The sequence below is a fragment of the Micromonospora salmantinae genome (genome assembly GCF_022230905.1).
Taxonomy (GTDB): Bacteria; Actinomycetota; Actinomycetes; order Mycobacteriales; family Micromonosporaceae; genus Micromonospora; species Micromonospora salmantinae.
Genome location: NZ_JAKKFG010000045.1, coordinates 286,469 through 341,363 on the forward strand (window position 1 = coordinate 286,469; position 54,895 = coordinate 341,363).

Here is a 54,895-nt window from a genome sequence, read left to right on the forward strand (position 1 = left end):
GATCAACGATTCCTGGCTGTCGCCGGAGCCGAAGAGGTCGAACAGCGGGTCCCGGGCGCGGCTGAACGCGACCACGAAGATCAGTGTGCCCAGCGCGGCGGTGACCACGGCGCCGATCGCCGGGGCGGTCCGCGCGCCGGCCAGCGCGCCTCCGATGATCGCCGCGGCCGCCGTGGTGCCGGCGATCACGTTGGTGGTGGACGTGTCGAAGTAGGTGAGGTTGATGGCCACCGCGGCAGCGAGCCCGACCAGCATTCCGCCGCCGATCGCCCCGGCGAAACGCAGGGTGGCCCAGTCGCCGTACCGGCGGGCCAGCACGTTGCCACCGGCCAGCGCGACGGCAGCGCCGGCCACCAGCGCGGCCGAGATCACGCCGGGCAGGGCGAACGCGGAGAGGCTGATCGCGGTGACCCCGGCCGCCGCCGAGGTGATGGCCTCCCGGGTGGACCAGAGCATGGCGGCCAGCCAGCCGAGCGCCAGCAGCGCGAGCACTGCGGCGCCGGGGGCGGGCAGCGGCCGACTGCCGGCGCTGGCCGCGTCGACTGCCGGCTCGTCCGACTCAGCGGCCGGGACGCGGCCGGGCTGCTTGGTCATCGTCTCCCCTTCGAGGCGGCAGGTCACCGACCATTCAGGGTACGCGGGCCCGCTGGGCTGCCTGCCGCCCCGGGACAGCGGGACGGATCGAGACCGGTCGGTAAGGGGAGGAGGGGTGGGGCGGTCCTTGGCACAGGGCGGTGGCGGAGGTGGGTCGCGCGGCCCGTCATGGGAGAATCAGGGGAGGTCCCGCCGCTGCTCGGCCTCCCGTGCGGCGTCCGGTGTCCGACCATCCGGTCGGTGCCCGCGGGTCCGGTTTCGCCACTGCTGTCGAGATCGCCAGGAGCCTTGATGGATGCCGTGTTCTCCGTTCCCGAGCCGCGCAACGAGCCGGTTCGCAACTACGAGCCGGGCAGCCCCGACCGGGACCGGCTCCAGCGGCGGCTGACCGAGCTCGCCGCCGAGCGCATCGACCTGCCGATGACCATCGGCGGTGAGCAGCGGATGGCCGGCGGTGACCCGATCAACGTGGTGCAGCCGCACAAGCACGCCCACGTGCTGGGGGTGACCGCGCACGCCACCCACGACGACGCGCGGGCCGCGACCAAGGCGGCCAAGGACGCCGCGCCGATGTGGCGGGCACTGCCCTTCGAGGAGCGCGCCGCGATCTTCCTGCGCGCCGCCGAGCTGCTCGCCGGTCCCTGGCGGGACACGCTCAACGCCGCCACCATGCTCGGTCAGTCGAAGACCGCGATCCAGGCGGAGATCGACGCGGCGTGCGAGTTCATCGACTTCCTGCGGTTCAACGTGCACTTCGCGCGTCGCCTGCTCGAGGAGCAGCCGGCGTCCTCGCCCGGCGTCTGGAACCGCTTCGACCACCGCCCGCTGGAGGGCTTCGTCTACGCGGTCACCCCGTTCAACTTCACCGCCATCGCCGGCAACCTGCCGTCGGCGCCGGCCCTGCTGGGCAACACTGTGGTCTGGAAGCCGGGCCCGACCCAGCAGTTCGCCGCGCACTTCACCATGCGGCTGTTCGAGGCCGCCGGCCTGCCGCCCGGCGTGATCAACATGGTCACCGGCCGGGGCGAGGAGGTCTCGGACGTCGTGCTCGCCGACCCGGATCTGGCCGGCATCCACTTCACCGGTTCGACGAAGGTCTTCCAGCAGTTGTGGCGGACCGTTGGCGACAACATCTCCCGTTACCGGGGCTACCCTCGCCTGGTCGGCGAGACCGGCGGCAAGGACTTCGTCGTCGCGCACACCAGCGCCGACGTGGACGCTCTGCACACCGCGCTGATCCGTGGCGCGTACGAGTACCAGGGCCAGAAGTGCTCGGCGGCGTCGCGGGCGTACGTGCCGCGCTCGATCTGGGAGGGCGGGCTGCGGGACCGGCTGGCCGCCACCGCCGACTCGCTGACCTACGGTGACGTGACCGACTTCGGCAACTTCGGCGGCGCGGTGATCGACGACAAGGCGTTCGCCCGGCACACCGCCGCGCTTGAGTTGATCGCCGGTGACGACAGTTGCCGGGTGCTGGCCGGTGGCACCGCCGACGACTCGGTCGGCTACTTCGTGCGACCGACGCTCTTCGAGTGCGGCGACGCCGCCCACGAGACCTTCACCACCGAGTACTTCGGGCCGATCCTGGGCGTGCACGTGTTCGACGACGCCCGCTTCGACGAGGTCGTCGCGCAGGCGGAGTCGATCGCCCCGTACGCGCTGACCGGCTCGGTGTTCGCCACCGACCGCCGGGTCGTCGAGTCGGTCGGCGAGCGCATGCGGTACGCCGCCGGCAACTTCTACATCAACGACAAGCCGACCGGCGCTGTGGTCGGGCAGCAGCCCTTCGGTGGCGCCCGCGCCAGCGGCACCAACGACAAGGCCGGCTCCTGGCTGAACCTGGTCCGCTGGATCTCCCCGCGGACGATCAAGGAGACCTTCGTGCCGCCGACCGACCACACGTACCCGCACATGGGCTGACCGGCGACGACCCGCCGGCGGCGCGCGTGGGCACCGCCGGCGGGCGCCCGGAATGTGGCGATCCATCGATAGTCCTCAACGGACAGTCTGCCGCCGACAGTGCACTTAGGAAGTCCTGTCGGGTGGCAAACCGGCAAATCCTGGACGCCGGGTGCGCAAAGTGGCAGCGTAGTGGGCATGGCGGATTCCGGAGTCAACCCTACGGCGGCGGCCCTGCTCGGCCTCCTCCACGAGGGCCCGATGACAGGCGGTCAGTTGATGGCCGCCGCTGAGCGCCGTCTGGCGCCGTACTGGTCGATGACCCGCAGTCAGGTGTACCGCGAGTTGCCGGTGCTGGCTGAGCGGGGTTTCGTGCGGCTCGGCAAGCCGGGCCCGCGGATGAGTCAGCCCTACGCGCTCACCGCCAGCGGAAAACGAACGTTTTCCCGCTGGCTCGCGGAGAACCCGGGGCGGGACACCATCCGCAACCCGATAGCGCTCCGGATGGCTTTCGGCAACCTGCACTCCGCCAGCCAGCTGAAGGGCCTGTACGCCTCGGCCAACGAATACCACACCGAGGCTCTCGCCCAGGTCCGGGAGCAGGTGAAGAACGCCAAACGGGACGGCGAGACGTACGACGCCAGCGCGCTGGAGTTCGCCGTCGCCTACCACCGGGCGGCCCTGTCGTGGTTGAAGTCCGCCCCCGTCGGGTGACGGTCAGCGGGTTCGCGCATAGGGAACGAGCTGCTCCGCTCCCGGCACAGTACGCTTGTCTGTCGTGACCGCTGCCGATTACGCCGAACAGCTCAAGGAACTCGACGCGACCCTGCGAAACATCGAGGCCGTCCTCAACCTCGACCGGCTCCACGAGGACAAGGCCCGCCTGGAGCAGGAGGCCTCCGCTCCCGACCTGTGGGACGACCAGGCCAAGGCCCAGCAGGTGACCTCGCAGCTGTCGTACGTCAACGGCGAGATCAGCAAGCTGGGCAGCCTGCGCTCCGGCCTCGACGACGCCCAGGTCCTGCTGGAGCTTGCCGAGGCCGAGGCCGACCCGGGTGTGCTGACCGAGGTCGAGTCGGAGATCACCGGGCTGACCAAGGCCATCCAGGAGATGGAGGTCCGCACCCTGCTCTCCGGCGAGTACGACTCGCGGGAGGCGCTGGTCGCCATCCGGGCCGGCGCGGGTGGCGTGGACGCCGCGGACTTCGCCGAGATGCTGCTGCGGATGTACCTGCGCTGGGCGGAGCGACACGGCTACCCGACCGAGGTCTACGAGACCTCGTACGCCGAGGAGGCGGGCCTGAAGTCGGCCACCTTCGCGGTCAAGGTGCCCTACGCGTACGGCACGCTGAGCGTCGAGTCGGGCACGCACCGGCTGGTCCGGATCAGCCCGTTCGACAACCAGGGTCGTCGGCAGACAAGCTTCGCGGGCGTCGAGGTTCTGCCGGTCACCGAGCAGACCGACCACATCGACATCCCGGAGAACGAGGTTCGGGTGGACGTCTACCGCTCCTCCGGGCCGGGTGGGCAGAGCGTCAACACCACCGACTCGGCGGTGCGCCTGACGCACATCCCGACCGGCATCGTGGTGACCTGCCAGAACGAGAAGTCCCAGTTGCAGAACAAGGCCTCCGCGCTGCGGGTGCTCCAGGCCCGACTGCTGGAGCGCAAGCGCCAGGAGGAGCAGGCCAAGCTCGAAGGGCTCAAGGAGAACGCGGCCGGCTCGTGGGGCGACCAGATGCGCTCCTACGTCCTGCACCCGTATCAGATGGTGAAGGATCTCCGAACCGAGCAGGAGACCGGCAATCCGAGCGCGGTCTTCGACGGCGAGTTGGACGGTTTCATCGAGGCGGGCATCCGTTGGCGCAAGCAGCGGCAGATCGCTGGCGACGGTGCGTGACGGTGCGCGGGCGGAGCGCGTCGTCGATCTCCAGGTAGAAGCCTGATTCGACGACTCGTGCCGGATCGGCGGGGCGTGGGGCTTGGCTCAGTTGTTACACCGCGTAGACTCACCACCCGTGATTCAGCTTGAGCAAGTGACGAAGACGTACCCGAAGGCGTCCCGGCCTTCGCTCGACAACGTGTCCGTCTCGATCGAGAAGGGCGAGTTCGTCTTCTTCATCGGTCCATCCGGCTCCGGCAAGTCCACGATCATCAAAATGCTGCTGCACGAGGTGGCCCCCAACAAGGGGCGCGTCGTCGTCAACGGCAAGGACGTCACGTCGATGCGCTCCTGGAAGCGACCCCACTTCCGGCGCTCGATCGGCTGCGTCTTCCAGGACTTCCGGCTGCTGCCCAACCGCACCGCCTACGAAAACGTGGCGTTCGCCCTCGAGGTGATCGGCAAGACGAAGGCGGTTGCCCGCCGGGTCGTGCCGGAGGTGCTGGAGCTGGTCGGGCTCGGTGGCAAGGAGCACCGCTACCCGCACGAGCTCTCCGGTGGTGAGCAGCAGCGGGTCGCCGTCGCCCGGGCGTTCGTGAACCGTCCGCTGATCCTGCTGGCGGACGAGCCCACCGGAAACCTGGACCCGGACACCTCGATTGAGATCATGCGCCTGCTGGACCGGATCAACCGCACCGGCACGACCGTCGTGATGGTCACCCACGACTCCAACATCGTGAACCAGATGCGCCGCCGCGTCGTTGAGATTGAGAGCGGTCGCATCGTGCGTGACCAGGCCCGCGGCGTCTACGGGTGAGCCGGCGCTCCACCCCTGCGCAGCCTGACGACGAACACCTCATGCCGGAGACCCGGAGGAAATCCCGATGCGCGTGAAATACGTCCTGTCCGAGGTACTGGTCGGACTGTGGCGCAACGTGACCATGTCCATCGCGATGATCATCACGATGGCGGTCTCGCTGACCATGCTCGGCGCCAGCGGTCTCATGTACCGCCAGGTCGACGACATGAAGGACCTCTACTACAAGAACATCCAGGTCTCGATCTTCATGGAGCAGGAGGTGAGCGAGCAGCAGCGCACCGACCTGCAGACCAAACTCGACAGCGACCCCCTGGTCAAGGAGGTCATCTACGTCGACAAGGCCCAGGCGTACGAGCGCTTCAAGTCGATGTACCAGGACGCGCCGGACCTGGTCAACGCGGTCAAGCCGGACCAGCTGCCCGAGTCGTTCCGGCTCACACTGAACAACCCGGAGCAGTACAAGAGCGTCTACGACCAGTACAAGGACACTGAGGGTGTCGAGGAGATCGTCGACCAGAGTCGACTGCTCGACAAGATCTTCAACATCCTCACCGCGATCCAGAACATCGCCCTGGCCGCCGCCATCGTGATGGCGGTCGCCGCCCTGCTGCTGGTCGCGAACACCATTCAGGTGGCCGCGTACAGCAAGCGGCGTGAGGTTGCGGTCATGAAGCTGGTCGGCGCGTCCAACTGGTTCATCCAGGCGCCGTTCGTGCTGGAGGCCGTGGTGGCCGGCCTGATCGGTTCACTGCTCGGTCTGGTGGCCCTGGTCGCGGCGAAGTATCTGCTCTTCGACGGGTCGTTGAGCGCGTTGCAGGGCCTGCTCTCGCCGATCACCTGGGGCGACATCCTGTTCATCTTCCCGCTGATGGCTGGCGTCGGTGGTCTGGTCAGCGCGGGCACCGCCTGGATCACCCTGCGCTTCTACCTGCGGGTCTAGGCGCCGTACGGGTCGTCCCGTCGTCTCCCGAGGACCCTCCCGCAGCCGGAAATAAACGGCGCGGGAGGGTCCTTGTCATTCAGGTAGCATGATCGGTTGTCCGGCCGGGGCGAGCCCGGCCGCGGACGCCAGGAGAGGGGGTGGCACCGATGCCACGGGAAAAGGGGCGCAAGGTGGTCGCCTCCAACAAGAAGGCGCGTCACGACTACGCCATCTTCGACACGTACGAGGCGGGCATGGCGCTGACCGGCACCGAGGTCAAGTCGCTGCGGGCCGGGCGAGCGTCACTTGTCGACGCCTTCGCGCAGGAACGTGACGGCGAGTTGTTCCTGCACGCGATGCACATCCCGGAGTACACCCAGGGCACCTGGACCAACCATGAGCCCCGGCGTACCCGCAAGCTGCTGCTCAACCGGGGCGAGATCGACAAGCTCCTCGGCAAGACCCGTGAGGGCGGTTTCACCGTCGTCCCGTTGCAGGTCTACTTCTCGGACGGCTGGGCCAAGGTCGAGATCGCCCTGGCCAAGGGCAAGAAGTCGTACGACAAGCGTCAGGACCTCGCCAAGCGGGACGCGGACCGGGAGATCGCCCGGGTGTCCGGTCGGCGCGGCAAGGGCATGGACGACTAGTTAATCCCGTTTGTCCGGGTCGGCGTGCCGGCCCGGGGCTCGGGATGAAAGCTGTTGCGGCAGGCGTTAGTCTTGTCAGTGCCGCCACATCGGCGGCCTGTCGAGGGGGTGACTGGTTTCGACTTCGTACGCAGCGACAGGGGAAGCGAGCCGAGGAAGCCGACGTCGTCTCGAGAATCGGTCGTCGGAAACTTATAAGCGCCAAGCAAAATCGCGCTGACTTCGCTCTCGCCGCCTGAGGCGAGTAGCTAAGTCTGTCGGCCTGGGAACGCCTTCGTCCCAGTAGCCGGCATCAGCTAGGAGGCTGGCCAATCGGACCCGGTCGCGGGGTCCGTGCGGCGAGATTAATCAGCGACTGGGCCCGTCACACCAACTTGCTCGCGTGAGCGGTGGGGCCGAGTAGAGGCACAGCGAGCTGCGCTCGGAGAAGCCCTGACAAACCGGCGAAGGACCCGGGTTCGATTCCCGGCACCTCCACCACCTCGAACGAAGCGCCCCGGCCCACCAGCCGGGGCGCTTCGTTGTTCGCGGGGTCTTACGCTGCCCCCTGTGACCAACCAGGAGCTGCGCCTGTCGGTCGGCCCGTCGCCCGGCCGGCGCGTCGTGGCGGTGGTGTTCGGCGTCCTGCTCACCGCCGTCGGCGCGGCGTTCGTGGCACTGCCCCTCGTCGCCGACGGGCTGTTGCGCCGACTGACCGGCCCGGGTGACGCGTTCGCCTCCTATGAGGAGGCCCGCGACCTGCCACCGGGGCTGCTGCCGCCCGGGCTACGCGACTCCGCCGACCCGAACCAGTCCGGTCCCAGCCCGTTCGTCGGCCTGTGTGGCCTGCCCTTCGTCCTGCTCGGCCTCTACCTGGTGCTGCGGGTGCTCCGCACGGCCGCCTGGCTGGAGGGCAGCCGGGTGCGGGTACGCGGCGCGCTGCGCACCCGCACCGTCGACCTCGTCACCGCCCGGATCGAGTCCGGCGCGGTGTCGTACCGCGAGGCGGGCGACGACGGTCCGGCCGGCGAACCGCAGGTGCGGGCCATTCTCGCGACCGACCCGGGGAGTGCCCGGAGGGTCACGATCCCGCTGCGCGGCATGGGGCTGCCCGTCCTGCCGCCGTCCGAGCTGCGGGCGCTGGCCGAGGCGATCACGACGGGTCGACCGGGCGACGAGCGGGCCGGCGACGCGCGCGCCGTGGCCGAGCACCTGCGCCGGCTGGCAGAGCGCCCGTCGACCGACTGAGGCTGCCGTCCGTCCCAGGAGGCTCGTGCGGCCCTGGGGGCCTTCACCAGGGTGGCTGGTGGGGTCAGTGGGTTCAACGGGGCAGATGAGACGGTTCAGGGCCCTGGACAGAGCGGGCCGGGCAGCCTCACCATCGCGGTATGGGGTAGCAGCGCCGCCGCGCGGGAGGTGCCAATGGTCACCGGTCCGGTCCAGCAGCCGTCAGTCGTCGCCCGAGGGCGCGTCGCGCATCCGGCGGGGCTCCCCGCCGATCCACATTCCATCGGTCTACCCGGCGCGCCGCGTCCGGCCGGGCTCGCTGGCGACGTGCACGCCCTCGGCCGGGCCGTCGCCGTCGCCAGCACCGAGCCGCGCTGGCGCGAAGAGGTTCTCCTTCGGCTGCGTCCGGTGCGCCGGGGCTTCGCCGAGCACGTCCGGGCCACCGAGGGCCCCACCGGCCTCTACCGGGAGTTGCTCACCCAGTCGCCGCGACTGGACCACGGGGTGCGGCTGCTGACCCGGGAGCACGTGGCGATCGTCGCCGCGATCCTGGCGGTCCAGCAGATCGCCGAGCGGCCCGAGGCGCACCCCGATGAGCTGCGACACCGGGCCGGGCACCTGCTGCGGCGGTTGGCCCGGCATCGGCGGCGCGGCGCCGACCTGCTGTGGGAGGCGTACCAGACGGATCTGGGTGGCGAGACCTGAGCCCCGGTCGGGAACCGGCCGGTCGGCGGAGGCGTCGAACCGTACATGAATCGGCCTGCCCTGCTGCTCGTACTCCCGTTGCTGCTCGTGACGGGCTGTGCCGCGACCGACTCCGGTCCGGCCGGTGGCCCGCCCAGCCCGACGCACGGGACGGAGGCGTTCGACCAGCGGGCCGTTCAGGTCGCCGAGGCGTGGCGGCCCGGCCCCGACTGGCGTACGGGCTACGTGCCGTTGGAGGGGCCGACAGTGCTCACCGGTGACCCGGGCTTCACCCCCGAGACCGAGACGGCGTTCCGGGCCGGGTGGTACCGCGCGCAGGTCGGAATACCGCCCACCCGGGTCGGCGGCGAGATCCAGTTCCCGGACGGACGGTTGAGGCTGCCGTTGGTCAGCGCCGCCGAGGCGTACCGGCAGCTCGACCAGGGTGACCCACTGCCCTGCCCGGGGCGGCCGAAGCAGCCCGGTCGGCCCACCCCCGGCGGCCCCACGGTCGAACCGGGGCCCGACGGGTGGGCCACGAGCAGCACCCAGACCGCCTGTCTCCCGCTCACCGTCACCGCTGTCACGTTCGGCGCCGTGCCGGTGCGTACGAGCCGGGGGGTGGCACAGGTCCCGGCCTGGCTGTTCACCATCAAGGAGCTGGCCACCCCGGTGGTCCGGCTCGCCGTCGCGCCGACGGCGGTCACCCCCGTCCCCGAGCCGACCACGCCGGCCCGGCCGCTGCCGGACGGGTTGGTGGCGGCCCAGAACCTGGCCGCCGTCGACGACGCCCGGCTGACAGTGCGCCTCGGCGTCGGCGCGTGCGACACCGGGATCACGCCCTTGGTGTGGGAACGGCCGGACGTCGTGGTGGTCGGTGGCGGCGTCACCCGGGCCACCGGCGAATGTATCGACCTGCTGAAACTGGAGCCGGTCACCGTAACCCTCGCGGCGCCGCTGGGCAGCCGGCCGGTGCTGGACGTCTTCACCGGTGCCCCGCTGGCGATCGCACCGCGCTGACCCGGCTCAGAGGATGCTGGGCACGTCGGTGCTGATCGGCACCGGCAACACAGTGGGCCGGTCGGCGCGCAGCCCGGCGGAGAGCGCCGCGCCGAGCTGATCGGGGGTCTCCACCACCTGCGTGGCACAGCCGTAGCCGGCCGCGATCGCGACGACGTCCAACCCCGGCAGGTCCAGGCCGGGCACCCCGGGAGTGTGCTTCAGCTCGGCGAACGCCTTGAGGATCGCGTACTGCTGGTTGACCGGGACGACGACCACCACCGGCAGTGCCAGGCGCGCGGCCGTCCAGAGCGCCTGCACCGAATAGTGGAAGGAGCCGTCGCCGATCACCGCCACCACCGGGCGGCCGCGCCCGGTGTCCCGCTCGGCCAGTGCGATGCCGACCGCCGCCGGCAGGCCGTAGCCGAGGCCGCCGCTGGCCATCGTGAAGTACGACGCCGGGCGGGTGATCCGTAGCTGACGACGCAGCGCGGACAGATTGGACGGTGACTCCTGGACCAGCACGCCGTCGGTCGGCCAGTGTGCGGCCAGCGCGGCGAACAGGGCGTCGGCGCTCAGCGGGGTGCCGACCTCCGGCGGTGGCAGTGCGTCCCGTCGCGTCGGTGCCGGTCGGCCGCTCGGCGGCACCCCTTCGACCAGCGCGGCCAGGGCCAGCCCCGGGTCGCTGAGCAGGCTGTCACCGACCGGCGCTCGCGCGGCCTCGTCGGGGTCGTCGGTGATGTGCAGCAGTCGGGCGCCGTCGGGCAGGTGCCCGCCCGGCACGTACGGGTAGTAGCGGAACACCGGGGCGCCGACGACCAGCACCGTGTCGTGCCCGCGCAGCGCCTCGGCGAGCGGACCGATCGCGTACGGCAGCACGCCGCGAAAGTGCGGGTGGTCCTCGGGGAACACCGCCCGCTCGGTGGCGGGAGCCGACCAGACCGGCGCGGCGAGCCGCTCCGCCAGCGCGACAGCGGTCGACCAACTCGCGGAGCGGTCCACCCCCGGCCCGTACACGAGGGCCGGGTTGCGGCTGCCGGCCAGCACCCGGACGAACTCCTCCAACCGCTGGGGGTCCGGCGCGAACCGGGTGGCCACCGTTCGCGGCGCGGGCGGCGGGTCGGCTGGCTGGGCCCAGTCGTCCATCGGCAGGGAGAGGAAGACCGGCCCGGCCGGTGGCTGCACCGCAGTCGCGTACGCCCGCAGCATCGCCGCGGGGATGTCCTGCGCGCGGGCCGGCTCGTAGGCCCACTTCACGTAGGGCTGCGGAAGCTCGGTGGGTCGGCGGCTGGCCAGCCGGGGTTCCAGGAGCAGCATCTCCCGGGTCTGCTGGCCGGCGGTGACGATCAGCGGGGTCTTGTTGTGCCAGGCGGTGACCAGGTTGCCCATGCCGTTGCCGGTGCCCGGGGCGGTGTGCAGGTTGACGTGGGCGGGCACTCCGCTGGCCTGGGCGTAGCCGTCGGCCATCGCGACGGCCGTCGCCTCGTGCAGCGCGTGGACGTAGTGGAAGTCGGCGGGGAAGTCCTGGAGGAACGGCTCCTCGGTGGAGCCGGGGTTGCCGAAGACAGTGGTCATGCCGAGGGTGCGGAGCACGTCGTACGTCGCGTCCCGGACAGTTGCCATCGCCACCCGCCTCCGTCTCGCGGGCAGGGGCAACCGCGTTCGCCCTCCCGATCAGCCGAATCTATCGGGATGTGACGGACGTTTCGGGCGTTTCTCGGCCGCCGGTGGTCCCGATCGGTCGATCACCGGGAGGTCCGCCGTCGGGTGCCTCGGCCCTTCGTCTTAACTGTCCGATCACCCGCCGGTCAGACCTTAGCCAGCACCCAGCACGCAGGCTATGGTGCCAGGCATGGCGTTGACAGGGCGGCTGAACCCGATGCGGTGGGCGGATCCGGTCGATGACCGGCGCCCGGCGCGGGCTCACGGTTGACGGGTGTGTGGCATGCAGGGAGAGGGCCAGGCGATCGGCGGACGAGCGATGGAGTCGATGACCGGGCGGCTGCTGGTCGCGACTCCGGCGCTCAAGGACCCGAACTTCGACCGTACGGTCGTGCTGCTGGTCGCCCACGAGCCGGGCGGCGCGCTCGGTGTGGTGCTGAACCGGGCCACCGAGGTGCCGGTGGCCGAGGTGCTCGGTGACTGGAGTGACCTGGCCCGCCACCCGGCGGTGCTCTTCGAGGGTGGCCCGGTGCAGCCCGACTCGGCCATCTGCCTCGCCCGGATGCGGCACCCCATGCGCCGGGTGAAGGGCTTCCACCAGGTTTCCGGGGCGGTCGGCACTATCGACCTCTCGGTCGACCCGGAGCGGCTGCGGGAGAGCATCGGCGGCATCCGGGTCTTCGCCGGCTACTCCGGCTGGGGCAGCGGCCAGTTGGAGCAGGAGATCGCCGACGGGTCCTGGTTCGTGCTGGACGGGCTCCCCGGGGACGCCTTCGTCGACCGGCCCGACGACCTGTGGCCGATGGTGCTGCGCCGGCAGGGCGGGATGATGGCCGCCGTCGCGCACTTCCCGCCGGACGTGGCGCTCAACTGACCCGGCCGGCGGGGGACCCCGCGAGATGACCATGCGGGCCGGTCTGTGTATAGTTTCCCAGTGCCCGGGCGACCGGGACGACAGCAAGGGGCCGTGGCGCAGCTGGTAGCGCACCACACTGGCAGTGTGGGGGTCAGGGGTTCGAGTCCCCTCGGCTCCACCCTTGAGAAACGCCCTGGTCGGGACAATCCGACCAGGGCGTTTTGCTGCGCCGTCGAAGCCGCGGCTACCGAACGATCGGTGACCACTCCCGCTGACTGGCGATCGTCACTCCGGGGGTGCGGTAATAGGGGTCCTCGGCGACGACAGCGGCGAACGCTTCGGCGTCCGGGACGTCGAAGATCAGCAGTGCTCCGGAGTCGTCGGCGAACGGCCCGGCCATGACCAGACGGCCCTCCTGGCGCAGGGCCTGGAGACGCTCCCGGTGCGCCGGTCGGGCGGCGAGCCGGTCGGGTTCGTCGCCGAAGGACAGCTCCAAGATGAACACCGGTTCCTCCTCATCGGGGGCGATCTTTCGAAGCACCCTAGTCGATCCGCCGGACTGCCCCAGCACACGCAAAACGCCCCGACCGGATGACCCGGTCAGGGCGTTGGCGATTGGATGTCCGGTAAGGGCTGAGTCAGCCCTGACGGCTCTTCCACTGCGGGTTGGCGCGATTCACCACGACCACCCGGCCGCGACGGCGGACCACCACCGAACCCGGCTTCTGCTTCAGTGCACGCAACGAGCTACGTACCTTCATGTCTGCCTCCTCGGTGCAAGCGGTTCCGAGTATCGAAACGCCACACCCACCCGCAGGATTCCCGGCCGGTCAGCGTCGAACCTTTGCCGTCTCCCGGCCGTACCAGTGGGCGGAGGTCATCCTCATGCCCGTACGCCGGCTCCTCGCCACGGTGCTGGTCGCTGCCGCGACAGTGCCCCTGGCCGCCACGCCCGCCGCCGCCCACGGCGCCCCGACCGACCCGATCAGTCGCGCGGCGGCCTGTGGCCCCGAGGGCCGGTACGCGGCCACCAGCGCCTGCCGGGCGGCGGTCAAGGCCGGCGCGGCGGTCCGCGAATGGGACAACGTGCGAGTTTACACGATCAACGGGCGAGATCGGGAACGGATTCCGGACGGTGAGCTGTGCAGCGGCGGACTGTCCGCGTACCGGGGACTGGACCTGCCCCGTACCGACTGGCCCAGCACCACGCTGACCACCGGCGCGACGTTCACCTTCCGGTACCGGACCACCATTGAGCACCGGGGCACCTTCCGGCTCTACGTCACCACGCCGGCCTACGACCCCCGTAAGAAGCTGACCTGGGCGGATCTGGAGTCGCGCCCGTTTCTGACGCTGACCGACCCGCCGGTGCGGGCCGGGGCGTACCAGTTGGCGGGCCGGCTGCCGGCGGGCCGCAGCGGGCGACACCTGATCTACACGATCTGGCAGAACTCCAACACGCCGGACACCTACTACTCCTGCTCGGACGTGGTGTTCCGTGGCGCCAAGGCCACCGGTGCCGCGGCCACCGGCACCCCGGCGAAGGTCGGCGCGACGAAGAGCGCGGCGGCTGCTCCGCGTACCGCAGCGAGTGGGCCGGCCGTCACCGAGACGGCGGTGGCGGCGGCGGCCGACCCGGGCGTGCCGGTGGCGTCGGTGACCAACCTCGGCGGCCGGTGGCCGGTGCTGGCCGGCGCCGCCGCCGTGCTGGTCCTGGCGCTGCTGCTGATCGGTGCCGGACGGCGACGTCGCAGCGCCGCCGCACCGGTGGGCCGGCAGTGCGAGGTGCGCAACCACCGGGCCGGGCGGCGCCGGATCTGGTGATCCGACCCGCCCGGGGACCCGACGGGGTTCAGCCCAGGTGGCGCTCCATCTCGGTCAACTCGTCGGCCGTGAAGTCGAGGTTGTCCAGCGCGGCGATGTTCGTCTCCAACTGCTCGACGCTGCTCGCCCCGATGATCAGGCTGGTCATCCGCGGGTCACGCAGCGCCCAGGCCAACGCGAGCTGAGCGAGGGACTGGCCGCGCCGCTCGGCGACCGCGCCGAGCCCACGGATGGTGGCCATCTTCTCGTCGCTGAGGTCGCTCTCGTTGAGGAAGACGCTGGTGCGAACCCGCGAGTCGGCCGGAATGCCGCCCAGGTAACGGTCGGTCAGCAGGCCCTGGGCCAGCGGGCTGTACGCGATGCAGCCCGCACCGACCTGCTCCAGCGTGTCGAGCAGGCCGTCGGACTCGGTCCAGCGGTTGAGCATCGAGTACGACGGCTGGTTGATCAGCAGCGGCGTACCCAGCTCACGCAGGATGGCGGCGGCGCGCGTGGTCTGCTCCGAGTTGTAGTTCGAGATGCCGACGTAGAGCGCCTTGCCGGAGCGGACGATGGCGTCGAGCGCCCCCATCGTCTCCTCGAGGGGGGTGTCCGGGTCGAACCGGTGCGAGTAGAAGATGTCGACGTAGTCCAGCCCCATCCGGCCCAGCGACTGGTCCAGCGACGAGATCAGGTTCTTGCGCGAGCCCCACTCGCCGTACGGGCCGGGCCACATCAGGTACCCGGCCTTGCTGGAGATGACCAGCTCGTCCCGGTACGGCTTCAGGTCGGTGGCGAGCATCCGGCCGAAGTTCTCCTCCGCCGAACCGGGCGGCGGGCCGTAGTTGTTGGCCAGGTCGAAGTGGGTGACACCCAGGTCGAAGGCGCGGCGGACGATGTCGCGCTGCCGTTCGAACGGGCGGTCCGGACCGAAGTTGTGCCACAGCCCGAGCGAGACGGCAGGCAGCCGCAGGCCACTGCGTCCGCTGCGCCGGTAGGTCATGGTGTCGTAGCGGTCATCCGCGGCGAGGTAAGTCACGATCATGAGCCTAGCTCCGGCCCAGCGTGGTGCGGATCGGGCGTGGAAACCGGGACATCGGGGTAGTTTCGACGCCATGCGTTTCATTGCGCTCGACACCCCCAAACCGCTGTCCAAGATCGGGTTGGGCACCTGGCAGTTCGGCTCCCGGGAATGGGGGTACGGCCCGGACTTCGAGCGGCAGGCGGCGCAGATCGTCCGGCGGGCCGTCGAGCTGGGCGTGACGGTCTTCGACAGCGCGGAGGTCTACGGCTTCGGGCGCAGCGAACGCATCCTCGGCGCGGCCCTCGGCGACGACCGGCCGAAGGTCGTGATCGCCAGCAAGATCCTGCCGGTCCTGCCGGTGGCCGCCGTGGTGCAGCAGCGGGCTGTCGCCTCGGCGGCCCGGCTCGGCGTCACCAGCATCGACCTCTACCAGGTGCACCAGCCCAACCCGCTGGTCGCCGACCACACCACGATGCGCGGCATGCGGACCCTGCAGGACGTCGGGCTGGTCGGCGAGGTCGGCGTGAGCAACTACGGGCTGCGCCGCTGGCAGGTCGCCGAAGCGGCACTCGGCCGGCGGGTGCTCAGCAACCAGGTCCGCTACAGCATGCTGGACCGCGCACCCGAGCAGGACCTGCTGCCGTACGCGCGGCAGGCCGGTCGGGTGGTCATCGCGTACAGCCCGCTGGCGCAGGGCTTCCTCTCCGGCCGCTACGACGCCAAGAACCCGCCGACCGGCGCGGTCCGGCGCGCCAACCCGTACTTCCTGCCGGAGAACCTGGAGCGCGGCGCGGCCCTGATCGACACAGTGCGCCAGGTCGCCGACGCCCACGACGCCACCCCCAGCCAGATCGCGCTGGCCTACCTGCTGCGCCACCCGAACGTGCTCGCCATCCCCGGGGCGTCCGGGGTCGAGCAGATGGAACGCAACGCCGCCGCCGCCGACATCGACCTCGCCGACGACGAGTACGCGGCGCTGGCCGAGGCGGCGAAACGCTTCCGCCCGATCACCGGACTCGCCGCGATGCCGGCGATGCTGCGTGCCCGGTTCGGCAAACCAACCGGAAAGTGAGCACAGTGGACGACATCACCGCGCTGATCCTGGACGACCACGCCGCCTTCCGGCGTGGCTTCGCCCGCCTCGACGACGCCCGAGACGAGCAGGAGATGCTCGCCATCTGGGACGCCCTCGCCCTGCACCTGGACATCCACGCCGAGGCGGAAGAGGCGATCCTCTACCCGCACCTGGTCAAGCACGGCGACGACGGCGAGGACGAGACCGCCGACGCGATCGGCGACCACAACAAGATCCGTGACGCCATCGCCGAGGCGAAACTGCACCCGGTCGGCTCGGATCAGTGGTGGGAGGCGGTCGGCAACGCCCGCCGGGAGAACAGCGAACACCTCGCCGAAGAGGAGGACGAGGCGCTGCCCGACTTCCGCCGGCACGCCAGCACCGAACTCCGCGCCGAGCTGGGCCAACGCTGGCTGACCTTCTACGGCGAGCACAAGAACGGCCGCAACCTCCCGTTCCGCGACAAGGACCCGCAGCAGTACGTCGCCGACCACCGCTGAGATCTCCCCGGCACGGGGGAGTCGCCGAGACCCGTCCGGGCCGCAGAATGACGAGGTGAACCCCCGAGCGGCGCTGGCCCCGCTGGTCGCCGGCAGCACCTGGCGACGCGGCGTGTTCCTGCTGCTCGGCGGCGTGCTGGCGCTGCCGTACGGGCTGCTCGCGGTGACCTTCGCCCAACTGCTCGCCGACTCGGCGATCCCGCGCCCACTGGTCTACGCCCTGCTGGTCATCGCCGTACTGATCGCCGTGGTCCCGTTGCTGCTGGACGGCAGCCGGGCCCTGGAGATCGCCGCCGTCCGGGCGCTGCTCGGTGTCGACCTGCCCGAACCCGCGCCCGGACACCACGGCGACCGGGACACCCGGCTGCGCAGCGCGCTCTGGATCGCCACCCACCTCATCATCGGGGCGCTGGTGATGATCGCGCTGTTCAGCGCCCTGCCGATGGCGCTGGCGTTCATCGCCCAGCAGTTCGGCGTCGGCACCGAGCTGACCAGCCGGGAACAGTTCGGGCCATTGGACGGGCAGGACAGCGGCTGGCTGACAGTGACCGGGGTGCTCCTGCTGGTCGGCCTCGGCTACGCCGTCGCCGGGCTCGGCGCGCTCGCCGGATCCATGGCACCCGTGCTGCTCGGGCCGGCCCAGGCGGAGCGGATCGCCGCCCTCGAAGCACGAGCCGCCCGGCTCGCCGAACGCAACCGGCTGGCCCGGGAACTGCACGACTCGGTCGGTCACGCGCTGACAGTGGCCACCCTCCAGGCCGGAGCCGCCCGCGAGGTCCTCGACACCGACCCCGAATTCGTCCGACGAGCGCTCACCGCCATCGAGGACGTCGGACGGACCGCGATGGACGACCTCGACCACGTACTCGGGCTGCTTCGGGAGAACGGACGCGATCGGCCCGTGGTGGCGCCGCAGCGTACCCTCGCCGACCTGGACCGGTTGGTCACCGACGCCCGCGCGGCCGGCCTGACCGTGCACGCGCAACGCGCCGGCGACCCGGCCCGGGTGCCCGCTGTGGTCTCCCGGGAGGGTTACCGAATCGTCCAGGAAGGACTGACCAACGCGGCCAGGCACGGCCACGGGCCGGTGACGGTACGCCTGGACCTGCACAGCGACGCGCTGGAGTTGGAGCTGGTCAACGCGGTGCGCCACCCCGACCGGGCCCAGCGGGGGCGGGGCGGTCGAGGACTGGACGGCATGCGGGAGCGGGTGCTGCTGCTCGGCGGCCGGCTCACAGTGGGCCCCGACGGCGACCGGTGGCTGATCCGGGCCCGCCTGCCGTACGAGGAGACGACATGACCACCGGAGTGCTGATCGTCGACGACGACGAGCTGATCCGGGTGGGGCTGCGAGCCATCATCGACGCCCAACCCGACCTGCACGTGCTCGCCGAGGCCGCCGACGGCGCCGAGGTGCCGCCGCTGGTCGCCCGGCACCGGCCCGACGTGGTGCTGATGGACGTGCGGATGCCCGGCATCGACGGCATCCAGGCCACCCGGCACCTGCTGGCCACCTCCGCCGACCCGCCCCGGGTGCTGGTGGTCACCACCTTCGCCAACGACGAGTACGTCTACGAGGCGCTGCGCGCCGGCGCCTCGGGGTTCCTGCTCAAACGGGCCCGGCCCGCCGAGGTGGTGGAGGCGGTCCGGGTGGTCGCGGCCGGTGAGTCACTGCTCTTCCCGGCCGCGATCCGCCAACTGGTCGGCGCGTACGGGCCGACGGGTGGCGACCGGTTGACCGCCGCCCGGCTCACCGAACGCGAGGCCGAGGTGCTGCGGTTGATGACCACCGGCCGGTCCAACCCGGAGATCGCCGCGCACCTCGTGGTCGGGGTGGAGACGGTCAAGACGCACGTCGGCAACGTGCTGGCCAAGCTGGGCGTCCGCGACCGTACGCAGGCGGTCATCGCCGCGTACGAGTCCGGCTTCGTCACCCCGTCGGGCTGATCGGTCCCTCAACGGGGGGAGTGGGTTCACCGCTAGCCGGGAGGGAATCCGGCGGCTGTCCGTCGAGGCTGAGAGCATGACAACGATCACTGCCTCCCCACCCCGTACCGACTCCCGCTGGCCGGACCGGCTGGCCCCACTGGCCGCCGGTTGGCTCGGCCTGTGGGGCGTGCTCGCCCTGCTCGGCACCCTCACCGGCGCCGGCTACCCGTTCGGCCCGAACGACCCCCACGGCGGCGACGTCAGCCTGCTCCGCCTGGTGCCGGTGGAGGTGGCTACCCCGCTCCTCGCCGGCGTGCTGCTCACCGCCGCGGTGGCGGCCCTGGCGATGAGTCGCCCGGCGGCGCGCCCACCCGGCCCGCTGCGGGCGCTGCTCGCCGGCTACGGCTGGGCGGTCGCGTTCGTGCTCGTCCTGGTCGTGCCGGACGTCCGGGTGCTGGTCGTCCTCGGCTACCTGCCGATACTGATCGTCGGGGCGCCGTTCGGGTGGCCGCCGGTCGACTACGCCGACATCTTCAACTGGGCGCTGTTCGGCCGGTTCGCGGCGCTGGCCGGCGGGCTGCTGCTGGTCGGGGCGGTGCTCGCCTGGCAGCGCCGTACCGCCGGGGCCTGCGTCGGCTGCGGCCGCGCCGACACCGGCCAGCGGTGGACCACCCCGGCCGCCGCCAGCCGCTGGGGCCGGTGGGCAGTGGGCATCGCCGCGGCCATCCCGTTCACGTACGCGTTGACCCGGTTCGCCTGGGCGGCCGGCATCCCGCTCGGCATCTCCCGGAAGTTCCTCACCGAGATGCAGGACACCGGGCTGGTCTGGGCCGGGTTCGGGCTGGCCGCCTTCGCCACCGCCGGCGCGATCCTCACCCTCGGCCTGGTGCAACGTTGGGGCGAGCGGTTCCCGCGCTGGATGCTCGGCCTCGCCGGCCGTCGGGTGCCGGTGAAGCTGGCCGTGGTGCCGGCCACCCTGGTCGCCATCTCCGTGACCGCGGCCTCGCTGGGGCTGCTCAGCAACCCGAAGTTCTGGGAACTCACCGGCGGGCTCAGCATCACCGGGGCGCCGATGATGCTCTGGCCGGTGTGGGGCGTGGCGCTCGGCACTGCAACCTACGCGTACCACCTGCGCCGCCGCGGCACCTGCCGGCGTTGCGACCGGGGCTGAGGGTGGTGGCCAGGGGTGCCCCCGATGCCCGGGGCACCCCTGCGAATGTGAGCTAGCGTGGGTCGGGTGACTGCGCCTACCCCGGTAATCCCGGTTCCACCGGCCGACCTGCCCGGCACGCTCGGCGCGCTACGGGCGGCCGGTCACCAGTACCGCACCGTCAAGCAGGAACTCCGCGACAACCTCCTCGCCCGGATGCGCTCCGGCGAGACCCGATTCCCCGGCATCGTCGGCTACGACGACAGCGTGCTGCCCGAGGTCGAGCGGGCCCTGCTCGCCGGGCACGACATGGTGCTGCTCGGCGAGCGCGGCCAGGGCAAGACCCGGCTGATCCGCTCACTGGGCGCGTTGCTCGACGAGTGGACCCCCGTTCTGCCCGGCTCGGTGCTCAACGAGCACCCGATGCACCCGCTCACCCCGGCGTCCCGCGCCCAGGTCGCCGAGGCCGGTGACGACCTGCCGATCGGCTGGCTGCACCGCTCGATGCGGTACGGCGAGAAGTTGGCCACCCCGGACACCAGCGTCGGCGACCTGATCGGCGACGTCGACCCGATCCGCATCGCCCAGGGTCGTACCCTCGGTGACCCGGAGACCATCCACTTCGGGTTGGTGCCGCGCACCAACCGGGGCATCTTCGCCGTCAACGAGCTGCCCGACCTGGCCGAGCGGATCCAGGTGGCGCTGCTCAACGTGCTGGAGGAGCGGGACATCCAGGTTCGCGGCTACCAGCTGCGCCTGCCACTGGACCTGCTCCTGGTGGCCAGCGCCAACCCGGAGGACTACACCAACCGGGGCCGGATCATCACCCCCCTCAAGGACCGGTTCGGCGCGGAGATCCGCACCCACTACCCGGTCGACCTGGAGTTGGAGCTGGCGCTGATCCGCCAGGAGGCCGACCTGGTCGCCGAGGTGCCGGAGCACGTGCTGGAGGTGCTGGCCCGTTTCGCCCGCGCCGTCCGGGAGTCGCCGTCGGTGGACCCGCGCTCCGGTGTCTCCGCCCGATTCGCCATCGCCGCCGCCGAGACGGTCGCCGGTGCCGCGCTGCGTCGCGCCGGTCTGCTCGCCGCCTCCGACACCCCGGACGGACGCCCCGAGGCCGCCGTTGCCCGCGTCGGCGACGCGGTGTCGGTGACCAGCACGCTGCGCGGCAAGGTCGAGTTCGAGAGCGGCGAGGAGGGCCGGGAGATCGAGATCCTCGCGCACCTGCTGCGTACCGCGACCGCCGAGACGTTCCGGGCCCACCTGGCCGGGCTGGACCTGTCCGGGTTCACCGCCCTGGTCGAGGACGGCGCCGCGATCGAGACCGGCGAGTTGGTCAGCGCCACCGAGCTGCTACGCCAGGTCGGCACCGTACCCGGGTTGGCGAAGGTCCTGGACCGGCTCGACCTGGGCGACGCGCCCACTTCCGAGGAGGCCGCTGCCGCCGTCGAGTTCGTGCTGGAAGGGCTGCACCTGACCCGCCGGCTCGGCAAGGACGTCACCGACTCGGGGCGCACCGTCTACGGCGGCCGGGGCTGACAGTGGCCGGCAACCGGTTCCGTTACGGGCAGTGGAACGGCGGGCCCGACCCGCTCGCACCCCCGTACGACGTGCGTGAGGCGGTGGACGCGGTCGGTGCCGAGGTGCTGGCCGGCGGCAGCCTGCGGGAGGCGCTGCGTGACCTGCTGCGCCGTGGCCCACAGGGACGGGGTGGCCTGGACGACCTGGCCGCCCGGGCACGGCGGCTGCGCCGGGAGGCGCTGCGCAGGGGCGACCTGGACGGGGCGGTGACCCGGGCCCAGGCCCTGCTCGACCAGGCGCTCGCCGCCGAGCGGGACGAGCTGCGGGGTCGCGACGACGACGCCGCGCGGTTCGCCGAGGCGGTGCTGGACAATCTGCCGCGCTCGACGGCGCGGGCCGTGGAGGAGCTGTCCGGCTACCAGTGGGCCAGCGACGACGCCCGCCGCTCGTACCAGCAGATCCTCGACCAACTCCGCGACGACGTGCTCGGCCAGCGCTTCGCCGGGCTGCGCGACGCGGTGCGCGCCTCCGCCGACCCGGCCGCCCAGCAGCGGCTCGCCGAGATGATGGGCGACCTGAACGACCTGCTCGCCCGGCACGGTCGCGCGGAGGACACCACCGACGCGTTCGCCGAGTTCATGCGCCGACATGGCGACTTCTTCCCGGAGAAGCCGGAGAACGTCGACGAGTTGATCGACGTGCTGGCCCGCCGGGCGGCGGCCGGTGAGCGGCTGATGAACTCGCTCTCCGAGCGGCAGCGCGCCGAGCTGGCCGGCCTCATGCAGCAGTCGCTCGGCGACCGCCTCGCGGGGGAGTTGTCAGCGCTCGACGCGAACCTGCGGGCGCTGCGACCCGATTTGCGCTGGGGGCGAGGTGAGCGGGTCCGCGGCGACCAGCCGCTGGACTACGCCGACGCGGCCGGCGCGCTGGGTGAGATCGGCGACCTGGACGACCTGCTGGACCAGCTCGACCAGGAACCGGGGGCGACCCTCGACGACGTGGACGTCGACGCGGTGGCGCGCACGCTGGGCCGGGACGCGGCCGACGACGTTCGCCGGCTGCGCGATCTGGAGCGGGAACTGCGCCACCAGGGTTGGGTCAGCCGGGACGCGGATGGGCTCACACTGAGCCCGAAGGCGCTGCGCCGGCTCGGCGGGACCGCCCTGCGGCAGGTTTTCGCGGAGCTGACCGCCGGGCCGCGCGGCCAGCACGATTTGCGCTCGGCCGGTGCGGCGGGCGAGGTCAGCGGCGCGTCCAGGCCCTGGCAGTACGGCGATGAGCAACCGTTGGACGTGGTCCGGACGTTGACCCGGGCGGTCAGTCGGGCCGGGCCGACGGTCCCGGTGCAGCTCTCGGTGGACGACTTCGAGGTGGTGGAGACCGAGAGGCGTGCCTCGGCCGCTGTGGTGCTCTGCGTCGACCTGTCGTACTCGATGATCTCTCAGGGGCGTTGGGGGCCGATGAAGCAGACGGCGCTGGCGCTGGCACACCTGATGGAGACGCGTTTCCCGCAGGACGCCCTGCAGATCGTGGGCTTCGGCCGGGAGGCGATGACGCTCACCCAGCAGGAGTTGGCGGCCGTGGAGCCGGACATGGAGCAGGGCACCAACCTCCAGCACGCGCTGCGGTTGGCGGGCCGGCACCTGCGCCGGCACCCGGACGCCGAGCCGATCGTCCTGGTGGTCACCGACGGCGAGCCGACCGCGCACCTGGACCCGGACGACGGGGAGGCGCTGTTCCACTGGCCGCCGCTTCCGGAGACGATCGAGGCGACGGTCCGCGAGGTGGACCGGTTGAGCCGCTACGGCGCCACGCTCAACCTGTTCATGCTCGGCGACGACCCGGGCCTGCGGCGCTTCGTCGACGCGGTGGCCCGCCGCAGCCGGGGCCGCATGTTCACGCCGGACACCGACGACCTGGGCGAGTACGTGGTCAGCGACTACCTCCGCTCCCGCCAATCCCGCCGCTAACTCCCGCCGTGGCGGGTTGACTGGGGGGATGGAGAGCGGGGGATTGCGGCGGGCCTACGGTGCCCTGTTCGCGGAGGTCGACGCAGGCGGGTTCGGTCCGGCTCCGGAGGGGCAGCTCAGTGCCGAGCAGATCGTCGCGCATCTGGTCGCCAACGACGAGCTGATGATCCAGGCCACCGAGGCGTTGCTGGCCGGGTCGCCGTTCGCCTACTACGAGCTGGCGGAGGACATGCACCGCCCGCAGCTCGACGCGCTCGCCGCCGAGCAGGGTGGTCTGCGTGGCCTGACCGCCCTGCTGCACGGCACCAGCGACCGGTTGTGCGGGCTGGTCGACCAGCTCGGCCTGGCAGCGGAGACCCCGGTCGAGACGCACCTCCGCGAGGGCTTCGACCTCGTCGTCGACGAGCCACTGCCCTGGTCCCGCACCCTGGACCTGCACACCCGGGTGCACCTGCCGAAGCACCAGTCCCAGTTACACCTGCTCCGCCCGTAAGCCGACCCCCTGAGCCCCAGCCCCAGCCCTCGCCCCAGCCCCAGCCCTCGTCGATCTTGCACTTCCTGTCCCGACAAAATGGACCTAAGTTACTTTTCGGCAACCCAAAGTGCAAGATCGACGAGAGCGATGGCTTGGGCGGGGCGGGGGGGGGGGGGTCAGGTTTTGATCGGCTCGGGGCGGGGGTGGAAGGTTCGGCGGTAGGTGGACGGGGCCACGCCGATGCGTTGGTGGAGTTGCTGGCGTAGGGCGGCCGTGGTGCCGAACCCGCAGCGGTGGGCGATCTGGTCGACGCTGAGGTCGGTCGTCTCCAGCAGCAGTCTCGCGTGGTCGGTGCGCTGTTGCAGCAGCCACTGGGCCGGGCTCAGGCCGGTCTCCGACCGGAAGCGTCGGGTGAAGGTGCGCACGCTCATCCGCGCCTGCTCGGCCAGGTCGCGCAGTGCGATCGGCTCGTGCAGCCGCTGCCGCGCCCACTCCCGGGCTCCCGCCGTGCTGGTGTCGGTCGCCTTCGGCACCGGCTGCTCGATGTACTGCGCCTGACCGCCGTCGCGCCACGGTGGCATCACACAGCGGCGGGCCGCCCGGTTGGCCACCTCGCTGCCGTGGTCGAGGCGGATGACGTGCAGGCAGAGGTCGATGCCGGCGGCGACTCCGGCCGAGGTGAGCACCCGGTCGTCGGCGATGAAGAGCACGCCCGGATCGAGGTCCACCCGGGCGTGCAGGCGGCGGAACCGCTCGGCGTACGCCCAGTGGGTGGTCGCCCGCCGCCCGTCGAGGAGCCCGGCGGCGGCGAGCACGAACGCTCCGGTGCAGATCGACATGATCCGGGCGCCCCGCTCGTACGCCGCGCGCAGCGCCTCGGTCACCTCCGGCTCGACGATGCCCGCTGTCAACGCGGTGCCGTCGTGGATGCCCGGGACGATCACCGTTTCCGCCGTGTCGAGCAGCTCCAGACCGTGGTCGGGGACCACCTGGAAGCCGGCGGTGCTGCGCACCGGCCGCCGGCCCGGGGTGCACACCCGGACGTCGTAGAAGGGTGTCCCGTCGGCGGCCCGGGCCGTGCTGAAGACCTGGGACGGGGTGCCGAGGTCCAGGCCAACCACCTGGTGCAGGGCGAGTACGGCGATCCGGTGCGGGCCAGCGCTCATGGCCCGATTATTGCGCATGATGGCTTTCCGGCCACTCGTCGAGGTGGGTGGCCCGGCTCAGACTTGTCCCCGTGACCAAGAACCGCCGTCTGCATCCCGCCTGGCTGGTCGCCGCCGTCGCCTTCGTGGCGCTGGTCGGCGCGGCCGGCTTCCGCGCCACCCCGTCGGTGCTGCTGCACCCGCTGCACGAGGAGTTCGGCTGGCCCCTGGCCACGATCTCCACGGCCGTCTCGGTCAACCTGCTGCTCTACGGGCTCACCGCGCCGTTCGCGGCAGCCCTGATGGACCGGTTCGGCATCCGCCGGGTGGTCTCGGTGGCGTTGCTGCTGGTCGCCGCGGGCAGCGGGTTGACGGTCTTCATGACCGCCAGCTGGCAGCTCCTGCTCTGCTGGGGTGTGCTGGTGGGGCTGGGCACCGGCTCGATGGCGCTGGCGTTCGTGGCCACCGTCACCGGCCGTTGGTTCGTGCACCGACGGGGCCTGGTCACCGGAGTGCTGACCGCCGGCGGGGCGGCAGGACAACTGGTGTTCCTGCCACTGATCGCCATCCTGGTACGCGACCACGGCTGGCGTAGCGCCGCACTCGTGGTGGCCGTGGCGGCGCTGGCGGTCGTACCCCTGGTGGTGTGGCTGCTGCGCGAGCACCCGGCGGATCTCGGCCTGCCCGCCTACGGGGCGACCGAGGTCGTCGCGGCGCCGCCGGCGACCGGCGGCGCGGCGACCCGGGCGCTCGGCGCGCTGGCCACCGCGGCCCGGACCCGACCGTTCTGGCTGCTGGCCGGAGGCTTCGCGATCTGCGGGGCGACCACAAACGGCCTGGTCGGTACGCACTTCGTGCCGGCCGCTCACGACCACGGCATGGCCCAGACCACAGCGGCCGGGTTGCTCGCCCTGGTGGGGCTCTTCGACATCGTCGGCACCATCGCCTCCGGCTGGCTCACCGACCGGGTGGACAGCCGGCTGCTGCTCGGCATGTACTACGCGCTGCGCGGGTTGTCCCTGCTGGTGCTGCCGAGCCTGTTCTCCGGCACCGCCGAGCCGAGCATGCTGGTGTTCATCGTCTTCTACGGCCTGGACTGGGTGGCCACCGTGCCGCCGACGGTGGCGCTGTGCCGGGAGTACTTCGGTGGCGCCGGAGCTGTGGTGTTCGGCTGGGTGTTCGCCGCGCACCAGCTCGGCGCGGCGGTCGCCGCGACCGGCGCGGGGCTGGTCCGGGACCGGCTGGGCGACTACGCGATGGCCTGGTACGTGGCGGGCGCGCTGTCGATCGGCGCCGCCGGGCTGTCGTTGCTGCTGCGCCGCCGACCGGGCCGAGGAGTGCCGGAGGCCGTGCTGATCGCCGCCACCGCACCGCGGGCCTGGAGCTACCGGGGCTGAGCGGCTCGGACGGTCAGCCGAGGGTCCACTGCTGGGCCGGCCGGCCGTCGCACTGTCGCTGCCGGATGTCGTCGCCGGCCTCGACGGCGTCGTCGTCAGCCTGGGCGCACTTGTTGCTGTGCGCGGCGATGAGCAGCACCGCGCTGGTGCCGGTCCCGCCGAACCGCCACTGCTGGTTGGGCCCACCGTGGCAGGGGAACTGGAGCAACCGCGCGCCGTCGTCCCCGCTGCCACCCTCGACGTCGAGGCACTGCCCGTACGCGGCGTTGGTCAACGACAGCACGCCCGCGCCGGCCGGGCTGACCACCCACTGCTGCTCCGGGGTGCCGGTGCACACTGCCAACTCGGCCTCGGCCTCCTTGCCGTCACCGTCGAGCCCCAGGCAGAGGCCCGAGGCGGCGCGCAGCACCCGGGGCCCGGTGGGCGGGGCGGCTGGCGTGCTGGCCGACGGGGTCGGTGACGGCTCGGCCGGTGCGGTCGGGCTCGGCTCGCCGGCCGGCTCGCTGGGCTGCGCCGCGTTGGACGGCGTACCGACCGACGCCGGCACCGGCGGCTCGTCGTCACCGTCGAGCAGCCCGGTGGCGAAGACGACCCCCAGGAGTACGCCGACGGCCCCGACGGCCGCCGCGACCCGCAGCAACGGGTCGGCCAGCGGCCCGGAGCGCGGTGCCCGGTGACCGCCGTAGACGGTGCCGGCGGGGTCGGGGCGTTCCTCGGGCGCGGACATACGGGCCATCCTCACCCACCGCCGTCGGCCGCGGCCAGTCGGCGCCGTCAGTCGACGACCCGGACGTCCTTCCAGAACGCCACCCGGTCACGCACCATCTCGGCGTCGGGTTTGGGCTCCGGGTAATACCAGACCGCGTCCTTGCTGGTGCTGCCCTCGTGTTCGAGGGAGTAGTAGGAGGCGGTGCCCTTCCACGGGCAGACGGTGTGCGTCGCGGACTCGCGAATCAGGTCGTCGCGCAGGGCGGAGCGGGGGAAGTAGTGGTTGCCCTCCACCAGCACGGTGTCGTCGCTCTCGGCGACGACCAGGTCGTTCCACACGGCTTTCGGCATGTCCCAACAGTAGGCCGCGCCGCCGCTCCGGCAGCGCTCAGCGGGTGGGCTGCGGGTCGGTGACGTCGGCCACTGTGGCGTCGAGGGCGGCGATCGCGGCGTCGGCGTCGATCGCGACGGCGAGACCGCGCTCACCGGCGCCCAGGGTGATCTCCCGGCCGCGCAGTCGCTCGTCGGCGACCACCGGCCAGGCCCTGCTCGCGCCGAACGGGGTGATGGTGCCGCGTTCGTAACCGGTGGCGGCCAGGGCGCCCGCCGCGTCCGGCATGGAGAGCCGGTGCACCCCGAGCAGGGCGCGCAGCTTGGGCCAGGAGATGACCCGGTCGCCGGGGGTGAGCACGAACAGGTGATCGTCTTCACCACGCCGGACCACTATCGTCTTGACCACGTCGGGAACGGCCACGCCCCGGGCCGCGGCGGCCTCCGCGAGACTGCCTACCGCACCGTGGCTGACCAGCCGATACGGCAATTGGGCGGCGTCCAGGGCGGTGATCGCTGGCGATGGCATGCCCGCCACGGTAGCCGTCAGGCCTGCCGCCGGACGGGAAACTGCCACCGCCGACATCCCACGGTTTCCAAACGGCGAGCGTAAGGTGATCACATGCGCGCTGAGCGTGTGGATCAACCGATTGACCATGATCAAGCGGTGGACACGCTGCGGCGGTCGTACGCCGCGGTGCCCACTGGCGAGCCTGTCCGGCTGGCCAAACGCACCTCCAACCTGTTCCGTCCCCGGTCCGCTCCCCGGACTCCGGGGCTCGACGTGAGTGGCCTGAACGGCGTGCTGTCGGTCGACCCGGCCGGCCGTACCGCCGACGTGCAGGGCATGTGCACCTATGAGGACCTGGTCGACGCGACGCTGCCGCACGGGCTGATGCCGCTCGTGGTGCCGCAGTTGCGCACCATCACGCTGGGCGGCGCGGTGACCGGCCTCGGGATCGAGTCGACCTCGTTCCGCAACGGGCTGCCGCACGAGTCCGTCCAGGAGTTGGACGTGCTCACCGGCTCCGGCGAGATCATCACCGCCCGACCAGACGGCGAGCACGCCGACCTGTTCACCGCGTTCCCCAACTCGCTGGGCAGCCTCGGGTACGCCACCCGGCTGCGCATCGAGCTGCAACCGGTCGGCCGGTACGTGGCGTTGCGCAACGTCCGGTTCACCCAACTGGAGGCGCTGACCGACGCGATAGCGGAGGTGACCGCCACCCGGTCCTGGGCCGGCGAGCCGGTGGACGCGATGGACGGGGTGATGTTCAGCCCCGGCGAGGCCTACCTGATCTTCGCCACGTTCACCGATGCGGCCGACCCGCCCAGCGACTACACCGGTCAGGCCATCTACTACCGGTCGCTGCGCCAGCGCACCCGCGACGTGCTCACCGCGTACGACTATCTGTGGCGCTGGGACACCGACTGGTTCTGGTGCTCGTCGGCGTTCGGCGCGCAGCACCCGGTCGTGCGCAGGCTCTGGCCGGCGCGTTACCGGCGCAGCGACTTCTACCACCGACTGGTCCGGCTGGAGCACCGCCACCAGGTGGCGGCCCGGATCGACCGGCTGCGCGGGCAACCGGCCCGGGAGCGGGTCGTGCAGGACGTGGAGATCCCGCTGGACCGTACTGCCGACTTCCTGCGCTGGTTCGCCGGCGCGGTGGGGATGAACCCGGTGTGGCTGTGTCCGTTGCGACTGCGTGAGCCGGCGGGGCCCGGATCAGCGCGGTCCTGGCCGCTGTATCCGCTGCGGCCCGGGCAGGACTACGTCAACATCGGGTTCTGGGGGAGCGTGCCGATCGCGCCGGGCGGCGCCGACGGCGACGTCAACCGCACGATCGAACGCAGGGTGTCGGAGTCGGGCGGGCACAAGTCGCTCTACTCCGACGCGTACTACGACCGGGACGCCTTCGATCGCCTCTACGGCGGCGACACGTGGCGCGCGGTGAAAGACCGCTACGACCCGGACCACCGGCTGACGGGACTGTACGAAAAGGCGGTAGCACGAGCATGAGCCTGACCGACAGAGATCAGGGGGCGGCGAGCGTCCCCGCCACCCCGCCGGCGGGGGGCCGGCACACGGGTCCGACCGTCGCGGACGTCATCCGCGCGGTCACCACGGGGCCGTTGCCGGTGCGGATCACCGGGTACGACGGCAGCGCCGTCGGCCCGTCCGACGCCGGCATCACCCTGGCGATCCATTCCGAGCGTGGGCTGTCGTACCTGCTCACCGCACCCGGCGACCTGGGTATGGCCCGGGCGTACGTCAGTGGTGACCTGGCGTTGCAGGGCGTGCACCCGGGTGACCCGTACGAGGCGTTGCGGGTGCTCAAGGACGAGCTGCGGTTACGCCCACCGTCGCTGGCCGAGGGGCTGGCGCTGGTCCGTGGGCTGGGCTGGGAGCGGCTGATGCCGCCGCCGGCACCGCCGCAGGAGGCGCAGCCCCGCTGGAAGCGGGTGATGAACGGGCTGCGGCACTCGCGGGTGCGTGACAGCACTGCCATCTCGCACCACTACGACGTCTCCAACGCCTTCTACGAGAAGGTGCTCGGCCCGTCGATGACGTACACCTGCGCGGTTTTCCGGTCTCCGGACGACACGCTGGAGCAGGCCCAGGCGGCGAAGTACGACCTGGTCGCCGGCAAGCTGGCGCTGAAGAAGGGGATGCGGCTGCTGGATGTCGGGTGCGGCTGGGGTGGCATGGTGCGCCACGCCGCCCGCGAGTACGGGGTCAAGGCCCTCGGGGTGACCCTGTCGAAGGCGCAGGCGCAGTGGGCGCAGGCCGCTATCGAGCGGGAGGGGTTGACCGAGCTGGCGGAGGTGCGATACCTCGACTACCGGGACGCGCCGGCCGAGCAGTTCGACGCCATCTCCTCGATCGGGTTGACCGAGCACATCGGGGTGCGCAACTACCCGGCCTACTTCGGGTCGCTTCGCAGCCGGCTGCGGCAGGGCGGGCGACTGCTCAACCACTGCATCACCCGCGCGGACAACCGGGCGCCGCACCGCTCGGGCGCGTTCATCGACCGGTACGTCTTCCCGGACGGTGAGCTGGCCGGTCCGGGCCGGTTGATCAGCGAGGTGCACGACGCCGGGTTCGAGGTGCACCACGAGGAGAACCTGCGCCAGCACTACGCGCTGACGCTGGCCGCCTGGTGTCGCAACCTGGTCGAGCACTGGGACTTCTGCGTCTCGGAGGTGGGCGCGGGCACCGCCCGGGTGTGGGGGCTCTACATGGCCGGGTCGCGGATGGCGTTCGAACGCAACGGCATCCAGTTGCACCAGGTGTTGGCTACCCACAACGGCCCGAACGGCGTGAGCGGCTACCCGCTTCGGCCGGACTGGTTGCCCTGATCACCTGCTGACCGCCGCCTGAAGCCGCGTCGAAAAAAGTCGGCGCGGCTTCTCGCGAAGCGATTGACAAAGAAGTTTTGTACGTACAAACTGATTTTGCCATGAGAGACGTCCTGTACCTGGAGCAGATCGAGCAGGCCGAAGTCCTGCTCAAGCCGCAGCGCGTCGAGGTGCTGCGGCAACTGGCCGAGCCGCGCACCTGCACCGAGGTCGCGGCCCGACTCGACCAGACGCCACAGCGCGTCTACTACCACGTCAAGCAACTCGTCGCGGCCGGCCTCGTCGAGCTGGTCAACGAACGCAAGGTCCGCGGCATCACCGAAGGCATCTACCAGGCCGCCGCCCGCTCCTACTGGCTCTCCCCGCGGCTCGTCGGCCGGATCGGCCTGCGCCGGGCCCGCGACGAGCTGAGCCTGGGCTACCTGCTCGACCTGATGGAGGAGGTCCAGGCCGACATCGCTGGCCTGGACCGGGCGGCACCCGAGTTGCCCTCGATCGGGGTCTCCGGCGAGATCCGGGTGCCGGCCGAGCAGCGCCAGCAGTTCCTGCACGACCTGCAAACCGCACTTCAGGACCTGTTCACCCGCTACGGCGGCAGCGAAGGAGATGCCTTCAAGCTGGCCGTCGCCTGCTATCCGAAAGGGAACGACAATGAGTGAGCCGATGAAGGTCCAGGCCCGTCTCTCCGCGCCCGTCGGGCGCGTCCGCCAGGCCCTGACCGACCCGGCCGAGCTGCGTGTCTGGCTGGCCGAGCACGCCGAGGTCGAGCTGCCCCAGCGGTACGAGTTCTGGGGCCGCTACACGCCCGAGGGCGACGCCCCGCACCAGCGGCTGGTGCACGCCGACGACGACACGCTGCGCTTCGGCTGGCTGCTCGACGGCGTGGAGACCACCACCGAGTTCCAGTTGACCGCCGAGGGCACCGACAGCACAGTGCTGACGCTGATCCAGAGCCACTTCGACTTCGCCGAGGCGATGAGCGGCTCCACCATCCGGGGCGTGCTCCAGACGTTCTGGGCGCTGTCCATCGCCAACCTGGCCGCCCACGTGGCGGGCAAGCCACTGCTGCCCCGCACCGACTTCACCTCCGCCGACCTGCGGGGCGAGCTGGTCATCGCCGCCCCCGCCGACAAGGTGTGGGAGTCGCTGACCGACTCCGAGCAGGCCAGCGCCTGGTTCGGCTACCCGATCGGCATCGAGCCCTGGGTCGGCGGCCGGTACGCCATGGGCGGCTTTGAGACCGGTTACGCGGCCAAGGTCGTCGACCTGGAGCCCGGTCGGCGGATGTCCGTCGACTGGGGGCCGACCGGCGTGACGAGCTGGGAGCTGGCCGAGTCCGGTGGCCGGACCACGCTGACCTTCGTGCAGAGCGGCTTCGACGAGGCCAACCCGCCGTACGGGGCCTGGAGCGGGTCGGTTGCCGGGCTGTACGAGCTGCGCCGCTTCCACGAGGTGCCGAACTGGCAGCCGATCTGGATCTCCGAGGAGATCCCCGGCCTGGAGCCCGCGCCGGCCAACTGACGGTTTCGCCTTGATCATCTCGCCTTGATCGTGCTCGATCAGGGATCTAGTGGCCTCGTTCACCCAGGAGGCCACTACATCCTGGATCGAGCACGATCTTGTGCTGGCGGCCTCACGCGATGGCGGCGATGTCACCGTCGTCGAAATAGATCGCCTGGTGGAGCCGGCCACCGAGGGCAGCAGCGTATCGGGCCACCACCTCCTGACCGGAGATCCTGCCCTGCTCGATCTGGGACACCCGGCCCTTGGTCACGCCCATCCGCTCAGCGATCTGCTGCTGGGTGAAGCCACGAGAGCGTCGCACCTCGGCAAGGCGGTGCCCGACGACCTGCGCGAGCAGCTCTTCCTTGCCCGCTTCGACAGCCGCCTCGCCGCCAGCACGCTGCACGTACTCCGCTCGGATGTCCGCCCACCGCACGTGACCACTCACCGCTGTCCCCCCTCCTGCTGTGCACGTTCCTTCAAGTAAATCTCGTACCGCTGCTCGGCGAGCGGGATGGCCTGTCGATACCAGCTCGTCCATTGGCCTGACTTGTCGCCGGCAACCAGCAGAATGCTCGCGCGCCAAGGGTCGAAGACGAAGAGGATGCGGACCGTGCCTGGACGCAACTCCTTCAGGTTGGCTATCGACGACCCGCTGATCGTGTCGACCAGGGGACGTCCCAGCCCAGGTCCAGCCTCGGAGAGCGCGTCGATGGCCTGGACCACGCGGGCGAACGTCGGCTCGTCCAGGCTGTCGATCCAGGCACGAACCTCGTCGACGACGAAGACATCCCACTCTTCCTGGCTCACGAGCGGAGTATACCAATCGCTATACCTACACGCTGGCCAATGATTGTCCTGATCCGATGACGAGATCTGGTGACTTTTCGCTGTCGAGTGGGTACTGGCGGGCGATGTTCTTCATCTTTGGTCTGCGTACCAAGGTCGACCGGTCCGGTGTCGTGCAGCAGGTCTGCCGCCACTGCGGCAACCAGGCCGCGCAGGTGATCACTCGCCGCTCGACGAAATTCACACTCTTCTTCATACCCCTCGTTCCGATCCGCACCCGGTACGCGCAGCAGTGCACGTTCTGCGGTGCCGAGTACGAGATCTCCAAGTCCGACGCCGAGCGCCTCCCGGTCGGCTGATCCGACGATGGAACGCTTCCTCTGCTGGCTGATCGGCCGACCGACGTCCTCGGCCGACGTGGCCGTGCACACCGTTGCCCGCCCGCCCTGCACCCCTGGCCGGCGCAGACGCCGCCGCGCACGCCGTCCGCTGGCCGGCACCGCACTGCCCCGTTCACCCTGGAACCGATCCGCGGGCCGCTGACCCGAGGCCGGAGCCGCAGCGGGGTGCACGTTCGGCTCTGGCGGCGTTTCTGAGCGCTGGTTAGGCTTTCGGGGTTTGCCGTGGACCGGCGCCGCCGAGGGTGCACGCACGACGAAAGAGCCGGAGCGACCGTGTCCCGACAGGACGGAAAGCAGGCTGCGGGGACGCTCAACCCCGCCGGCGCGTTCGTCGCGGCTGCGGTCATCCTGCTGGAGGCGGGCTGGTTGGTCGCCGCGTTGCCCGGCGCCGCGCTGGTCAGCGACATCGGCGCGATGCTGGTCGCCGGTTGGGCGACGCTCGCGTGCGTCGGGGTGGCCCGTCGACATCCGGCGCCGCTGCGCCGGTTCTGGACGCTGCTCGCCCTCACCATGGCGCTCGCCGCCATCGGTCGGGCCATCTGGACGGTGCAGCGGCTCGTCGGCGGCGACCTGCCGCACACGCCGGTGGTCGGGGTGGTCTTCACCGCCGGCATCCTCACCGGCACGGCCGCGCTGCTCAGCTCGCCGTCCGCACCGAAGACAGCGGTCGGTCGGGCCCGTACGTTGCTGGACGGGGTGATCGTCGCCCTGGCCCTGGTGCCCATCGGGTGGGTGCTGGTCTTCCGGGGGGTCGCCGCCGCCGAGCTGGCCGATCCGGCGCGGACGCTGGGTCTGCTGTTCCCGATGTTCGACCTGATGCAGCTCACCATCCTGGTCGCGGTCTCCGGGCCGGCCCGGCCGATGTGGCGGCCGATGACCGTCCTGGCGGCGAGCCTCACCCTGCGGGTCGTCGCCGACGTCGTCTACGTGTCGCTGGTCGCCCGCGCCGACTACACCGCCGGTCACCCGATCGACCTGTGCTGGCCGTTGAGCTACCTGCTGATCGGCCTGGCCGCCCGCAACCCGCCGCCACCGGACTGCGACGGCACCGACGACACCGCCGAGTCGCCGCTGCCGCCCTGGTGGCGGGTGGCGCTGCCGTACCTGCCGGTGGGTGGGGCGATCATCGCTGTGGTGCTGGCCCGCCGGCCCACCGGGCAGACCCCGCAGCTGGTGTTCGTGACCATGATGGTGCTGCTGGCCGCCCTCGCCGTCCGGCAGGGGCTGGCCGCCAACGAGAACCTCCGGCTGGTGGCCCGGCTGCGCCGGCTCGCGTACGGCGACCAGCTCACCGGGCTGCCCAACCGGCTGTTGTTCAACCGGCGGCTACGCCTGGCCCTGCGCGACGGGCGGCCGGTGGCGGTGCTGCTGCTCGACCTGGACGGGTTCAAGCAGGTGAACGACCGGTTCGGGCATGCCACCGGTGACACCCTGCTGACCGGGCTCGCGGCCCGGATGCACACTGCCGTGAACGGCGACGGCACCATCGCCCGGCTCGGCGGTGACGAGTTCGCCGTGCTGGTCGACGGCGACCGGCCGGTGTCACCCGAGCTGCTCGCCGAGCGACTGCTGGACGCGTTGCGGCCCTCCGACGACGAGGAGGACGTCGGGGTGCACCCGTCGGCGAGCATCGGTATCGCCGAGTACGGCCCGCAGCACGCCTCCCACAGCGACCTGCTGCGCGACGCCGACATCGCCATGTACGCGGCCAAGGCGGCCGGGAAGTCCGCGTACCGCACGTGCACTGCGGCGTTGCGTGAGTCGGCCGTCTCCCGCGCCGAGTTGATCGCCGACCTGCGCCGCGCTGTCGACGAGGACCAGCTGCACCTGGAGTTCCAACCCATCGTCGACCTGAGCACCGGCGCGGTACGCAGCGCCGAGGCGCTGGTGCGCTGGCGGCACCCCCGGCTGGGGATGTTGCCGCCGGCGAGGTTCCTGCCGCTGGCCGAGGAGACCGGGCTGATCCTGCCGATCGACCGCTGGGTGATCCACGAGGCGTGCCGGGCCGCCGCGACCTGGCGGGGCCGGGTGCCGGAGGCGACAGTCGCTGTGAACATCGCCGCCGCGCACCTGCGTCGGCCGGACCTGATCGCCACGGTCACCGCGGCGACCAGCGCCGCCGGGCTGGCACCACGGGCGTTGACACTGGAGTTGACCGAGTCGGCGCTGATCGAGGGCACCGAGGCGGTGCTGGAGCGGCTGCACCAACTCCGGGAGTTGGGCATCCGGATCGCCATCGACGATTTCGGCACCGGCTACTCGTCGCTGAGCTACCTGCACCGCATTCCGGCCACCGAGCTGAAGATCGACAGGTCGTTCGTGGCCCGGCTGGGCACCGACGACCGGGCGTACGCCACGGTGGAGATGGTCACCCGCCTGGCCGGCGCGTTCGACCTGGCGGTGGTCGCCGAGGGGGTGGAGACCGAGCGTCAGCATGAGGCGATCACCGCGATCGGCTGCCCACGAGGCCAGGGCTATCTGTACGGGCGGCCGGACGCCCCCGCCATGGTGGGCCAGAATCGGAGTTGACTCTCACGTAGCGGCAGGCAGGAGCCTGGTTCCCGGAAGGGAGGGGGACCATGGCGTACACGGTGGGTCAGGTCGCGAAGGTGGCCGGCGTGACGGTGCGGACGCTGCACCACTACGACGAGATCGGGTTGCTCTCGCCCAGCGGGCGCACCTCGGCCGGTTACCGCCGCTACGACGACGCGGACCTGCAACGGCTGCAACTCGTCCTGTACTACCGGGAGCTTGGTTTCCCGCTTGAGGAGATCACCGCGATCATCGACGACCCGGCGGCCGATCCGGCCGCGCACCTGCGCCGGCAGCACGAGCTGCTGACGGTGCGGCTCAAGCGGTTGCAGGAGATGGTCGCGGCGATCGAGTTCGCGATGGAGGCGAGCAAGATGGGCATTCAACTCACGCCGGAGGAGCGGTTCGAGGTCTTCGGTGACTTCGATCCGGAGGAGCACCAGGCCGAGGCGGAGCAGCGGTGGGGCGACACCGACGCGTACCGGGAGTCGAACCGGCGGGTCGCCCGCTACAGCAAGGAAGACTGGCTGCGCAACAAGGCGGAGAACGAGGACTGGGGCCGGCGGATCGTCGCGCTGATGGCCTCGGGCGCGCCGGCGGACAGCCCGGAGGCGATGGAGCTGGCCGAGGAGCACCGGCAACTCATCGGCCGCTGGTTCTACGAGTGCTCGTACGAGATGCAGACCGGGTTGGCCGACATGTACCTGGCCGACGAGCGGTTCACCGCGTACTACGAGAACATCGCGTCGGGGCTGGCCGCCTATCTGCACGAGGCGATCCACGCCAACGCGATCAGCCGGGCGTGACGAGGTGCGGTCCGGCTAGTCTGGCCGGACCGCACCGCCCGGGGGAGATGACAGTGCAGAAACCGAAGCTGATCGCCGCTGGCGCCGTGCTCGTGGTGGCGGTCGGCGCCGGGGCGTGGGCGCTTGTCGCCGCCGGCGACGACGACCCGGACGCGGGTCGCCCGGCGGCGTCGGCGGGCCCGGCCGACCCGGTCGGTGTGCTGAAGGCCGCCGCCGCGAAGGCCGACGAGCAGCCGTACAAGCTGACAGTCGGCACCGGCGGCGCGGACGGGGACGCCACTGTGCTGCTCTGGGACCCGAAGGCGAAGCGTGGTCTGGAGACCACCTCGCTGAAGGTGCCCTCCGGTGTGGTGAAGATCGAACGGTTGACCACCGGACCGGACGTGTACGTGCGGGTCACCGCCCCGGACCGCCGCGTCCCGGTCTGGGACGGCAAGACCTGGTGGCACGTCGGCGCCCCGGGCGCCCCGGCGGCCAAGCAGGGCTTGGACAACACCCGACTGGCCAGCACGCTGGGCGCACCGGCGGGGGTCCGGCTGACCGCCGAGCGGGAGTACGCGGGCACGCTGGATCTGCGCCAGAGCGGCGCGGTGCTGGGCAGCGGCGTCGGCAACGTGCTCGGCGACCGGGCCGCCGCGGTCCCGTTCACCGCTGCGGTGGACGAGCAGGGCCGGCTGGTCCGCTACCGCATCGAGTTGGCCAGCGAGCAGTCGCAGACCGCCCAGCTCGACCTGACGTACTCGGACTTCGGGCTGCCGGTGTCGGCGGACCCGCCGGCGGCCGACCTGGTGGGGGAGGACCCGCCGGCGAACATTCCCGGCGCCTGAGGTCGGCTCACTCCTCGACCGCCCCGTCGACCGGGGTGACCAGGAAGTCGTAGACGGTGCGGGCCATCCGCCGGACCGTCTCGTCGCCGGTGGCCATGGGTCCGGCGGTGAGGAACGCGACGGCGGTCTCGGTGCCGGGGATCAGGTAGTAGCCGACGTCGTGCGAGGCGTCCGGCAGGTCACCGGTCTTGTGGGCCACCGGCACGCCCGGTGGCAACGCCGCCGGGATCTTCGTGTTCAGGGTCTGCTCCCGCATGAAGCCGATCATCAGGTCGCGGGAGGCGGGGGTGAGGATCTCGCCGTCCCAGACCGCGCCGAGCAGTGACACCACGTCGTCCGGGCTGGTGTAGTTCTCCTCGCCGCGTTGCGCCGCCGCGCTGTCGAGCATCCGGCGGGCCAGGATGGTGGAGCGTTGGTTCATCGAGTCGATCAGCGCGTTGACCGGGGCGAACCCACCCAGGTAGGTGATCAGCACGTTCGCTGCCACGTTGTCGCTGTACTTGATCAGGTACTGGGCGAGCCGGCGCACTGTGACCACCTGCGGGAACGTCTCGAACTGCAACTGACCGGTGCCGCCGACCACGTCCTGGGGGGTCACCAGCACCCCGTCGTCGAGGAAGACCTGTCCACAGTCGACCCGACGCAGCAGCTCGACGAGGATCCACAGCTTGATGACGCTGGCCGCCTTGGGGCGCAGCGATCCGTTGACGGCGATCTGCTGGTCGCCGTAGCGGCCGGACAGGTCGCGCACGGTGACCCCGGCCGGGTTGAGGCTCGCGTCGGCGACCACCCGGGCGAGCTGCCCGCTGAGCGGGAACAGCCGGGCCCCGGCGACCGGGTCGGTGGGCGGCTGCGGGCTGGTGACCACCACGCCGGTCAGCGGCGTCGGCGGTCGGTTCCGCTGGATCACCTCCAACGTGCCCTCGCTGCGCCCGACCAGCGGCACCCGGTAGCGGTAGGCCGTCCCTCCGACCACGACCGCGCCGCTGGCCACCCCGGCGGCGACCCGCATGGTCGGGTCGGCGACCCGGCCGGTGTCGCCGTCGCAGGCGCGGTAGCGCACTGTGCGCCCGAGCGAGTCCACAGCGAACACCCCGCCGGGAAACGACAGCCAGGACACCTCGCTGGTCGGCGGGCGCTCCGGCGTCGGGTCCACACCGGGCTCGTGGCTCTGACCGTCGCCGGGCTCAACCCCGTACCCCGGCTCGGTCGTCTGCGCCGGGTCCGCGACGGGCGCACGGCCCGGGCCGTCCGCGGTGGCCGGCCCGGTCGTCGCGAGCACCGCGAGCGCGACCGCCGTCGTCAGCGCCTTCAGGGGTACGCGGGCAGAGTTCCCCAGCAGGGAAGATGAGCGCCTCTTGTCGCTTTTTCTCACGTTTGCACGATATGAAGCGTTGGAGGCTGGTGAGACCGACGGGACCGGCGTCACCCGTCCGGGCGGCAATGTCCCCCCGAGCGCGACGACCCACAGGTATAACTGTGACGCACAGGTATTCACGCTTTGCTCTGCACCCGCCCATGCGCCAGTTACGGACCGTGCGTGGCGCGCGGGCGGGTGCAGAGCAAAGGTCAGCCACTAGCCCGGAGGACCCCTTGCTGATCATCGCCGGCAGTCTGCAGGTCGAACCGGCCACCCGCGAGGCGTACCTGTCCGACTGCGAGCAGGTCATCGCGCGGGCGCGCGCCACCGCCGGCTGCCTCGACTTCCTGCTGGCGGCCGACCCGTTGGAGCCCGGCCGGATCCACGTCTACGAACGCTGGGAGTCACCGGAGCAGTTGGCAGCGTTCCGTGGCTCCGGGCCGGACGACGCGCAGGAGGTTGCCATCCTCGACGCCGACGTGCAGCGCTACCTGATCGCCGGCGTCGAAGCGCCCTGACCCGGCGGCGAGCCAGCACCGCTCACGCCTGTGGTTCGGGGCCGGTGGGCAGGCCGGGTGCCATCCGGCGGATCGAGGCGAAGGTGGGCGTGAGGGCCTCGTACAGCTCGGCGAAGAGCGGCAGCAGCGCCGCGTAGGTGGCGGAGGCGGCCGGGTCGGGGCGGACCGTCTCCTCGATCCGCACGAGATCGGCGGCGACGTCGATGCTGGGGATCAGCCCCAGCGCCTCCATGCCGAGCAGCGCCGCCCCGAAGCTCGACCCCTCGTGCGCGGCCGGGAAACTCACCGGCAGGCCGAGCACGTCGGCGAGCATCTGCCGCCACAGGCCGCTGCGGGCGAAGCCGCCACCGGCCCGGACCTCCCGGACCTCGTTGCCGGCCGCGCGCACCGAGCTGAGCACCAGCGCGAGTTGCTGACAGACGCCCTCCAACGCGGCCCGCACCAGGTGCTCGCGGCGGTGCGCGTGGGTCAACCCCACGTACGCGCCGCGCGGCAGGGCGCTCCAGTGCGGTGCCCGTTCGCTGTGCAGGTACGGCAGCATGATGAGCCCACCCGAACCGACAGGCGCGCGGGCCGCCAGGGCGACCAGGTCCTCCTCGGAGTGCTCGCCCAGGTCCGGGGCGAGCGCCGCGCCGGCCCACTTGAGCACGATGCCGCCGTTGTTGATCGCGCCACCGACCGCCCAGCGATGCTCGGTCAGCGCGTAGCAGAACACCCCACCGAGCGGGTCCACGCCGGGCCGCTCGACCATCACCCGCATCGCGCCGCTGGTGCCGATCGAGCAGGCCACCATGCCGGGGTGCACCGCGCCCAGGCCCAGGTTCGCCAGCGGTCCGTCGCCCGCGCCGACCACCACCGGGGTGCGCTCCGGCAGGCCGGTCTCGGCAGCGACCTGCGGGGTCAGGTTGGGCAGCACGGCGGTGGTGGCGACGAGCTGCGGGAGCTGTTCCTGGGTGATGCCGGCGATGGTCAGCGCCTCCCGGTCCCACTTCAGCTCGTGGATGTCGAGCAGGCCGGTGGCCGAGGCGATCGAGTGGTCGGTGACCAGTGCGCCGCAGAGCCGCAGCAGCACCCAGTCCTTGATGCTCACCCAGTGCGACACCCGCTCGAAGAGTTTCGGCTCCTGCTCGGCGAACCACAGCAGCTTGGGCAGCGGCGACATCGGGTGCATCGGCGTGCCGGTACGCCGGTGCAGGGCCAGCCCCGACGGCACCGCCCGCAACCGCTCGGCCTGCCGGGTGGACCGCGAGTCGGCCCACGTCACCGACGGGGTGAGCGGACTGCCGTCCCGGTCCAACCCGATCAGGCTGTGCATGGCGGAGCCGAACGACAGCCCGGCCACCGGCTGGACCAGCTCGGCCACGACCATGCTGATCGACTTGAGCACCGCTTCGAGGATGAGCTGCGGATCCTGCTCGGCGTAGCCGGGTTGCGGGTTGTTCAGCGGGTAGCCGACCAGGTGACTGCCGAGCTGCCGTCCGTCGGTGTCGTACGCGACGGCCTTCGTGCTGGTGGTGCCGATGTCGACCCCGATCACGACCCCGGGCAGCGTGACGTGCGGCACGACCGTCACCCCCTCGGAGAACATGAACGTCGGCACCAGTATCCCCCTATCGTGTGGGTTGCTCCGCCGATCGGGTAGTTCGCCCGTTTCGGCGTGTCCGGGCGCCGCGCCGGACCTGTTAAACCTCGTGACACCCCCAGATTGGTGGCCAGCGCGGCGAAGGAGTCGGCGTGGCGAAGACTGATTCGACGGGTTCCACCTGGCGGTACCGGTGGGCGCACCGGCAGAACGTGCGGCGGGTCAGCACGTACCGCGGCGCTGAGGCGGCGTGGCAGCGACGCGACGACGAGTTACGGCGGCTGCGCGCCCTGGCCGCCGACTTCCGGGGCTCGGCAGCCGCCGGCGCCGGGCTGCCGTTGGAGTTGGCCGCCGACGAGGTGGTGCTCTGGGCACTACCCGCCGCGCAACTGGTCGAGGTACGGCACACCACAGTGCTGCCGGCGCCGGACCTCACCGTCGCTCCGCGAACCGGGCCGCTGCGCCCGCGCCGCCCGGACGGCGTACGCGTCACCGACGCCGGCATGGCCGTGATCACCAGCCGTCGGCTCGTGCTGCTCGGCGGGCGGGGCCGGCGCGACTGGGCGTACGGCCGGATAACCGGCCTGGCCCACGACCCGGCGGCCCCGGTCACAGTGATCCAGGTGCTGGACCGGCGGGGTACCTCCGGGTTGTTGCTGCCCACCGACGCCGCGCCGGACTTCCGGTTCAAGCTCACCCTGGCCTTCGCCGACGCGATCGAACAGCGCGCCGCGGTGATCGCCCAAGTCGACGAGCTGATCGCCGAACACGCCCAGCTCAAGCCGTTCCGGCCGGCCGTGAACACCCCGGCGCAGGCCCGGTTCTCCGCGCGGGTACCGGGTGGCCGCAGGACCATCGCGGTGGCGGCGGCCATCGCGCTGCTGGTGCCGGCGGCGCTGATCGAGTCGGACCCGTCCGACCCGACCCGTGGCGCGGAGGTCGCCTCCGCCGCCACCCCGGCCCCCACCAGCGCGGCACCGGCGCTGATCCGCCCGGCCGGCCCGGCGCTCGCGCTGAAGACCCCGCCGCCGAAGCCGACGAAGTCACCACGCCCGTCGACCAGCGCCACCCAGGGCCCGCGCTGCGGGGCACCGGAGAACCCACTGGGGTACGGCTTCTGTGGCGGAACGCGGATCCGCAAGCCGGCCGCCGAGGTGTGCGACTGGTTCGACTGCGTACCGCAGTTCTGGGCCGGACGCGGTTACCTCGTGCAGTGCCGCGACGGTTCGGTGAGCCTGGCCGGGGGCCGGTCCAACGCCTGCGCCGAGCACCAAGGCGTACGGCGAACCATCACAAAGTGACTGATTCCGGGCCGGAAGTCCGCTTCGCTCGGTCAGAATGATCGAGTGGAGATCCGGTCTGACGATGGCGCTCGGGTGCGGGTACGCCCCGTCGGCTACCAGCCCGGCATCGACCCGCCCGACGACCCCGACGGGGCCACGCCCGGCTGGCACGACTGGCTGCTCATCGAGGTGGACGCCCGCACCGCCGACGGCCAGACCTGGTCGCACCACTACCCGAGCCTCATGGTCGAGGAGGCCCGCGCGCTCGGCGGCTGGCTGCACGGGCAGGCCACCGCCGCCCTCGGGCTGAGCGCGCCACCGGCGATGGTCAGCTTCACCGAACCCAACCTGGCCCTGCGTAGCCGGGTGCTGCGCCGCCGCCGGCTGGAGCTGATCGTGGAGTTCTCCGCCGAGTCACTACCACCGTGGATGCGCCGCCCGTCCACGGCGATCTACCCGCTGATCCTCACCGTCTCCGCCGACGCCCTGGCCACCGCCGCCGAACACTGGGCCGAGCACTGCGAGGCGTACCCACCGCGTACCCAGTCGCGGTTCCCGACCCACGGCCCGCAGCCGTACCGGCGGCAGGCCGGCTGATCTGCTGCAACTCTCTCCTTCCGGGCACAAGGGGACACATCGATCCTGGTCGCGTTCCCTGTCACGTACGTGAGCGGTTGTACCGCGTGTGACCGTGACCTCTGTGGCCTGCGCCCCCTGGCGAATCGCCTGGGCCGAGCGCGAAAACGAGCGGCGTCGGCGCGCGTACCGCGACGCCACCGACGCCTGGCTGCGCCGCAACGACCACCTGGTCAGGCTGCGCATCGAAGCCGCCAGCTTCCTCGGGTGTACGGAGCCCCGCACCGGCCTACCGGTGGACCTCGACGGCGACGAACTCGTCTTCCGCGTCCTCCCCGTCGCCACGCTCGTCGAGGCCGAGGCGCGGCACAAGCCCGGCCTGCCCACCCCGGGCTTGTGTGACTTTGCTGAGACTTCTTCCGAGGCGCTGCCGGCGGGCCTGCGGGTCGTCGACACCGGCATGGCCGTCGTGACCAGCCACCGGGTCGCCTTTGGCGGCAGTGAGCACCGCCGCGAGTGGCGGTACGCGGACCTGGTCGGCCCCGCCCACCACCCCGACGTGCCGGTCACCCTGCTGCCCGACCGCTGTCGACTGCAGGGGCTGCTGGTCCCGGCGAACGCCGTGGTGAACTTCCGCTTCTATCTCACAGTCGCGGCTGCCGACGATCGCGGCGCCGTCATCGCGCAGGTCGACGCGCTGCTGGCCGCGCACCGGGCCGCCCCGCCTGCACCTCTTCTGTTGGTGCACCCCGACGACGCACCGCTGACGGCGGTACGCCCCGACCGGCGGGCGCTCGGCGCTGCCGCCGTCGCGGCCGTGGTGTTCGTGACGCTCGGCCCGGGCGTTTTGGGGCCTGGCGCATGGGGCCCTCGCGGGCCGGCGTCCTCGGCGGAGATCGTCGCCTTGGACCTGCCGAGGGCCGGGGCGCCCCTCGTTCCGATCGGTCCCGTCGGGCCGGTGGCACCCAGGTCGCGGGTCGGTTCGGCCGACAGCGCGGTATGGAGCCCGCCGCATGTCCCGGCTGCGCGGCCGTCGGCTGTCTCCGCAGTGGCGGAAGCGGCTGTCGTGGTGGCCCTGCCGCCGGCTTCGCCGCCAGCCGTCGTCCCGAACCCGTCGGCCAGTTCGGTGCCGACGCCGGGTCCGGTCCCCACCACGGACCCGCCCGCCTCGGCCCTGCCAACGCCGCCCGTCGAGTCGGCCTCACCGACACCGACCCCGACCGTTACGGCGACGCCTTTGTCGGATCCGGGACTGCTGGCGATCTGCCTGGATCCTCTTCAACTGCCGTTGCTGGACCCGCTTCTCTGCCCGTCGCCGGTGTCCTGATCAGTGTCCTCTTTTCCTGCGCGCCTCAGTTCGCGGCGCTGAAGTCGGGGACGGTGAGGGAGCCGTCGTCCGCGAGGGTGAAGCCCGGGTTCCAGGCGATCTCCCAGAGGTGACCGTCCGGGTCGGCGAAGTAGCCGGCGTAGCCGCCGTAGAAGGTTTCCCGGGCCGGCTTGGTCACCGTGGCACCAGCGGCTGCTGCCGTGGCAATCACCTCGTCGACCTCGGCCCGCGAGCGGACGTTCTGGGCGAGGGTCATCGCGCAGGTGCCCAGCTCTTCGATGCCGGCGTCGTCGGCTAGCTTGTCGCGGCCCCAGAGGACGAGGGCCAGGCCGCCGGCCTGGAAGAAGACCGTCTCCTCGACCTCCTGGCCCTGCCAGCCGAGCTGCTGGTAGAACGCCTTCGCGCGGGCTACGTCCGCGACTCCCAAAGTGATCAGGCTAATGCGCTGTTCCATCTCCTTAACCTAGCGATTGGGCAATCGGGGCGTGAAGACCGTCTCGCCTCGGCTCTAACGCAAGAGTGCCTCACAATTTCCACGACAGGTGACCAACGTTTACTGGTTCCAGCGCCTTCGCCAAGATCATTCAAACAGTGGGCCGATCGATCCGCCAAGTCGCCGCTGGTAGGCGCCGTAGGTCAGAATGTTGGCCCGCGGACATAACGGTCGTCGGCCCATCGCCTCTCGCGGCGTTGGGATCTGTGCGAGACGATCATGATGCACTACCCTCACGTCTATGGCAGAGCAGGTGAAGCCCTACAACCCACTCGATCGTGTAGAACTGGGCAAGAGCGTAGAGCGAGCGCTGCTTGCGAGACCTCTGTCGCCCTTGCCGCCAACTGCGGTCTTTTCTGGTGCCGGCCTTTACGTCATCTACTACGTCGGCGCGCTCGAGCTGTACCGGCCGATCGCTCCGCCTGCGCGTCAAGCCGGAGAGATTCCTATATACGTCGGCCGAGCCAGCGCCCCTGGTGCGAGGCAGGGGGCGCTAGGTCTCGAGAGCACGACAACCGAACCTGCGCTATTCACGCGGCTCAAACAGCACGCCAAGTCGGTGCAGCTTGCCGAGGCGTACAGCGACGAACATGACCAACATGGCTTACGTCTTGCGGATTTCCGGTGCCGGTACCTCGTCGCAGACGACATCTGGGTTCCGCTCGCGGAGGCCCTGCTGATCGGGCACTACCGTCCTGTGTGGAATGTTCTCATCGACGGATTCGGTAACCACGATCCGGGTAAGGGGCGGGGAGAGCAGGCACGTTCCTCGTGGGACATGCTCCACCCAGGCCGTGCCTGGGCGGCGAAGCGGCCGGCAACCAAGAAGAGTGCTCACGCACTTAGATACGAGGTCACGGCTCACCTCTCATCGGTCGTGCCTCCAAATCTTGACGTGGTGCCCGTGGTCGATCACGATGTTCAAGCCGCTATGGTCAAGGAAGAGGGTTTTACACCTCTTGAGGAGTTCCTCAGGCGTCTGTAAGTTCTTAGCTCCGCGAACGAGCAGCCTCGTGGTTGTCGAAGCGGCGGCGAGGGTCGTGGGTGGCCCAAGTTAAAGCCTCGCTGCGGCGAGCTTGGCGCGAAGCTGTTCGATGACTTCGAAGGCCTCGTCCTCCTCGATGTCCTCGGCCCATCGTAGGCGCCATGCCGAACCTTGGGCGAGCACCGTGTCCAGCGCCCGCGTCGCCAGGCCACACATCTGTTTGGTGGCGCGTATGTCGTCGCTACCAAGGAGAAAACGCGGGGCGTAGGCCGATTCTGACGGCGGCGCTCCGGCGAGTGACTGGAGCAAGGTCGCGGCGGCGGCGATGGATTGAGCGGCGTCCTCGGGAGTGAGGGTGGGCCCCGCCGAGACAGCCGCGCTGAGGGTTTGGCGGACAAAGTTGGCGCGTTGATCGGGTGCGAGGTCCTCTAGTGCCGCACACCACTCGACCGCGTCGTCGTTATCGAACGGACCTAGCTGCCACGTCGCCATCGCTCCCCCTCATGCTCGCGTAACCAAACCACACCGTGCTCCCGTGGCTGGTCGGCGGCCTCCTGGCAAAGATCGTTAGGTCTCAGTCGTGAAGCCAGCCGATTGCCTCCGAGATGTCACGTCGCCGCTTCTACCAGCGTGGGTAACTTCCTAGGCCCATTACTCCGCGGTATGCTTCTGCGATGCTTGAGCCGCCAGGGAAGCCAGTCAGTGACCGCACCTCGGTGGAGTTGTTCGCTGGTGGTGGCGGGTTGGCGATGGCTGTGCATCGGGCGGGTTTCCGGCCACTGCTGGTCAACGAGCTCGTGAAGTACGCGTGCGACACGCTCAAGGTCAACGCTGCCACGCCGAGAGGCGAGGGTGAGCGAATCCCCTCAGCCGGCGAGCGTTGGCCGTTGGTCGAGGGTGACGTGTCCCGGGTTGAGTTCGGCTACCTTTGGGATGGCGTGGATCTGCTGGCCGGCGGGCCACCCTGCCAGCCGTTCAGTTTAGGTGGCGTCGCCAGGGGCGACGAGGATCGGCGCAACATGTTCCCGGAGATGTTCCGCGCCATTCGCCAAATTCAACCGAAGGCGGTCATCTGCGAGAACGTCAGTGGACTGCTACGCCCATCGTTTAGGCCGTACTTCGAGTACATTGAGCGTGAGTTGAAGCTGCCTTTCGAGGAGCGCGAAGATGGCACCACATGGCGTGACCATGACGAGGTGTTGAGGGCGCGTCTCGCTGAGGAGCCGTCCGATCCTAAGCGGCGTTATCAGGTAATCACTACCAAGGTCAATGCGGCTGATTATGGTGTTCCGCAGGTTCGTAATAGAATCATCATGGTGGCGTTCCGGTCAGATCTCGGAGTCGACATTGGTCAGTTTCGGGAGGCGGTACGTCCGCAGTATTCGGAAACGGCGTTGATTCGATCAATGCTGGACGGTTCCTATTGGAAGAGGCATTCCGACGTTCCCGATCATGTACGTCGGCGCGTCATGTCCCGACTGCCGGCTGTTCCGCCGCTAGACGACGGCCTACGTCCGTGGCGGACAATGCGGGATGCTCTCAAGGGGCTAGACGGGCAGCCACCTCTCCCCCCCGTGCCCTGGGAGTGGCTTGACCGCCGGGAACATAACCTTGGCGGGTTCACCGATCATATCGGTTGGCCAAATGCACGCATTTACGCTGGGCATACGCCGAACGAACTCGATCGACCGGCGAAAACTGTCAAAGCTGGTGTACACGGCGTGCCCGGCGGCGAGTCGGTCGTCTTGACCGACGAACTCCTGCCGGAGCCTCTCGATGGTTCGCCGTACCTCTACCGGCATCGCTACATGACTGTGCGGGAGACGGCCCGAGTCATGACGTTCCCCGACCAATGGCGGCTAGCTGGGCCCCGGGGGGAGCAGATGCGTCAGCTCGGTAACGCTGTGCCCGTCGCGCTCGGCGAGTTCTTCGCCCGAGCCATCGCGGGCGCGCTTGACGAGGCCGAGCGTCTGCGATGAGTTCAATCGCAATCAGTCAGGACAGTCGGTGGGCGGAAAAGCCACCGAGTACGAGGGCCTGGAAGGGACGACGAGGGCGTAGTCGGCAGGCAGCGTCGCTCGAACAAGACCGTGCCGCAGGTGGGCCAGATCGGCGCTGGATTGACCTTAACGATGGGAGGCAAGCCCGCGCCTCCGTTGAACTCAAGCTGCTACCGAAGACCCGTCGTATTCGAGCCTACCTACGCTGGTCAGATATGGGGCGCTCGCCGACGCGTTATCTCGGCGAGGTCGAACACGCGACCAGAGCCGAGAACCTGGCGGAAGGTTGGCGGATGGCGTGGGCCCGGGGCATTTTGGCCGCCCCGAATGAGACTACGACCTCATGGGCGAAGAGTCCGGGAGTGCGGGCCATAATGCGTGCCAATAAGGCGCGTGACACTCAGCCTGAACGGCGCCTACGCTCGATTTTGCACAAGAGAGGGCTACGCTACCGCGTTAGCCGCAGACCGCTGTCCGATCTGCGCCGCACGGCCGACATCGTCTTTCCCGCTGCCCGCATCGCGGTTTTCGTTGACGGATGCTACTGGCACGGATGCCCTGATCATTATCGACCTGCACGCGTAAACGATCGGTTTTGGCAAGAAAAGATAGACGGCAACCGCGCACGCGACCGGGAGACCGATCAACTGCTTACCGAGGCCGGGTGGCACGTAATGAGGGTCTGGGAGCATGAGGACGCAGCCGAGGCAGCGGACCGTATTGAAGCGGTGGTTCGAGGTGCGTCCCTCAGGTCGTAGGCCACCCCGCTTGATTTCTATGATAAGGCCTGATCCTCCTGCTACCGGAACGACGGCAGGAGGACTCAGTGAGCCAAATCTTAGAAGTCTTCAGCGGTGCCACGCGAGGTCGCTATAGGATATTATTTGTTCTGCTACTCTCTTATGCACGCGTAAACGTAGGTTCTTGGCATCATGCTTTTCGGCACCGAAGGTGCGCGCGCGGCCGGGATGGACTGTATCCCACTTGCTTTTGGCGCTTTGCCTAGTGGTCTGACCTTGTTCTTTGCTCCCGAAGCCCGTGAGAATTGCATTCCAGATAGGTTGATAGCCAACCCGGAGCCCTTCCTCTCCTAGGCCACAGTGGACGTCTGGAAGAAGCAGTAGGCGGATGGCAAAATCCCCCAACTTCAGGTTTGCGGCCCCGCCTATTGAGAGACGATGGTGACCCACCCTCTGCCACAATGGATCCTTTGTTTTTGCGGGCTTTCCGGTGGCGCTATTGTGGGATCGTGATTGCCCTACGTATACTGGAATCTTGTAGTCTGCGAGGGGAGCGTATAGCTCATCGGTGCCCGCAACATAGTAGATTGCGTACAGGCCGGATCCGAGGAAGCGTGGCAAATCGTTGGCTAGACTTCGTGGCCGCTCGCGCTCAAAGCGTGAGCAGATGATTGTGGTCAAGTCTTCCGTCGATAGAGGGTCGAAGTAGGGAGGTGGGGAGTCCGTCACAGGTGCATGTTATCGGAGAGAGCTCATCCCGATGCTTCCGCCGCACGGCCGGCGAGGGATCTCCGAACGGACAGTAATCTGATGGATTCTGTGAGCGGGCGGATTCTTAATTCAGCCCTAGCTGATGGCGCCGTCCACTTCGCGCGGTGTTATCGTCTTCTCGACCAATCGCCAGTCCAGCTTGGCGCTGAGGGCTTTGATAACTACTCCCGCCACAGTGAGTTGACGTAGGTTTGCCTGGTACGCGGGGTGCGCAGCGAGTTCAGATTTGACGTTGGGAAAGGCGTAGACGGGCAGGCCGCACCCGAGCGCTTGGTTCAAGATGCCAAGGGCCACAGTGTCGTTGATTCCGAGCGCCCACTTGTTGATGACATTGAAGGTCGCCGGAACCACCGCCACCGCGTCAGCGGGCGGGTGGGGTTCCGGCGCACTGGGAAGGCGCCACTCAACGCGTACTGGGTACCCCGTCTGCTGAGCAACAGCCTCCAGGTCGATCCAGCTAGCGGCAGTGGGTGTCGCAATCATGCAGATCGTCCAACCATCGGCCAGCAGCAGATCGATCAGCTCACCGATCCGCAGCACCGGTGGTGCGGCTGATACGACAAGCGCGAGCACGGGGCGCTTACTCATGCCAGCAGGCCAGCCCGCTCGGCCAGCGGCCGTAACCCTGGTGTCGCAGCACGCCGCTCCCTTGAGAGCAGGTCGCGTATGAGTTCGCGAGCCTGGATGTTGGCCTGTACCACCTCCGCAGCTGTCCTCTCCGCTTCGAGTAGATGCAGTACGGCAGCCGACCGGTCTGTAGAAGCCATCATCGAAGCTGCCGCTAGGTCGATATGCACTTGAGCCCGCCGGCCGACGAGCACGGTTGGCAGGCGTGAGGTGTCGAGCCGCAGTGCAACAGCGATGGCTTGGTCCGGGTTACCGGCCCGAACCGCTGCGGAGACCGTGTGAATGGCGACATTGGTAGGTCCGAACGCGGTCCACAGGCGGTTACGGTCCGATCCCAGCTCGGCCGCAAGCCCGTCAGCCTGGCTCAGGAGCCGACCGGCCGCCTTCTGCTCGCCACTGCTGGCAGCTACGACAGCCGCCAGCAGAAGCAATGCCCCGTGAGCAGAGATGAGATCAGGGTCGGTCGCCGGTCTCCCGGAGGACAACCGGTCAATGCTGCTTGCCAGCACGCCCACTGTCTGGTCCGTCCGTCCCGGAATTCGAAGAAGTCCACAGGCCGCCTGATAGGCGGCGACTGCGAGAAGTGCTCGATCCCCGGCGAGTCCTGCTGCCGTCGATGCCCGGTCTGCCGTCATCAGGGCGCTCTCGCCATCGCCCACTTTCGCAGCGAGCTTCGAGGCTGAAACGTAGGCGGCGGCGAGCACCTGATACGCGCGGACTCGTTGCTCCTCGGGTGCGTGCGTTGCCAGATCCGTGGCCTGCGCAAGTACGTTGGGCAGCAGCCGTGCTGCGGATCTGTAACTTGCACGCTGGTACAGACTGTGGACTCTGCCAACGCTGCGACGCAAATCAACCAGTGATCGGGTCGGTTCAGCGGGTCGGTCAGGCATGTAGCTGGTCAGGAACGTACATAGCCCGGCCAGGACGTCCGAGGGAACCGTCCCGGCCGCAGGATCGCGGGTGTTCCCTCCCATGATCCGCCCCCTGCGTGTTGCCACCGACACATCCACGAGCATCTCGTCGAGTTGTTCGAGCGTAACTCGCAATGCGCTAGCGATCCGGCTCCGATGCCACGGCTGAGGGTCCGTCTCAGCGCACTCCCATCGAACGACGGTGGATCGTTCGACACCGAGGATCTCAGCCAACCTCTCCTGGCTGAGCCCGAGTGCCTTCCGCCGATGGCAGAGCCGGTGCCGCTTCAAGGCCACGTCGATGCTCCCTCCGCTTGCCCTCACTCTAGTAACCAAGCAGCCACGGAGCGGGTATGCGCGTGCCTCATTGATGCGCCTTTTCGGCTGCTCCGACGCTGTAGTTCCAGATAAGCCCTGCCTCGAAGCTGGATGCATGGCCCGGGGCGGGTGCCTTGTCCCGGAGTTGCGCCGGCCCTCAACGGCGCAGCTCCTCCCGCCCGCCCCGGTGCCAGACCAGGCATCAACGACTTGGAGCCGGCATGCCCACAGTGAACGACGACAACCAGCTCGTGCGGGCCTGGCCGCCGCCTGGGAGTCGGTCGACGCGCGGGCCGCCGGCGACTTCTGGTGCACCCTCGAAGACCGCCGACCCGGGCTGCTCCCGCAGCGCGACGCGCCGCTGTTCTTCACCGCGCTGGGCCGCCTCCTGGTCGGCGGCGACGCCCCGGCGAGCCGGGCGGCGCTACTCCGGGTGCTCGGCCACGCGTACCGTCAATTCGACCTGCTCCCGCACGCCACCACCATCGGCGACGCGCTGCTCGCCACCGTTGCCCGCCACGCGCGCCCACTGTGGACGCCGCAGCTCACCATCGCCGCCGAGCGCGCCCTGTGCCGCGCCACGCACGCCATTCGCCGCGCTGCCGCGCAGGCCGGCGACGGCCGGGCCTGGTGGCACGTCGAGGTGATCGGCCATGACCGGCCGTCGCCCGACATCGCCATCCTGACGGTACGTCCCTGGCGGCGACTGCCCTTTCAGCCAGGTCAGGCCGTGCCGGTCTGCACGCCGAGCTTCCCTGGGCACTGGCGCTGGCTCTCACCGGCCAACGCCCCACGCGCGGACGGCACCGTCGAGCTGCACGTCCGCGCCGTACCCGCCGGCACCGTCTCCCACCGCCTGGTCCATGAGGTACGCCCCGGCGAGCTGCTCTGGCTCGGCCCGCCCGTCGACACCGGGCTGAGCCTCGACCCGGCGAGCACGAGCGATCTGCTCCTTGTCGCCGGTGGCACCGGCCTGGCGCCGCTGCGCGCCCTGGTCGAGCAGGTCGTCGCCGCACCCGACGGTCGGCGGGTGACGTTGATCGTCGGTGCGCGCACCTTCACCGACCTGTACGACGCGATCGCCCTCGACAAGCTGCAATGCGCCCACGACTGGCTGACCATCGTGCCGGCCCTCTCCGACGACCCCTGCGCCGAGCTGGCCGAGCGGGGCGACGCTCTGACCATCGCCCTCGACCATCACCAGCCCGGCCAGGACATCTACCTCTGCGGCCCACCGGCGATGCTGGCCGATGCGCGGCTACGGTTGCGCGCCCTCGGCGTTCCCGCCGCCCGCATTCATCTGCCCGAGAGCTTCACAGGCTGATGGCTCTGTCTGCGCAGCGGTGAGGGACACCGCGCCCCGTGCGGCGGAGCCAACGGCTCAGCACCCAGGGCGCCAGACGGTCGGGGGTAGTTCCCCTTGAAGCGTGATGCCTGTGAGTCATCATGATGACCCACAGGCATCACCTTTGTCCGGGACAAGGCCGGCCGGACCTGGGGCACGCCGGTCGCCCGGCGCCTGTCGGGAGTGGTCAGGAGTAGGTGTCGCCGAACTCGCGTACCCCGTCGACGTCCAGCGTGATCCGGTCGTTCTCGGTCCACTGGCCGGTGGCGGCGGCCCAGCTCGGGTCGTCGCGTTCGTCGATGTCGCTCCAGCTGTGCCGGTGGTGCCGTAGCTGGATCGGCCCGGTCGACTGACCCGGCGCGAGCGTCCCGTCGGTGAAGGTCAGCTCCACCCAGCCGGGGACCGGCGTTCCCGGGATCGGGTAACCCGGCGGCGCCGGCGTCGTCATCCCGGTCGGCGGCCCGCCCGGCGGGATGAAGAACTGCACGGTCTGCTCGATGCGGTCACAACCCAGCGCGGCCCAGTCGCAGTTCGGCACCAGCGAGGTGTTGGCGCCCTCGAAGCGCAGGTGGTAGCGCACCCGCACCGTGCTCAGGTCAAGCGGCGCGGTGCCGGTGTTCGTCACCTTCAGGAGGTGCTGGATCTGGTTGTTCGTGGGGGACCAGTCCAGGTTGAGGTAGCTGAGCGTCGCGCGGCCGGCCGCGGTGCGCACTGTGGTGGTGGGCGAGGTGTCGGAGTAGCCGCCGAGCGCGCGGGCGGCAACCGCGATCCGGTACGTCGTGCCGGGTGCGAGGTCGGTCAGCGTGATCGTGGTGTCGGTGGTGGAGCCGAGGAAGCGGTACGTGTTCGGGCCCAGCGGCACCTGCACCTCGTAGTTGATCGGCTGCTCCGCACCGGGCTCGACCCAGGCGGAGGGCGCCCAGCTGAGGGTGAGCTGATGTGGTTCGTTTGCCACCACCGTGGGAGTGCCCGGGGTGCTGATCGCCGGGCCGTCGGCGCGGGCGGCGTTGACGGCGAGCAGGCTCGCCAGCGCGGCGAGGGCGACGGTGGCGGCGACACGGCGAGCAGACATAGCCGAATGGTATGCACCACCATCGATGTCCGTGCATCCTCCGTCAGGCCAGTGACGGCGGAGGCGGATTCAGTCCGTTACGCGACGTAGTCAACTTGGAGATAATGCCTGGTCACGTGGCTACCTAGCGTGAACCCGTCATCACGAACGGCCCGGACGCCGGCGTCTCACCTGCCGCCCGTCTGGGCCTCAGACGGGAGAAACACATGCGTGCTCAGAACAAAAGCCGGCGGTACGGCGCCCGAGCGTCCGTACTCGTGCTCGGTCTTGTCGCGACCGGAGCGGTGCTCGTCCCGGCGAGCCCGGCGTCCGCCGCGGTCCCCGGTCTGGTGCGGGTCGCCGCGACCAGCGTCACCAACTCGGTCGACTTCCGCAGCGTCACGGCGACGTGCCCGGTCGGGAAGGTGCTGACCGGCACCGGCTACGAACTCAACGGCATCACCGGCGAAGGCGTCGTCGACGACCTGCGTCCCAACGGTGGCGTCGCCACGGCACCGACCGCGGTCACCGTCGGCGCCTACGAGACCGAGGCGTTCGCGGGGAACTGGTCGGTGACGGCGTACGCGATCTGCGCCAACCCGCTGCCCGGCCTGGTCCGGGTAGCCGCGACCAGCGTCACCAACTCGGTCGAATTCCGCAGCGTCACGGCGACGTGCCCGGTCGGGAAGGTGCTGACCGGCACCGGCTACGAACTCAACGGCATCACCGGCGAAGGCGTCGTCGACGACTTCCGGCCCAACGGTGGCGTCGCCACGGCGCCGACCGCGGTCACTGTCGGCGCGTACGAGTCGGACGCCACGGCCCTGAACTGGTCCGCCACCGCGTACGCGATCTGCGCCAACCCCCTCGCGGGCCTGGTGCGCACCTCGGCCGTGGGGGCCAGCAACTCCCTCGACTTCCGCAGCGTCACGGCGACCTGCCCGGTCGGGAAGGTGCTGACGGGCGCCGGCTACGAGCTGAACGGGGTGACCGGCGAGGGCATCGTGGACGACTTCCGCCCTAACGGCGGCCCCGCCACCGCCCCGACGTCAGCGGCGTCCGGCGCGTACGAGGAGGACGCGTTCGCCGGGAACTGGTCCGACACGGCGTACGCCATCTGCGCCACGCCGTAGAAACCGCTCAGCCGGTGCAGCAGCCCTGCGAACGTGCGGGCCGCTGCACCGGCTGAGTGCTCGGCTCAGGAGCCGCCTTGGCGCTGGATCCGCCCGTCGCCCGAGACCTTGGCCCGGCCCAGGTCGCGTTCGGTGCCGGCCGGGCCGGTCGCGGTACGGCGGTGCCGTTGGTCGGGCGAGTGCTCCACGGGCGAGCCCTGGCGGCCCGGAGCGCCGCTGCCCGAATGCCGCCGGCCTCGCGCCGACTCGCCGCCGTTGTCGTGTTTGTTCTGCTTGTGGCTACCCATGGATGGCGCGTACCCGGTCACTGTGCGGCTAGTCCTGAGCCCCCGTCAGCTCCAGTGCCGCTCCGGGAGCGAGCGGAGTCACGGATTCCAGTAGACGAGGACCCTGGCCTGGTCGAAGTGTCGCTCCTTCAGGTCGGCGCGCTGGATCACCCAATGGATACTCGCGCCGCCC

Annotated in this window: 58 protein-coding genes, 1 tRNA gene and 1 other RNA gene (2 of these 60 cut by a window edge); 39 read left to right on the plus strand and 21 right to left on the minus strand. The window is 70.4% G+C overall.

The features are described from left to right. Nucleotides 1–594, minus strand: the 5' portion of a protein-coding gene (locus tag PSH03_RS30215; RefSeq protein WP_238691104.1) for a hypothetical protein. The gene continues 540 nt to the left of window position 1, outside the view; the window shows 594 of its 1,134 coding nt (coding positions 1–594); it begins with the start codon at nucleotides 592–594; its stop codon lies off the left edge, out of view. Between the two features lie 291 nt (nucleotides 595–885). Between PSH03_RS30215 and pruA the strand changes: the two genes are divergently transcribed. From pruA to PSH03_RS30265, 10 genes are all read left to right on the plus strand, one after another. Continuing rightward, nucleotides 886–2,514: an L-glutamate gamma-semialdehyde dehydrogenase gene (gene pruA / locus PSH03_RS30220; RefSeq protein ID WP_238691105.1), complete on the plus strand. Its 1,629-nt coding sequence runs from the start codon at nucleotides 886–888 to the stop codon at nucleotides 2,512–2,514. A gap of 177 nt (nucleotides 2,515–2,691) precedes the next feature. After that, nucleotides 2,692–3,207 (plus strand): PadR family transcriptional regulator, encoded by a 516-nt coding sequence (locus tag PSH03_RS30225; RefSeq protein WP_091393967.1) that lies wholly within the window; start codon nucleotides 2,692–2,694, stop codon nucleotides 3,205–3,207. 64 nt (nucleotides 3,208–3,271) lie between these two features. After that, nucleotides 3,272–4,393 carry a peptide chain release factor 2 gene (gene prfB / locus PSH03_RS30230; protein ID WP_210784515.1) on the plus strand — a complete coding sequence of 374 codons (1,122 nt, stop codon included), beginning with the start codon at nucleotides 3,272–3,274 and terminating at the stop codon, nucleotides 4,391–4,393. 118 nt (nucleotides 4,394–4,511) lie between these two features. Continuing rightward, the gene (ftsE, locus tag PSH03_RS30235) at nucleotides 4,512–5,192 is read left to right on the plus strand and encodes a cell division ATP-binding protein FtsE (RefSeq protein WP_030331491.1); all 681 of its coding nucleotides are present in this window, start codon (nucleotides 4,512–4,514) and stop codon (nucleotides 5,190–5,192) included. Nucleotides 5,193–5,259: 67 nt separating this feature from the next. Continuing rightward, nucleotides 5,260–6,135 (plus strand): permease-like cell division protein FtsX, encoded by an 876-nt coding sequence (gene ftsX / locus PSH03_RS30240; protein WP_210784516.1) that lies wholly within the window; start codon nucleotides 5,260–5,262, stop codon nucleotides 6,133–6,135. A gap of 149 nt (nucleotides 6,136–6,284) precedes the next feature. Next, nucleotides 6,285–6,764: an SsrA-binding protein SmpB gene (gene smpB / locus PSH03_RS30245; RefSeq protein WP_210784517.1), complete on the plus strand. Its 480-nt coding sequence runs from the start codon at nucleotides 6,285–6,287 to the stop codon at nucleotides 6,762–6,764. Between the two features lie 104 nt (nucleotides 6,765–6,868). After that, nucleotides 6,869–7,244: a transfer-messenger RNA gene (gene ssrA / locus PSH03_RS30250) on the plus strand. 69 nt (nucleotides 7,245–7,313) lie between these two features. Further along, nucleotides 7,314–7,991 carry a hypothetical protein gene (locus PSH03_RS30255; RefSeq protein WP_210784518.1) on the plus strand — a complete coding sequence of 226 codons (678 nt, stop codon included), beginning with the start codon at nucleotides 7,314–7,316 and terminating at the stop codon, nucleotides 7,989–7,991. 174 nt (nucleotides 7,992–8,165) lie between these two features. After that, nucleotides 8,166–8,675, plus strand: coding sequence for a hypothetical protein (locus tag PSH03_RS30260; RefSeq protein ID WP_210784519.1), 510 nt, complete (start codon nucleotides 8,166–8,168; stop codon nucleotides 8,673–8,675). A gap of 45 nt (nucleotides 8,676–8,720) precedes the next feature. Beyond that, nucleotides 8,721–9,674 (plus strand): hypothetical protein, encoded by a 954-nt coding sequence (locus PSH03_RS30265; RefSeq protein WP_238691106.1) that lies wholly within the window; start codon nucleotides 8,721–8,723, stop codon nucleotides 9,672–9,674. Between the two features lie 6 nt (nucleotides 9,675–9,680). On the opposite strand, the gene mdlC is transcribed toward PSH03_RS30265, so the two are convergent. After that, entirely contained in the window at nucleotides 9,681–11,276 is a 1,596-nt protein-coding gene (gene mdlC / locus PSH03_RS30270; protein WP_210784521.1) for a benzoylformate decarboxylase, read from the minus strand. Between the two features lie 322 nt (nucleotides 11,277–11,598). Here mdlC and PSH03_RS30275 point away from each other — a divergent pair, with 322 nt between their 5' ends. Next, a complete protein-coding gene (locus PSH03_RS30275; protein ID WP_112582369.1) occupies nucleotides 11,599–12,189 on the plus strand; it encodes a YqgE/AlgH family protein in 591 nt (196 codons plus the stop codon). Between the two features lie 87 nt (nucleotides 12,190–12,276). After that, nucleotides 12,277–12,349, plus strand: a tRNA-Ala gene (locus PSH03_RS30280). A 66-nt stretch (nucleotides 12,350–12,415) separates the two neighbouring features. On the opposite strand, the gene PSH03_RS30285 is transcribed toward PSH03_RS30280, so the two are convergent. Both PSH03_RS30285 and PSH03_RS30290 read right to left on the minus strand, forming a co-directional pair. Then, nucleotides 12,416–12,676: a YciI family protein gene (locus tag PSH03_RS30285; protein ID WP_238691107.1), complete on the minus strand. Its 261-nt coding sequence runs from the start codon at nucleotides 12,674–12,676 to the stop codon at nucleotides 12,416–12,418. 133 nt (nucleotides 12,677–12,809) lie between these two features. After that, a complete protein-coding gene (locus PSH03_RS30290) occupies nucleotides 12,810–12,932 on the minus strand; it encodes a 50S ribosomal protein L36 (protein ID WP_030490864.1) in 123 nt (40 codons plus the stop codon). A 124-nt stretch (nucleotides 12,933–13,056) separates the two neighbouring features. Between PSH03_RS30290 and PSH03_RS30295 the strand changes: the two genes are divergently transcribed. Continuing rightward, nucleotides 13,057–13,995 carry a lytic polysaccharide monooxygenase gene (locus PSH03_RS30295; protein ID WP_238691108.1) on the plus strand — a complete coding sequence of 313 codons (939 nt, stop codon included), beginning with the start codon at nucleotides 13,057–13,059 and terminating at the stop codon, nucleotides 13,993–13,995. Nucleotides 13,996–14,023: 28 nt separating this feature from the next. On the opposite strand, the gene mgrA is transcribed toward PSH03_RS30295, so the two are convergent. Next, nucleotides 14,024–15,019 carry an L-glyceraldehyde 3-phosphate reductase gene (gene mgrA / locus PSH03_RS30300; protein ID WP_238691109.1) on the minus strand — a complete coding sequence of 332 codons (996 nt, stop codon included), beginning with the start codon at nucleotides 15,017–15,019 and terminating at the stop codon, nucleotides 14,024–14,026. A 70-nt stretch (nucleotides 15,020–15,089) separates the two neighbouring features. On the opposite strand from mgrA, the gene PSH03_RS30305 reads away from it, so the two are divergent. The 8 genes from PSH03_RS30305 to PSH03_RS30340 all read left to right on the plus strand — a co-directional run bounded on the left by PSH03_RS30305 (nucleotide 15,090) and on the right by PSH03_RS30340 (nucleotide 23,636). After that, nucleotides 15,090–16,070: an aldo/keto reductase gene (locus PSH03_RS30305; protein WP_238691110.1), complete on the plus strand. Its 981-nt coding sequence runs from the start codon at nucleotides 15,090–15,092 to the stop codon at nucleotides 16,068–16,070. Then, nucleotides 16,067–16,573 (plus strand): hemerythrin domain-containing protein, encoded by a 507-nt coding sequence (locus PSH03_RS30310; RefSeq protein ID WP_238683507.1) that lies wholly within the window; start codon nucleotides 16,067–16,069, stop codon nucleotides 16,571–16,573. Before PSH03_RS30305 ends, PSH03_RS30310 begins: the two co-directional genes overlap by 4 nt. A 55-nt stretch (nucleotides 16,574–16,628) precedes the next feature. After that, on the plus strand, nucleotides 16,629–17,873 hold the full coding sequence (locus PSH03_RS30315) for a sensor histidine kinase (protein WP_238691111.1): 1,245 nt from the start codon (nucleotides 16,629–16,631) through the stop codon (nucleotides 17,871–17,873). Then, on the plus strand, nucleotides 17,870–18,520 hold the full coding sequence (locus PSH03_RS30320) for a response regulator transcription factor (RefSeq protein ID WP_210784528.1): 651 nt from the start codon (nucleotides 17,870–17,872) through the stop codon (nucleotides 18,518–18,520). The genes PSH03_RS30315 and PSH03_RS30320 overlap by 4 nt, the downstream gene beginning before the upstream one ends. Nucleotides 18,521–18,596: 76 nt before the next feature. Further along, a complete protein-coding gene (locus PSH03_RS30325; RefSeq protein WP_238691112.1) occupies nucleotides 18,597–19,673 on the plus strand; it encodes a hypothetical protein in 1,077 nt (358 codons plus the stop codon). A 57-nt stretch (nucleotides 19,674–19,730) separates the two neighbouring features. Next, nucleotides 19,731–21,191: a magnesium chelatase ATPase subunit I gene (locus PSH03_RS30330; RefSeq protein ID WP_210784530.1), complete on the plus strand. Its 1,461-nt coding sequence runs from the start codon at nucleotides 19,731–19,733 to the stop codon at nucleotides 21,189–21,191. Nucleotides 21,192–21,193: 2 nt separating this feature from the next. Further along, nucleotides 21,194–23,143, plus strand: a complete 1,950-nt coding sequence (locus PSH03_RS30335; protein ID WP_238691113.1) for a vWA domain-containing protein — start codon at nucleotides 21,194–21,196, stop codon at nucleotides 23,141–23,143. A 28-nt stretch (nucleotides 23,144–23,171) separates the two neighbouring features. Next, the gene (locus PSH03_RS30340) at nucleotides 23,172–23,636 is read left to right on the plus strand and encodes a hypothetical protein (protein ID WP_238691114.1); all 465 of its coding nucleotides are present in this window, start codon (nucleotides 23,172–23,174) and stop codon (nucleotides 23,634–23,636) included. 158 nt (nucleotides 23,637–23,794) lie between these two features. Here the strand turns inward: PSH03_RS30340 and PSH03_RS30345 are convergent, their stop codons facing one another. After that, nucleotides 23,795–24,784 carry a GlxA family transcriptional regulator gene (locus PSH03_RS30345; protein ID WP_372494924.1) on the minus strand — a complete coding sequence of 330 codons (990 nt, stop codon included), beginning with the start codon at nucleotides 24,782–24,784 and terminating at the stop codon, nucleotides 23,795–23,797. Between the two features lie 71 nt (nucleotides 24,785–24,855). On the opposite strand from PSH03_RS30345, the gene PSH03_RS30350 reads away from it, so the two are divergent. Next, the gene (locus PSH03_RS30350; protein WP_238691115.1) at nucleotides 24,856–26,160 is read left to right on the plus strand and encodes an MFS transporter; all 1,305 of its coding nucleotides are present in this window, start codon (nucleotides 24,856–24,858) and stop codon (nucleotides 26,158–26,160) included. A gap of 13 nt (nucleotides 26,161–26,173) precedes the next feature. Here PSH03_RS30350 and PSH03_RS30355 read toward each other — a convergent pair whose 3' ends face one another. Genes PSH03_RS30355 through PSH03_RS30365 form a run of 3 tightly spaced genes read right to left on the minus strand, consistent with a single transcriptional unit; the run spans nucleotide 26,174 to nucleotide 27,727 of the window. Further along, nucleotides 26,174–26,887 (minus strand): RICIN domain-containing protein, encoded by a 714-nt coding sequence (locus PSH03_RS30355; RefSeq protein ID WP_238691116.1) that lies wholly within the window; start codon nucleotides 26,885–26,887, stop codon nucleotides 26,174–26,176. 47 nt (nucleotides 26,888–26,934) lie between these two features. Further along, entirely contained in the window at nucleotides 26,935–27,219 is a 285-nt protein-coding gene (locus PSH03_RS30360) for a DUF427 domain-containing protein (RefSeq protein ID WP_112582349.1), read from the minus strand. Nucleotides 27,220–27,256: 37 nt separating this feature from the next. Beyond that, the gene (locus PSH03_RS30365) at nucleotides 27,257–27,727 is read right to left on the minus strand and encodes an aminoacyl-tRNA deacylase (RefSeq protein ID WP_210785934.1); all 471 of its coding nucleotides are present in this window, start codon (nucleotides 27,725–27,727) and stop codon (nucleotides 27,257–27,259) included. A gap of 93 nt (nucleotides 27,728–27,820) precedes the next feature. Between PSH03_RS30365 and PSH03_RS30370 the strand changes: the two genes are divergently transcribed. The 4 genes from PSH03_RS30370 (at nucleotide 27,821) to PSH03_RS30385 (ending at nucleotide 32,079) form a co-directional block, all read left to right on the plus strand. Beyond that, a complete protein-coding gene (locus PSH03_RS30370; RefSeq protein ID WP_210785935.1) occupies nucleotides 27,821–29,218 on the plus strand; it encodes an FAD-binding oxidoreductase in 1,398 nt (465 codons plus the stop codon). After that, a complete protein-coding gene (locus tag PSH03_RS30375) occupies nucleotides 29,215–30,558 on the plus strand; it encodes a class I SAM-dependent methyltransferase (RefSeq protein WP_210785936.1) in 1,344 nt (447 codons plus the stop codon). The genes PSH03_RS30370 and PSH03_RS30375 overlap by 4 nt, the downstream gene beginning before the upstream one ends. 101 nt (nucleotides 30,559–30,659) lie before the next feature. Further along, nucleotides 30,660–31,217: a winged helix-turn-helix domain-containing protein gene (locus tag PSH03_RS30380; RefSeq protein WP_030490876.1), complete on the plus strand. Its 558-nt coding sequence runs from the start codon at nucleotides 30,660–30,662 to the stop codon at nucleotides 31,215–31,217. Next, nucleotides 31,210–32,079, plus strand: coding sequence for an SRPBCC family protein (locus PSH03_RS30385; RefSeq protein ID WP_238691117.1), 870 nt, complete (start codon nucleotides 31,210–31,212; stop codon nucleotides 32,077–32,079). The genes PSH03_RS30380 and PSH03_RS30385 overlap by 8 nt, the downstream gene beginning before the upstream one ends. 112 nt (nucleotides 32,080–32,191) lie before the next feature. On the opposite strand, the gene PSH03_RS30390 is transcribed toward PSH03_RS30385, so the two are convergent. Together PSH03_RS30390 and PSH03_RS30395 are read right to left on the minus strand one after the other, a co-directional pair. After that, nucleotides 32,192–32,509 (minus strand): helix-turn-helix domain-containing protein, encoded by a 318-nt coding sequence (locus PSH03_RS30390; protein WP_091393872.1) that lies wholly within the window; start codon nucleotides 32,507–32,509, stop codon nucleotides 32,192–32,194. Continuing rightward, a complete protein-coding gene (locus PSH03_RS30395; protein ID WP_238683488.1) occupies nucleotides 32,506–32,871 on the minus strand; it encodes a type II toxin-antitoxin system RelE/ParE family toxin in 366 nt (121 codons plus the stop codon). The genes PSH03_RS30390 and PSH03_RS30395 overlap by 4 nt, the downstream gene beginning before the upstream one ends. A gap of 56 nt (nucleotides 32,872–32,927) precedes the next feature. Between PSH03_RS30395 and PSH03_RS30400 the strand changes: the two genes are divergently transcribed. The 4 genes from PSH03_RS30400 (at nucleotide 32,928) to PSH03_RS30415 (ending at nucleotide 37,416) form a co-directional block, all read left to right on the plus strand. Next, nucleotides 32,928–33,209: a zinc-ribbon domain-containing protein gene (locus tag PSH03_RS30400; protein ID WP_238691118.1), complete on the plus strand. Its 282-nt coding sequence runs from the start codon at nucleotides 32,928–32,930 to the stop codon at nucleotides 33,207–33,209. 315 nt (nucleotides 33,210–33,524) lie between these two features. Then, complete coding sequence (locus PSH03_RS30405) at nucleotides 33,525–35,780, plus strand: putative bifunctional diguanylate cyclase/phosphodiesterase (RefSeq protein ID WP_238691119.1); 2,256 nt, start codon at nucleotides 33,525–33,527, stop codon at nucleotides 35,778–35,780. A 50-nt stretch (nucleotides 35,781–35,830) separates the two neighbouring features. After that, a complete protein-coding gene (locus PSH03_RS30410) occupies nucleotides 35,831–36,589 on the plus strand; it encodes a MerR family transcriptional regulator (RefSeq protein ID WP_210785939.1) in 759 nt (252 codons plus the stop codon). A 53-nt stretch (nucleotides 36,590–36,642) separates the two neighbouring features. Then, nucleotides 36,643–37,416 carry a hypothetical protein gene (locus PSH03_RS30415; RefSeq protein ID WP_238691120.1) on the plus strand — a complete coding sequence of 258 codons (774 nt, stop codon included), beginning with the start codon at nucleotides 36,643–36,645 and terminating at the stop codon, nucleotides 37,414–37,416. Nucleotides 37,417–37,423: 7 nt separating this feature from the next. Here the strand turns inward: PSH03_RS30415 and PSH03_RS30420 are convergent, their stop codons facing one another. Continuing rightward, on the minus strand, nucleotides 37,424–38,698 hold the full coding sequence (locus PSH03_RS30420; RefSeq protein ID WP_238691121.1) for a serine hydrolase: 1,275 nt from the start codon (nucleotides 38,696–38,698) through the stop codon (nucleotides 37,424–37,426). A 311-nt stretch (nucleotides 38,699–39,009) separates the two neighbouring features. Between PSH03_RS30420 and PSH03_RS30425 the strand changes: the two genes are divergently transcribed. Then, nucleotides 39,010–39,294: a putative quinol monooxygenase gene (locus tag PSH03_RS30425; protein ID WP_091393855.1), complete on the plus strand. Its 285-nt coding sequence runs from the start codon at nucleotides 39,010–39,012 to the stop codon at nucleotides 39,292–39,294. Nucleotides 39,295–39,316: 22 nt separating this feature from the next. Here the strand turns inward: PSH03_RS30425 and PSH03_RS30430 are convergent, their stop codons facing one another. Beyond that, nucleotides 39,317–40,894, minus strand: coding sequence for a gluconokinase (locus PSH03_RS30430; protein ID WP_238691122.1), 1,578 nt, complete (start codon nucleotides 40,892–40,894; stop codon nucleotides 39,317–39,319). 134 nt (nucleotides 40,895–41,028) lie between these two features. On the opposite strand from PSH03_RS30430, the gene PSH03_RS30435 reads away from it, so the two are divergent. The 3 genes from PSH03_RS30435 to PSH03_RS32715 all read left to right on the plus strand — a co-directional run bounded on the left by PSH03_RS30435 (nucleotide 41,029) and on the right by PSH03_RS32715 (nucleotide 44,062). Next, nucleotides 41,029–42,177 (plus strand): DUF3761 domain-containing protein, encoded by a 1,149-nt coding sequence (locus PSH03_RS30435; RefSeq protein ID WP_238691123.1) that lies wholly within the window; start codon nucleotides 41,029–41,031, stop codon nucleotides 42,175–42,177. Between the two features lie 45 nt (nucleotides 42,178–42,222). Further along, nucleotides 42,223–42,756, plus strand: coding sequence for a WapI family immunity protein (locus PSH03_RS30440; protein ID WP_238691124.1), 534 nt, complete (start codon nucleotides 42,223–42,225; stop codon nucleotides 42,754–42,756). 88 nt (nucleotides 42,757–42,844) lie between these two features. After that, nucleotides 42,845–44,062 carry a hypothetical protein gene (locus tag PSH03_RS32715; protein WP_305076107.1) on the plus strand — a complete coding sequence of 406 codons (1,218 nt, stop codon included), beginning with the start codon at nucleotides 42,845–42,847 and terminating at the stop codon, nucleotides 44,060–44,062. A gap of 25 nt (nucleotides 44,063–44,087) precedes the next feature. Here PSH03_RS32715 and PSH03_RS30450 read toward each other — a convergent pair whose 3' ends face one another. Then, on the minus strand, nucleotides 44,088–44,516 hold the full coding sequence (locus tag PSH03_RS30450; protein ID WP_238691125.1) for a VOC family protein: 429 nt from the start codon (nucleotides 44,514–44,516) through the stop codon (nucleotides 44,088–44,090). A 280-nt stretch (nucleotides 44,517–44,796) separates the two neighbouring features. Between PSH03_RS30450 and PSH03_RS30455 the strand changes: the two genes are divergently transcribed. Further along, complete coding sequence (locus PSH03_RS30455) at nucleotides 44,797–45,540, plus strand: Eco29kI family restriction endonuclease (protein ID WP_238691126.1); 744 nt, start codon at nucleotides 44,797–44,799, stop codon at nucleotides 45,538–45,540. Between the two features lie 69 nt (nucleotides 45,541–45,609). Here PSH03_RS30455 and PSH03_RS30460 read toward each other — a convergent pair whose 3' ends face one another. Next, nucleotides 45,610–46,032: a DUF4259 domain-containing protein gene (locus PSH03_RS30460; protein ID WP_238691127.1), complete on the minus strand. Its 423-nt coding sequence runs from the start codon at nucleotides 46,030–46,032 to the stop codon at nucleotides 45,610–45,612. A 182-nt stretch (nucleotides 46,033–46,214) separates the two neighbouring features. Between PSH03_RS30460 and PSH03_RS30465 the strand changes: the two genes are divergently transcribed. Continuing rightward, nucleotides 46,215–47,519 carry a DNA cytosine methyltransferase gene (locus PSH03_RS30465; protein WP_238691128.1) on the plus strand — a complete coding sequence of 435 codons (1,305 nt, stop codon included), beginning with the start codon at nucleotides 46,215–46,217 and terminating at the stop codon, nucleotides 47,517–47,519. 395 nt (nucleotides 47,520–47,914) lie between these two features. Further along, nucleotides 47,915–48,298: a very short patch repair endonuclease gene (locus tag PSH03_RS30470; RefSeq protein ID WP_238691129.1), complete on the plus strand. Its 384-nt coding sequence runs from the start codon at nucleotides 47,915–47,917 to the stop codon at nucleotides 48,296–48,298. Between the two features lie 90 nt (nucleotides 48,299–48,388). On the opposite strand, the gene PSH03_RS33120 is transcribed toward PSH03_RS30470, so the two are convergent. The 3 genes from PSH03_RS33120 to PSH03_RS30480 form a co-directional block, all read right to left on the minus strand. Further along, entirely contained in the window at nucleotides 48,389–49,009 is a 621-nt protein-coding gene (locus PSH03_RS33120; RefSeq protein ID WP_372494925.1) for an Eco29kI family restriction endonuclease, read from the minus strand. A 117-nt stretch (nucleotides 49,010–49,126) separates the two neighbouring features. Further along, nucleotides 49,127–49,639 carry a flavoprotein gene (locus PSH03_RS30475; RefSeq protein ID WP_238691130.1) on the minus strand — a complete coding sequence of 171 codons (513 nt, stop codon included), beginning with the start codon at nucleotides 49,637–49,639 and terminating at the stop codon, nucleotides 49,127–49,129. Further along, complete coding sequence (locus PSH03_RS30480; RefSeq protein ID WP_238691131.1) at nucleotides 49,636–50,886, minus strand: helix-turn-helix transcriptional regulator; 1,251 nt, start codon at nucleotides 50,884–50,886, stop codon at nucleotides 49,636–49,638. Before PSH03_RS30480 ends, PSH03_RS30475 begins: the two co-directional genes overlap by 4 nt. Before the next feature lie 136 nt (nucleotides 50,887–51,022). Between PSH03_RS30480 and PSH03_RS30485 the strand changes: the two genes are divergently transcribed. Then, on the plus strand, nucleotides 51,023–52,231 hold the full coding sequence (locus tag PSH03_RS30485) for an FAD-binding oxidoreductase (RefSeq protein WP_238691132.1): 1,209 nt from the start codon (nucleotides 51,023–51,025) through the stop codon (nucleotides 52,229–52,231). 208 nt (nucleotides 52,232–52,439) lie between these two features. On the opposite strand, the gene PSH03_RS30490 is transcribed toward PSH03_RS30485, so the two are convergent. Continuing rightward, nucleotides 52,440–53,324, minus strand: coding sequence for a cellulose binding domain-containing protein (locus PSH03_RS30490; protein ID WP_238691133.1), 885 nt, complete (start codon nucleotides 53,322–53,324; stop codon nucleotides 52,440–52,442). Between the two features lie 206 nt (nucleotides 53,325–53,530). On the opposite strand from PSH03_RS30490, the gene PSH03_RS30495 reads away from it, so the two are divergent. Next, nucleotides 53,531–54,436 (plus strand): hypothetical protein, encoded by a 906-nt coding sequence (locus PSH03_RS30495; RefSeq protein WP_238691134.1) that lies wholly within the window; start codon nucleotides 53,531–53,533, stop codon nucleotides 54,434–54,436. Between the two features lie 65 nt (nucleotides 54,437–54,501). Here PSH03_RS30495 and PSH03_RS30500 read toward each other — a convergent pair whose 3' ends face one another. Together PSH03_RS30500 and PSH03_RS30505 are read right to left on the minus strand one after the other, a co-directional pair. After that, complete coding sequence (locus PSH03_RS30500; protein WP_210865108.1) at nucleotides 54,502–54,723, minus strand: hypothetical protein; 222 nt, start codon at nucleotides 54,721–54,723, stop codon at nucleotides 54,502–54,504. Nucleotides 54,724–54,801: 78 nt separating this feature from the next. Further along, on the minus strand, nucleotides 54,802–54,895 hold the 3' portion of the coding sequence (locus PSH03_RS30505) for a DUF1963 domain-containing protein (RefSeq protein WP_238691135.1). 740 nt of this gene lie beyond the right edge of the window; 94 of the gene's 834 nt are visible here — the last part of the coding sequence; its start codon lies beyond the right edge, outside the window — the gene reads right to left on this strand; the stop codon is at nucleotides 54,802–54,804.

Bases quoted from the DNA above. Each gene is read 5' to 3' on its own strand.
- PSH03_RS30360 (WP_112582349.1), bottom strand. From the start codon at position 27,219: ATGCCGAAAGCCGTGTGGAACGACCTGGTCGTCGCCGAGAGCGACGAC.
- PSH03_RS30450 (WP_238691125.1), bottom strand. From the start codon at position 44,516: ATGGAACAGCGCATTAGCCTGATCACTTTGGGAGTCGCGGACGTAGCC.
- PSH03_RS30290 (WP_030490864.1), bottom strand. From the start codon at position 12,932: ATGAAGGTACGTAGCTCGTTGCGTGCACTGAAGCAGAAGCCGGGTTCG.
- PSH03_RS30305 (WP_238691110.1), top strand. From the start codon at position 15,090: ATGCGTTTCATTGCGCTCGACACCCCCAAACCGCTGTCCAAGATCGGG.
- PSH03_RS30475 (WP_238691130.1), bottom strand. From the start codon at position 49,639: ATGAGTAAGCGCCCCGTGCTCGCGCTTGTCGTATCAGCCGCACCACCG.
- PSH03_RS30265 (WP_238691106.1), top strand. From the start codon at position 8,721: ATGAATCGGCCTGCCCTGCTGCTCGTACTCCCGTTGCTGCTCGTGACG.
- PSH03_RS30340 (WP_238691114.1), top strand. From the start codon at position 23,172: ATGGAGAGCGGGGGATTGCGGCGGGCCTACGGTGCCCTGTTCGCGGAG.
- PSH03_RS30495 (WP_238691134.1), top strand. From the start codon at position 53,531: ATGCGTGCTCAGAACAAAAGCCGGCGGTACGGCGCCCGAGCGTCCGTA.
- PSH03_RS30320 (WP_210784528.1), top strand. From the start codon at position 17,870: ATGACCACCGGAGTGCTGATCGTCGACGACGACGAGCTGATCCGGGTG.
- mdlC (WP_210784521.1), bottom strand. From the start codon at position 11,276: ATGGCAACTGTCCGGGACGCGACGTACGACGTGCTCCGCACCCTCGGC.
- PSH03_RS30345 (WP_372494924.1), bottom strand. From the start codon at position 24,784: ATGAGCGCTGGCCCGCACCGGATCGCCGTACTCGCCCTGCACCAGGTG.
- mgrA (WP_238691109.1), bottom strand. From the start codon at position 15,019: ATGATCGTGACTTACCTCGCCGCGGATGACCGCTACGACACCATGACC.
- PSH03_RS30225 (WP_091393967.1), top strand. From the start codon at position 2,692: ATGGCGGATTCCGGAGTCAACCCTACGGCGGCGGCCCTGCTCGGCCTC.
- pruA (WP_238691105.1), top strand. From the start codon at position 886: ATGGATGCCGTGTTCTCCGTTCCCGAGCCGCGCAACGAGCCGGTTCGC.
- PSH03_RS30460 (WP_238691127.1), bottom strand. From the start codon at position 46,032: ATGGCGACGTGGCAGCTAGGTCCGTTCGATAACGACGACGCGGTCGAG.
- PSH03_RS30355 (WP_238691116.1), bottom strand. From the start codon at position 26,887: ATGTCCGCGCCCGAGGAACGCCCCGACCCCGCCGGCACCGTCTACGGC.
- PSH03_RS30260 (WP_210784519.1), top strand. From the start codon at position 8,166: ATGGTCACCGGTCCGGTCCAGCAGCCGTCAGTCGTCGCCCGAGGGCGC.
- PSH03_RS30470 (WP_238691129.1), top strand. From the start codon at position 47,915: ATGCGTGCCAATAAGGCGCGTGACACTCAGCCTGAACGGCGCCTACGC.
- PSH03_RS30365 (WP_210785934.1), bottom strand. From the start codon at position 27,727: ATGCCATCGCCAGCGATCACCGCCCTGGACGCCGCCCAATTGCCGTAT.
- PSH03_RS30380 (WP_030490876.1), top strand. From the start codon at position 30,660: ATGAGAGACGTCCTGTACCTGGAGCAGATCGAGCAGGCCGAAGTCCTG.
- PSH03_RS30275 (WP_112582369.1), top strand. From the start codon at position 11,599: ATGCAGGGAGAGGGCCAGGCGATCGGCGGACGAGCGATGGAGTCGATG.
- smpB (WP_210784517.1), top strand. From the start codon at position 6,285: ATGCCACGGGAAAAGGGGCGCAAGGTGGTCGCCTCCAACAAGAAGGCG.
- PSH03_RS30455 (WP_238691126.1), top strand. From the start codon at position 44,797: ATGGCAGAGCAGGTGAAGCCCTACAACCCACTCGATCGTGTAGAACTG.
- ftsX (WP_210784516.1), top strand. From the start codon at position 5,260: ATGCGCGTGAAATACGTCCTGTCCGAGGTACTGGTCGGACTGTGGCGC.
- PSH03_RS30295 (WP_238691108.1), top strand. From the start codon at position 13,057: ATGCCCGTACGCCGGCTCCTCGCCACGGTGCTGGTCGCTGCCGCGACA.
- PSH03_RS30370 (WP_210785935.1), top strand. From the start codon at position 27,821: ATGCGCGCTGAGCGTGTGGATCAACCGATTGACCATGATCAAGCGGTG.
- PSH03_RS30410 (WP_210785939.1), top strand. From the start codon at position 35,831: ATGGCGTACACGGTGGGTCAGGTCGCGAAGGTGGCCGGCGTGACGGTG.
- PSH03_RS30490 (WP_238691133.1), bottom strand. From the start codon at position 53,324: ATGTCTGCTCGCCGTGTCGCCGCCACCGTCGCCCTCGCCGCGCTGGCG.
- PSH03_RS30325 (WP_238691112.1), top strand. From the start codon at position 18,597: ATGACAACGATCACTGCCTCCCCACCCCGTACCGACTCCCGCTGGCCG.
- PSH03_RS30375 (WP_210785936.1), top strand. From the start codon at position 29,215: ATGAGCCTGACCGACAGAGATCAGGGGGCGGCGAGCGTCCCCGCCACC.
- PSH03_RS30485 (WP_238691132.1), top strand. From the start codon at position 51,023: ATGGCCCGGGGCGGGTGCCTTGTCCCGGAGTTGCGCCGGCCCTCAACG.
- PSH03_RS30500 (WP_210865108.1), bottom strand. From the start codon at position 54,723: ATGGGTAGCCACAAGCAGAACAAACACGACAACGGCGGCGAGTCGGCG.
- PSH03_RS30400 (WP_238691118.1), top strand. From the start codon at position 32,928: ATGACGAGATCTGGTGACTTTTCGCTGTCGAGTGGGTACTGGCGGGCG.
- PSH03_RS30465 (WP_238691128.1), top strand. From the start codon at position 46,215: ATGCTTGAGCCGCCAGGGAAGCCAGTCAGTGACCGCACCTCGGTGGAG.
- PSH03_RS30385 (WP_238691117.1), top strand. From the start codon at position 31,210: ATGAGTGAGCCGATGAAGGTCCAGGCCCGTCTCTCCGCGCCCGTCGGG.